55 protein-coding genes (1 of these 55 cut by a window edge) are annotated in these 55778 nt (G+C 71.2%); 36 read left to right on the top strand and 19 right to left on the bottom strand.

The features are described 5' to 3' along the window. The 8 genes from ACGFI7_RS31640 to ACGFI7_RS31605 all read left to right on the top strand — a co-directional run. On the top strand, positions 1–221 hold the 3' end of the coding sequence (locus tag ACGFI7_RS31640) for a PQQ-dependent sugar dehydrogenase (RefSeq protein ID WP_393410975.1). The gene continues 1294 nt to the left of window position 1, outside the view; the window shows 221 of its 1515 coding nt (coding positions 1295–1515); its start codon lies off the left edge, out of view; it ends in the stop codon at positions 219–221. Between the two features lie 45 nt (positions 222–266). Further along, positions 267–758 (top strand): HAD family hydrolase, encoded by a 492-nt coding sequence (locus tag ACGFI7_RS31635; protein ID WP_393410973.1) that lies wholly within the window; start codon positions 267–269, stop codon positions 756–758. Positions 759–825: 67 nt separating this feature from the next. After that, positions 826–1164 carry a hypothetical protein gene (locus ACGFI7_RS31630; RefSeq protein ID WP_393410972.1) on the top strand — a complete coding sequence of 113 codons (339 nt, stop codon included), beginning with the start codon at positions 826–828 and terminating at the stop codon, positions 1162–1164. Between the two features lie 284 nt (positions 1165–1448). After that, positions 1449–2471 (top strand): hypothetical protein, encoded by a 1023-nt coding sequence (locus ACGFI7_RS31625; RefSeq protein ID WP_393410970.1) that lies wholly within the window; start codon positions 1449–1451, stop codon positions 2469–2471. A gap of 70 nt (positions 2472–2541) precedes the next feature. Next, complete coding sequence (locus ACGFI7_RS31620; RefSeq protein ID WP_393410968.1) at positions 2542–3027, top strand: hypothetical protein; 486 nt, start codon at positions 2542–2544, stop codon at positions 3025–3027. Positions 3028–3102: 75 nt separating this feature from the next. After that, positions 3103–4572: an FAD-dependent monooxygenase gene (locus tag ACGFI7_RS31615; RefSeq protein WP_393410966.1), complete on the top strand. Its 1470-nt coding sequence runs from the start codon at positions 3103–3105 to the stop codon at positions 4570–4572. Continuing rightward, positions 4569–5201, top strand: coding sequence for a TetR/AcrR family transcriptional regulator (locus tag ACGFI7_RS31610; protein WP_393410964.1), 633 nt, complete (start codon positions 4569–4571; stop codon positions 5199–5201). The genes ACGFI7_RS31615 and ACGFI7_RS31610 overlap by 4 nt, the downstream gene beginning before the upstream one ends. 270 nt (positions 5202–5471) lie before the next feature. Next, complete coding sequence (locus ACGFI7_RS31605; protein WP_393410962.1) at positions 5472–5654, top strand: hypothetical protein; 183 nt, start codon at positions 5472–5474, stop codon at positions 5652–5654. Between the two features lie 77 nt (positions 5655–5731). Here ACGFI7_RS31605 and ACGFI7_RS31600 read toward each other — a convergent pair whose 3' ends face one another. The 3 genes from ACGFI7_RS31600 to ACGFI7_RS31590 all read right to left on the bottom strand — a co-directional run bounded on the left by ACGFI7_RS31600 (position 5732) and on the right by ACGFI7_RS31590 (position 8541). Beyond that, positions 5732–6619, bottom strand: coding sequence for a tyrosine-type recombinase/integrase (locus ACGFI7_RS31600; protein ID WP_393410960.1), 888 nt, complete (start codon positions 6617–6619; stop codon positions 5732–5734). A 209-nt stretch (positions 6620–6828) separates the two neighbouring features. Further along, positions 6829–8001: an alpha/beta hydrolase gene (locus tag ACGFI7_RS31595; protein WP_393410958.1), complete on the bottom strand. Its 1173-nt coding sequence runs from the start codon at positions 7999–8001 to the stop codon at positions 6829–6831. Positions 8002–8166: 165 nt separating this feature from the next. After that, positions 8167–8541 carry a DUF6069 family protein gene (locus ACGFI7_RS31590; RefSeq protein WP_393410956.1) on the bottom strand — a complete coding sequence of 125 codons (375 nt, stop codon included), beginning with the start codon at positions 8539–8541 and terminating at the stop codon, positions 8167–8169. A 131-nt stretch (positions 8542–8672) separates the two neighbouring features. On the opposite strand from ACGFI7_RS31590, the gene ACGFI7_RS31585 reads away from it, so the two are divergent. After that, positions 8673–9803 (top strand): sensor histidine kinase, encoded by a 1131-nt coding sequence (locus ACGFI7_RS31585; RefSeq protein WP_393410954.1) that lies wholly within the window; start codon positions 8673–8675, stop codon positions 9801–9803. Then, a complete protein-coding gene (locus ACGFI7_RS31580; RefSeq protein WP_393410952.1) occupies positions 9791–10444 on the top strand; it encodes a response regulator in 654 nt (217 codons plus the stop codon). Before ACGFI7_RS31585 ends, ACGFI7_RS31580 begins: the two co-directional genes overlap by 13 nt. Positions 10445–10715: 271 nt before the next feature. Here ACGFI7_RS31580 and ACGFI7_RS31575 read toward each other — a convergent pair whose 3' ends face one another. Next, a complete protein-coding gene (locus tag ACGFI7_RS31575) occupies positions 10716–11906 on the bottom strand; it encodes a Tn3 family transposase (RefSeq protein ID WP_393410950.1) in 1191 nt (396 codons plus the stop codon). Positions 11907–12001: 95 nt separating this feature from the next. Between ACGFI7_RS31575 and ACGFI7_RS31570 the strand changes: the two genes are divergently transcribed. The 4 genes from ACGFI7_RS31570 (at position 12002) to ACGFI7_RS31555 (ending at position 14162) form a co-directional block, all read left to right on the top strand. Continuing rightward, positions 12002–12373 carry a nuclear transport factor 2 family protein gene (locus ACGFI7_RS31570; RefSeq protein WP_393410948.1) on the top strand — a complete coding sequence of 124 codons (372 nt, stop codon included), beginning with the start codon at positions 12002–12004 and terminating at the stop codon, positions 12371–12373. Next, positions 12370–12801: a MarR family winged helix-turn-helix transcriptional regulator gene (locus ACGFI7_RS31565; protein ID WP_393410946.1), complete on the top strand. Its 432-nt coding sequence runs from the start codon at positions 12370–12372 to the stop codon at positions 12799–12801. The genes ACGFI7_RS31570 and ACGFI7_RS31565 overlap by 4 nt, the downstream gene beginning before the upstream one ends. A 72-nt stretch (positions 12802–12873) precedes the next feature. Continuing rightward, positions 12874–13386, top strand: a complete 513-nt coding sequence (locus ACGFI7_RS31560) for a PadR family transcriptional regulator (protein WP_393410944.1) — start codon at positions 12874–12876, stop codon at positions 13384–13386. Continuing rightward, positions 13386–14162: an alpha/beta fold hydrolase gene (locus tag ACGFI7_RS31555; protein ID WP_393410942.1), complete on the top strand. Its 777-nt coding sequence runs from the start codon at positions 13386–13388 to the stop codon at positions 14160–14162. The genes ACGFI7_RS31560 and ACGFI7_RS31555 overlap by 1 nt, the downstream gene beginning before the upstream one ends. Positions 14163–14180: 18 nt before the next feature. Here the strand turns inward: ACGFI7_RS31555 and ACGFI7_RS31550 are convergent, their stop codons facing one another. Further along, positions 14181–14906, bottom strand: coding sequence for a TetR/AcrR family transcriptional regulator (locus ACGFI7_RS31550; protein ID WP_393410940.1), 726 nt, complete (start codon positions 14904–14906; stop codon positions 14181–14183). Positions 14907–14923: 17 nt separating this feature from the next. Continuing rightward, positions 14924–15646: a sulfotransferase family protein gene (locus tag ACGFI7_RS31545; RefSeq protein WP_393410938.1), complete on the bottom strand. Its 723-nt coding sequence runs from the start codon at positions 15644–15646 to the stop codon at positions 14924–14926. Between the two features lie 343 nt (positions 15647–15989). Between ACGFI7_RS31545 and ACGFI7_RS31540 the strand changes: the two genes are divergently transcribed. From ACGFI7_RS31540 to ACGFI7_RS31510, 7 genes are all read left to right on the top strand, one after another. Continuing rightward, complete coding sequence (locus tag ACGFI7_RS31540; RefSeq protein WP_393410936.1) at positions 15990–16259, top strand: hypothetical protein; 270 nt, start codon at positions 15990–15992, stop codon at positions 16257–16259. A gap of 130 nt (positions 16260–16389) precedes the next feature. Further along, on the top strand, positions 16390–17757 hold the full coding sequence (locus ACGFI7_RS31535) for a PQQ-dependent sugar dehydrogenase (protein ID WP_393410934.1): 1368 nt from the start codon (positions 16390–16392) through the stop codon (positions 17755–17757). Positions 17758–17766: 9 nt separating this feature from the next. After that, positions 17767–18267 carry a DinB family protein gene (locus tag ACGFI7_RS31530; protein WP_393410932.1) on the top strand — a complete coding sequence of 167 codons (501 nt, stop codon included), beginning with the start codon at positions 17767–17769 and terminating at the stop codon, positions 18265–18267. 49 nt (positions 18268–18316) lie between these two features. Further along, on the top strand, positions 18317–19939 hold the full coding sequence (lysS, locus tag ACGFI7_RS31525) for a lysine--tRNA ligase (RefSeq protein WP_393410930.1): 1623 nt from the start codon (positions 18317–18319) through the stop codon (positions 19937–19939). After that, positions 19936–20460: an AAA family ATPase gene (locus tag ACGFI7_RS31520; protein WP_393410928.1), complete on the top strand. Its 525-nt coding sequence runs from the start codon at positions 19936–19938 to the stop codon at positions 20458–20460. The genes lysS and ACGFI7_RS31520 overlap by 4 nt, the downstream gene beginning before the upstream one ends. Before the next feature lie 182 nt (positions 20461–20642). Continuing rightward, positions 20643–21368, top strand: coding sequence for a glycosyltransferase family 2 protein (locus ACGFI7_RS31515; protein WP_393410926.1), 726 nt, complete (start codon positions 20643–20645; stop codon positions 21366–21368). Between the two features lie 19 nt (positions 21369–21387). Continuing rightward, the gene (locus ACGFI7_RS31510) at positions 21388–22359 is read left to right on the top strand and encodes a ketopantoate reductase family protein (RefSeq protein WP_393410924.1); all 972 of its coding nucleotides are present in this window, start codon (positions 21388–21390) and stop codon (positions 22357–22359) included. On the opposite strand, the gene ACGFI7_RS31505 is transcribed toward ACGFI7_RS31510, so the two are convergent. Then, positions 22325–22852 carry a DUF6886 family protein gene (locus ACGFI7_RS31505; protein WP_393410922.1) on the bottom strand — a complete coding sequence of 176 codons (528 nt, stop codon included), beginning with the start codon at positions 22850–22852 and terminating at the stop codon, positions 22325–22327. The two genes, ACGFI7_RS31510 and ACGFI7_RS31505, sit on opposite strands and share 35 nt — an antisense overlap. 74 nt (positions 22853–22926) lie before the next feature. On the opposite strand from ACGFI7_RS31505, the gene ACGFI7_RS31500 reads away from it, so the two are divergent. Together ACGFI7_RS31500 and ACGFI7_RS31495 are read left to right on the top strand one after the other, a co-directional pair. Continuing rightward, a complete protein-coding gene (locus tag ACGFI7_RS31500) occupies positions 22927–23406 on the top strand; it encodes a hypothetical protein (protein WP_393410920.1) in 480 nt (159 codons plus the stop codon). A gap of 102 nt (positions 23407–23508) precedes the next feature. Then, positions 23509–25410: a nitrate- and nitrite sensing domain-containing protein gene (locus ACGFI7_RS31495; RefSeq protein ID WP_393410918.1), complete on the top strand. Its 1902-nt coding sequence runs from the start codon at positions 23509–23511 to the stop codon at positions 25408–25410. A 33-nt stretch (positions 25411–25443) separates the two neighbouring features. On the opposite strand, the gene ACGFI7_RS31490 is transcribed toward ACGFI7_RS31495, so the two are convergent. Both ACGFI7_RS31490 and ACGFI7_RS31485 read right to left on the bottom strand, forming a co-directional pair. Continuing rightward, the gene (locus tag ACGFI7_RS31490) at positions 25444–26184 is read right to left on the bottom strand and encodes an MBL fold metallo-hydrolase (RefSeq protein WP_393410916.1); all 741 of its coding nucleotides are present in this window, start codon (positions 26182–26184) and stop codon (positions 25444–25446) included. 9 nt (positions 26185–26193) lie between these two features. Continuing rightward, complete coding sequence (locus ACGFI7_RS31485) at positions 26194–26334, bottom strand: hypothetical protein (protein WP_393410914.1); 141 nt, start codon at positions 26332–26334, stop codon at positions 26194–26196. A 331-nt stretch (positions 26335–26665) separates the two neighbouring features. On the opposite strand from ACGFI7_RS31485, the gene rho reads away from it, so the two are divergent. After that, positions 26666–27739, top strand: coding sequence for a transcription termination factor Rho (gene rho / locus ACGFI7_RS31480; RefSeq protein ID WP_393410912.1), 1074 nt, complete (start codon positions 26666–26668; stop codon positions 27737–27739). Here rho and ACGFI7_RS31475 read toward each other — a convergent pair. The 3 genes from ACGFI7_RS31475 to ACGFI7_RS31465 are packed head-to-tail and all read right to left on the bottom strand — an operon-like array spanning position 27732 to position 30653. Next, positions 27732–28556 (bottom strand): carbohydrate ABC transporter permease, encoded by an 825-nt coding sequence (locus ACGFI7_RS31475; protein ID WP_393410910.1) that lies wholly within the window; start codon positions 28554–28556, stop codon positions 27732–27734. The genes rho and ACGFI7_RS31475 overlap by 8 nt on opposite strands. Beyond that, positions 28556–29419, bottom strand: coding sequence for a carbohydrate ABC transporter permease (locus ACGFI7_RS31470; RefSeq protein ID WP_393410908.1), 864 nt, complete (start codon positions 29417–29419; stop codon positions 28556–28558). The genes ACGFI7_RS31475 and ACGFI7_RS31470 overlap by 1 nt, the downstream gene beginning before the upstream one ends. A gap of 13 nt (positions 29420–29432) precedes the next feature. Continuing rightward, entirely contained in the window at positions 29433–30653 is a 1221-nt protein-coding gene (locus ACGFI7_RS31465) for an ABC transporter substrate-binding protein (protein ID WP_393410906.1), read from the bottom strand. A gap of 114 nt (positions 30654–30767) precedes the next feature. Here ACGFI7_RS31465 and ACGFI7_RS31460 point away from each other — a divergent pair, with 114 nt between their 5' ends. Together ACGFI7_RS31460 and ACGFI7_RS31455 are read left to right on the top strand one after the other, a co-directional pair. Beyond that, positions 30768–31700, top strand: coding sequence for a putative RNA methyltransferase (locus tag ACGFI7_RS31460; RefSeq protein WP_393410904.1), 933 nt, complete (start codon positions 30768–30770; stop codon positions 31698–31700). A 159-nt stretch (positions 31701–31859) separates the two neighbouring features. Next, positions 31860–33626, top strand: a complete 1767-nt coding sequence (locus ACGFI7_RS31455; RefSeq protein ID WP_393410902.1) for a S9 family peptidase — start codon at positions 31860–31862, stop codon at positions 33624–33626. A gap of 48 nt (positions 33627–33674) precedes the next feature. Here ACGFI7_RS31455 and ACGFI7_RS31450 read toward each other — a convergent pair whose 3' ends face one another. After that, positions 33675–34958: a PP2C family protein-serine/threonine phosphatase gene (locus ACGFI7_RS31450; RefSeq protein WP_393410900.1), complete on the bottom strand. Its 1284-nt coding sequence runs from the start codon at positions 34956–34958 to the stop codon at positions 33675–33677. A gap of 384 nt (positions 34959–35342) precedes the next feature. On the opposite strand from ACGFI7_RS31450, the gene ACGFI7_RS31445 reads away from it, so the two are divergent. Next, positions 35343–39527: a HAMP domain-containing protein gene (locus ACGFI7_RS31445; RefSeq protein ID WP_393410898.1), complete on the top strand. Its 4185-nt coding sequence runs from the start codon at positions 35343–35345 to the stop codon at positions 39525–39527. Continuing rightward, positions 39520–40149, top strand: a complete 630-nt coding sequence (locus ACGFI7_RS31440) for a two-component system response regulator (RefSeq protein WP_393410896.1) — start codon at positions 39520–39522, stop codon at positions 40147–40149. The genes ACGFI7_RS31445 and ACGFI7_RS31440 overlap by 8 nt, the downstream gene beginning before the upstream one ends. A gap of 2 nt (positions 40150–40151) precedes the next feature. Here ACGFI7_RS31440 and ACGFI7_RS31435 read toward each other — a convergent pair whose 3' ends face one another. After that, complete coding sequence (locus ACGFI7_RS31435; RefSeq protein WP_393410894.1) at positions 40152–40946, bottom strand: response regulator transcription factor; 795 nt, start codon at positions 40944–40946, stop codon at positions 40152–40154. Positions 40947–41098: 152 nt separating this feature from the next. Here ACGFI7_RS31435 and ACGFI7_RS31430 point away from each other — a divergent pair, with 152 nt between their 5' ends. Next, positions 41099–42385 carry a TolB family protein gene (locus tag ACGFI7_RS31430; protein WP_393410892.1) on the top strand — a complete coding sequence of 429 codons (1287 nt, stop codon included), beginning with the start codon at positions 41099–41101 and terminating at the stop codon, positions 42383–42385. A gap of 10 nt (positions 42386–42395) precedes the next feature. Here the strand turns inward: ACGFI7_RS31430 and ACGFI7_RS31425 are convergent, their stop codons facing one another. Next, complete coding sequence (locus ACGFI7_RS31425) at positions 42396–43643, bottom strand: NYN domain-containing protein (RefSeq protein ID WP_393411401.1); 1248 nt, start codon at positions 43641–43643, stop codon at positions 42396–42398. 184 nt (positions 43644–43827) lie between these two features. After that, positions 43828–46902, bottom strand: coding sequence for a zf-HC2 domain-containing protein (locus ACGFI7_RS31420; protein ID WP_393410890.1), 3075 nt, complete (start codon positions 46900–46902; stop codon positions 43828–43830). A gap of 109 nt (positions 46903–47011) precedes the next feature. Between ACGFI7_RS31420 and pyrE the strand changes: the two genes are divergently transcribed. Then, on the top strand, positions 47012–47545 hold the full coding sequence (pyrE, locus tag ACGFI7_RS31415) for an orotate phosphoribosyltransferase (protein ID WP_393410888.1): 534 nt from the start codon (positions 47012–47014) through the stop codon (positions 47543–47545). On the opposite strand, the gene ACGFI7_RS31410 is transcribed toward pyrE, so the two are convergent. Beyond that, positions 47520–47939: a hypothetical protein gene (locus tag ACGFI7_RS31410; protein WP_393410886.1), complete on the bottom strand. Its 420-nt coding sequence runs from the start codon at positions 47937–47939 to the stop codon at positions 47520–47522. The genes pyrE and ACGFI7_RS31410 overlap by 26 nt on opposite strands. 152 nt (positions 47940–48091) lie before the next feature. Here ACGFI7_RS31410 and fbaA point away from each other — a divergent pair, with 152 nt between their 5' ends. The 4 genes from fbaA (at position 48092) to ACGFI7_RS31390 (ending at position 51823) form a co-directional block, all read left to right on the top strand. Beyond that, positions 48092–49114 (top strand): class II fructose-bisphosphate aldolase, encoded by a 1023-nt coding sequence (gene fbaA, locus ACGFI7_RS31405; RefSeq protein WP_393410884.1) that lies wholly within the window; start codon positions 48092–48094, stop codon positions 49112–49114. A 34-nt stretch (positions 49115–49148) separates the two neighbouring features. Further along, on the top strand, positions 49149–49559 hold the full coding sequence (locus tag ACGFI7_RS31400; RefSeq protein WP_393410882.1) for a DUF3151 domain-containing protein: 411 nt from the start codon (positions 49149–49151) through the stop codon (positions 49557–49559). 99 nt (positions 49560–49658) lie between these two features. Then, positions 49659–50942: an adenylosuccinate synthase gene (locus tag ACGFI7_RS31395; protein ID WP_393410880.1), complete on the top strand. Its 1284-nt coding sequence runs from the start codon at positions 49659–49661 to the stop codon at positions 50940–50942. 236 nt (positions 50943–51178) lie between these two features. Beyond that, positions 51179–51823 (top strand): DUF4328 domain-containing protein, encoded by a 645-nt coding sequence (locus ACGFI7_RS31390; RefSeq protein ID WP_393410878.1) that lies wholly within the window; start codon positions 51179–51181, stop codon positions 51821–51823. Here the strand turns inward: ACGFI7_RS31390 and ACGFI7_RS31385 are convergent, their stop codons facing one another. Beyond that, positions 51824–52474 (bottom strand): GNAT family N-acetyltransferase, encoded by a 651-nt coding sequence (locus ACGFI7_RS31385; RefSeq protein WP_393410876.1) that lies wholly within the window; start codon positions 52472–52474, stop codon positions 51824–51826. 85 nt (positions 52475–52559) lie between these two features. Here ACGFI7_RS31385 and ACGFI7_RS31380 point away from each other — a divergent pair, with 85 nt between their 5' ends. After that, complete coding sequence (locus ACGFI7_RS31380) at positions 52560–52976, top strand: GNAT family N-acetyltransferase (RefSeq protein ID WP_393410874.1); 417 nt, start codon at positions 52560–52562, stop codon at positions 52974–52976. Between the two features lie 75 nt (positions 52977–53051). Beyond that, the gene (locus tag ACGFI7_RS31375) at positions 53052–53957 is read left to right on the top strand and encodes a glycerophosphodiester phosphodiesterase family protein (protein WP_393410872.1); all 906 of its coding nucleotides are present in this window, start codon (positions 53052–53054) and stop codon (positions 53955–53957) included. A gap of 71 nt (positions 53958–54028) precedes the next feature. Here the strand turns inward: ACGFI7_RS31375 and corA are convergent, their stop codons facing one another. Then, positions 54029–55039, bottom strand: coding sequence for a magnesium/cobalt transporter CorA (gene corA, locus ACGFI7_RS31370; protein ID WP_393410870.1), 1011 nt, complete (start codon positions 55037–55039; stop codon positions 54029–54031). Positions 55040–55778: the final 739 nt, after the last annotated feature.

The raw sequence follows: 55778 nt of genomic DNA, 5'->3' as shown, positions 1-55778 counted from the left end.
TGCGGTTCGCCATGGCCCGGGGCCAGACCGTCATCTCCGACTGGAACACCGATCTCACCCAGGGCGGCGACATCGTCACCGCGGTCAACGCCGGTCACAACGGCTCCATCGCCCCCGGCGCGAGCGTCACCATGGGGTACCTGGCCAGTCACACGGGCGACGCGTCCCTGCCCACCCGCTTCTCGCTGAACGGGGACACGTGCCGGGTGTCCCCCGCATGAGGCGCGACGCCGGGGACCGCTCCTCCGCTGGTCACGGTGCATCCCGTGGGCGCGACGGTGGACTGCGCCGAGGCCTTCCGGCCCGCGACGGGTCAGGTCATGCGGCAGCTCGCCGACATGACCGGGCGCACCGAGCGGGCCATCGCGGCCGACACCCTGCGCCTGCACCACATCGAGGCTTCCGATGAGCTGCTGCACACGTTCGGCCTCGCCCTGGCCGAGTCCTTCCTGACCTTCGAGGCGGAGATCAGGAGACGCGGCGGGGTGCTGGACGGCGCGGCGGAGGCGCTCGCGAGGCTCGCGCAGGAACGGGCCACGGCCAACTACGGGCACCCCTTCGCGGCCGAGAACACCGTGCTCATCGAGGACACCCCGAACGACGTCCTGGCCGGGCATCTCGGCGGCGCCCGGGTGGTCGCCGTCGCCACCGGGTCGTGCAGCGCGGAGATGCTGCGTGAGGCGGGGGCGGAGCTCGTCCTCACCGATCTCGGCGACACCCGGGCCGTCGTCCGAGCCATCCTCGACGACGTTCGGTAGGACATCCGCGGCCCCGGGGGGAATCATCGTCTCATTGGCCGAACACGTCGAGACGTGAGGAGACGTCGTGAGTACGAGCGTGACCGACGAACAGATCCGGGCCCTGGCCGCGACCGCGAAGCCCTACAGCCTGGCGATCCTGCAGTGGGCGCCGGGACGGACCATGGAGGGCGCGGCCGCGATCGAGCTCGAACACCAGCGCCGCATGGTGTCGCTGCGCGCCGACGGCGTGATCGCGATCCTGTGCCCGGTCGCCTCCGACGCCGTGGCCGGGGTCGCGATCATGACCGTGCCGGCCGAGGAGGCCTCGGAGATCATGGCCGGGGACCCCTGCGTGCGGGCCGGGATGATGCGCTACGAGGTCCACCCGTGCCACGGCTTCCCGGGCGACGCCCTTCCCGGATGAATGACGGGCATTCGCCGATCGGGAATTGATTGTCCTGCAATTCGGCCGCGCTTGCCGCGCAATACCTGGACTTATTCGATTGCGATCGGATCGACGGCCGCGGGGCAGGCCGGCCCGTCCATTCTTAAATTGCATCGATCCTTGCCGCGCAATAATGGGCGGCCTACTGTTCGACTCGCACGGGCAGCCTCATATTTCACGGGCTGCCGAACGGAAGGCCGGTCCGGGAAACCGCGCGGATCCGCATCCGGCGACGTCCAGCGACGCAAGGAGATTCCTGCCCCATGCCCCGCAGAAGCCTCGGGCCGCTGATCGCGGCCTTATCCGTGCTCGGCGCCTCGGTGCTCGTCGCGCCTCCCTCTCTGGCGGATTCCGCCCGCCTCGAAATCCCGCCCAAGGAAGTCACCGTCACCGCGGCGAACTCTTCGGACATCACCCGCACCGCCCAGGGAGCCCGGCTCCTGGACACGTTCGCGCAGCGGCTGCGGTCCCCCGGTGTTCCCGCCGACTTCCGCGAGCAGCGGGATCCGACCGACGACTACCGCGTCCTGTCCGTGGACGTGCGGAAGGCGCTTCCCGACCCCAGGTGCGAGCGCGAGACCGAAACTGTGATCCTCCCCCGGACGGTCACCGGGATCCGCTACCTGAAAGGCAGCCCTGATCCTCGGGAGAACTCCGATCCCTGTTTGGTCACCGTCAAGTGGGACGACGACGTGGCGCTGAACGTGCAGGACGACGCCGGCGGCGGTCAGCGGTCCGCGGCGGAGAAAGCGGCCGCGAGCCTGGAAGAGTACGGCTCGTACTGCGCGTCAAGGACCTACAAGTCCGGCCGCTGGTACATGTGGTGCCACAAGAAATTCGTCCTCAAGAACGACGGGAACAGCACCTGGAATTATTACGGCATCGAATCCTGGAACTCGTGCCAGGCCACCCAGAAAGGCCGTGACGTTTCCCGCTTCCTCACGTCCTGCGGGCGCGGCCAAGAAGTCAGCCGCGGTTCGAGCAGTTGGGTGGACTACAGTCCGGACCAAGGGAACACCACCGGGGCATGCCGGTCGATCGATCTCTCGCTTTCCGTCGGCTGGGTCGGCATCGGCGGGTCGTACAATCATTGCGAAGAGCAGCGGGTCTACCTCTACAGCGATGGCGGCAAAATGAGCAGCTACTGGAAGGGGAAGAGCGAATATCTGCGCACCACCAGGCACCGTGCCTCGATCAAGGTTCCTCAGGCACAGGGTCGTCCCCGGTGGTCCCACTGGTCGAATTCCCAGGCGGTGGTCTGCCTGTTCGTCTGCACGCCGGCCTGACGGCATCTTTCGCCTGCTCTCGGGCGCAGGCTCACACCGCGCCCGAGGGCGGCCACTCCCGGAGGAAACGATGAAGCGGCTCGTGGCATCGGTGATCGCCTTGGTGGTTCTGCTGGGCGGTTGCACCGGGGGCCGGGAGTTGCCGCCTCCCAAGTCGCCGCCGGCGATCGACGACGCCGGCGCGCGTGGCGCGCTCGACGAGGTGGTCAAGGACATCTCGGCGAACGGAGTCGTGGATTTCTGCGGACGACTCGCCCGCGACGCGGCGCAGTGCGAGGACACCTTGGGCGACGCGCTGCGTGCCTGCCTTCTGCCGGGAGACGCGCCGCGGGTCCTGAGATCCGCCCCTTTCAAGAGGGCCGGGAGCGAGGAAGGGTGGGTCCTGGAGGTGGCCGGCCGGACCATGGACGGCCAGGCGTACACCTCGGAGTTCTTCGTGGTCCACGACCAGGATCGCGTCCGGCCTGCCGTCGGCGTCTTCTGGACGGGGCTCGGCCTCGTCGACTCGCCTTTCGGACCGCACAACACGAAGGTGCCTCAGCGGGCATGCCCGTGAGGATCACCTGGACAGGGCGGATCGAGGGGTGCATGATTTGTTTACGGGTCCGTACCGTAAACAAAAGGAGCTCGGATGGACACGGACGTTCTGGTGATCGGGGCCGGGCCGGTGGGGCTGGCGGTGACCTGCGCGCTGCTCCAGCACGGCATCGCGGTGCGCGTCGTCGACAAGGCCGCCGGGCCGGCCACCTCCTCGCGGGCCAACTTCGTGCACGCGCGCGGCTCGGAGGTGCTCGACCGGCTGGACGCGCTCGACGGGCTGCCGGAGGAGTCGGTGCGGGCGATGACCATCACCTCCTACGCCGGTGACCGGCCGATGATGCGCCTGCGATTCGGCGACCCGGGGCTCGACACCGCCGCCCCGCCCATGGTGATCTCGCAGGCCCGGGTCGAGGCGCGGCTGCGCGAACGGCTGGCCGCGCTGGGCGGGCGGCCCGAGTGGGGCAACGGACTGGTCGGGGCCGAGCAGGACGCGACCGGTGTCACCGCCGTGCTCGCCGACGGCACCACCGTCCGGGCGGGCTGGCTGATCGGCTGCGACGGCACCGGCAGCACCGTGCGCAAGCTGGCCGGCATCGGCTTCCCCGGCGTCAAGATCAGCGAGCGCTTCCTGCTCGTCGACGGGCGGCTGGAGGGTGAGCCCGCGCTGGACCGGTCGGGCACCAGCGGCTGGGCGCACGCCGAAGGCATGCTCGGCGTCATGCCGATGCCCGGCGACCAGTGGCGGCTGCTCGCCTACGACGCCGCCTTCCAGGAGGACAAGCCCAGCGAGGAGCAGATCGCCGAGCGCGTACGGCACATCCTGCCGCGGCGCACCGGCCGGCCCGGCCTGCGGCTGGGCGAGGTCACCTGGGCGTCGCTGTTCCGCGTGCACCGGCGCCTGGCCGACACCTACCGGGCCGGGCGCATCCTGCTGGCCGGGGACGCCGCGCACGTGCACGCCCCGTTCGGCGGGCAGGGCATGCTCACCGGCCTCGGCGACGCCGAGAACCTCGCCTGGAAGCTGGCCCTCGTCGTACGGGGGAAGGCCGGCGAGACGTTGCTCGACACCTACGAGGCCGAACGCCGCCCGCTGGCCACGGCCGTGCTGCGCGGCAGCACCGCCGCCACCAAGGTCAACATCGCGGGCAGCCCGATCGGGCGTCTGCTGCGTGACCAGGTGCTGATGCGGCTGTTCAACCAGGGCTGGCTGCAGCGGTGGGCCACCTACACCACCTCCCAGCTGTGGGTGAGCTACCGGCGCGGGCCGCTCGGCGGGCGTCGGAGGCTCGGCCCGCCGCGCCCCGGCGACCGCGTCGGCGACCTGCCCTGCGAGCGCGCCGACGGCAGCCGCACCCACCTGAACGCCGAGCTCCGGGGCGCCTGGGCGGTCCTCGGGAACGGCGCCGACGCTGTCTTCCAGGTGGCACGGCAGCGGCTCTGCGACCACGTCGTGCGGCTCCACTCGGACGACCCGCCCATGCTGATACGCCCGGACGGTCACCTGGCCTGCAAGGGCGGCGCCGCCGAGGCCACCCGCTGGCTGGACGGAGCGCTCCGGTGACCGCCTCCCGAGGGCGCGGACGCCCGCGCGACCCCGAGACCGACACCGCGATCCTGACCGCCGCGCTGGAGCTGTTCGTCGAACGCGGGGTCGAGGGCACCAGCATGGAACAGGTCGCCAAGCGCGCCGGGGTGGGCAAGCTGACCGTCTACCGCCGCTGGAGCAGCAAGGAGGACCTGCTCGCGCAGGCCATCGAGCACTGGGTCCGCGCCGAGGTCACCCCTTCGGCCGAGGACGTCTACGCCCTGCGGCCGCGCGACCTCGTCGAGCGCGTCCTGCCCACGGCGGCCGAGATGTCCGCCGGGGCCGACTACCGCGCGCTGATCGCCCGTGTCATGGGGTCGGCGGTGAGCCATCCGCAGCTGATGAAGGTCTACTGGGAGCAGTACGTCGTCCCCCGCCGCGAGCTGGCCGCCGCGATGCTCAGGCGCGCCCAGCAGGACGGCGCCGTGGCCGCCGACGCCGATCTCGACGTGCTGATCGACATGATGGCCGGTGCGGTGATGTACCGCGTGCTGCAGCCGGACCCGCCGGACGCCGAGGAGATGCTGCGCTACCTCACCGCCGTCTACCGTCAGGCCGGCCTGTACGCGCCGGACCCGCCGGATCCGCCGGCCCAGGACGGCTGAGCGCTCAACCCTGGCCGAACTCTTCCCCACAGCGGCGGCCCCGGTGACGCGGGGGTCAGAGAGATTTGGAACGGAATCCGGCGTCAACGGGGTTCTCCCAGGTCAGTGACCCCCTGCTGCTGGGGTCTTCGGGACGTGGTTGACGCCGGATTCCGTTCCATCGCACAGACGGTTGGCACTGATAATGATCACGGTGTGGGCGGCAGCCCTGGGTCTCGATGTGGTGAAGGTGCGGCGGGCGACGGGTGGGGGTCTGGGACGATCTGAGGCATGGCGCGTGGTGATGGTGGCGGCCGGGATGGCCGGGGCGAGCCGGAGTGGCGGCCGGTGGCCGACGTGGACATGATGACCGCGGTCGTGCTGGAGCAGCTGGGTGCCAACCGCGATCAGTTGCGGACTTTGGAGCCGGCGCGGTGCGCTCCGCATTTGCTGGACGGCCCGGAACTCCTCTAGCTACGGTCATCCGCCACCCAGTTGATCAGTGGGTACGGCGGCGGGGCGCCAGGACCTCGGTGACCTTGGCGATGGTCTCAGCTCCGGGTTTGACGTAGCGCATGGCGGTGCGGGGGTTCTTGTGGCGTGTCTAGCCCATGATGAGCTGCACCCACCTCGGCCTCGCCGAGGTGGGTGGCGGCGCTGTGGCGCAGCTGGTGCGGATCGAGCCCGGCGTAGGTGTCGAGCAGGACGCGGGCGCGGTCGTAGCCCAGGCGGGCGCGGCCGGTGTGCGGGCAGATGTCGCCGGCCGCCGGCCGGCGGGCGGGGACGGGGCGGCGTTCGGACAGGAACAGCGGGCCGTGCGTGCGGGTGCTTCCGTCCGGGAGCCGGAGGAGTCGGGGCAGCAGGTGGACGGTGCCAGACTCCCAGTACACCCACTCGATCGCGCCGCCCTTGGAGCGGACAGGCGCCCGCCGGTGCTCCAGGTCCCTGTCCTCGACGTTGAGCGCCAGGATCTCCGCGGCCCGGGCGGCGGTTTCGTACAGCATCCGCCACAGGGTCTTCTCCCGCAGTGGGAAGTCGCGGCGTGACAGCAGCCGGTGGATGGTGGTCTTGGCGACGGCGCGGGTCTCGTCGGGGCCTTCCTTGCGGCGCTCGGCGTCGGCGGGGACCGAGGGTGCGGCCCAGCGCTTCTTGGTCTGGCACCAGGACAGCCAGGAGGTGACGGCGGCGCGGTTGCGGTTCCAGGTGGCCGGCGCGCATCGGCCCCACAGTTCGGTGAGTGCGGTGCCAATCTCGGTGTCGGTGACGTTGGCGAGCGGCCGGTCGCGGCCGAGCCGCTCGATGGTGCGGTCGATCGCGGAGGCGTAAGCGCGGTGGGTGTTGGGGTTGGCGGTGCGCGGGGTGGACAGGAAGGCGTCGGCGGCTGCGGCGAGCGTGACGTCTCCACCGCGAAGGGCGGTGATCTTCGGGGCGGCGCTCATGCCGCCCGCCGTGGGAAACCTGCGGCGATGTACCGGATAACGTGCCCGAGTCGCGCACTGCCTCGGCGGAGGGTTGTCCTGGTCGCCGCGTCGCCGTGATCGCTCATGTACGTGATAATAGATAGTTATCCCGTACATGAGCGGTTGCGTCGCTGGAGTCACAGCGGACGACGAGCGTCCCATGGAAGTGCCGTGAGCGGATGTGCCGGTTAGCCGGCCAGAGTTCTTCTTTCCCGTGATCTCACCCAGGCGGTGAAGCCCTCGATCGCATCGATGACGGCCTCGAAGCGGACCGAATGGTACAGGTCGAAGGCGTGGTTCCCGCCGCGCAGCTCGGCGTAGACGACGGGGTTGGCCGAGGTGTGGCGTAGCCGGTCGGCGAAGTGCCGGGCGTCGGCCGCGGGCACCTGCGGGTCCAGATCGCCGTGGGCCACGAGGAACGGCGGCGCGTCTGGTGCGATGTGGGCCAGTGGCGAGGACTCCGGGCCCTGGCCGAAGTAGCCGCGATACCAGCCGTTCAGGTAGATGGCGCCGGTCACGGAGGTGTCGGCGTCCTCGAAGCCCGGTTGGAAAGCGGGGTCGTTCGGGGTGAGCGCGGCCAGTGCCGCCATGTGCCCGCCCGCCGAACTGCCCGCGACGAACAGTGTCGACGGGTCGGCGCCGTACTCGTGGGCGTGCTCGCGTACCCAGGCGATGATCTTCTTGAGGTCGATCAGGTGCTCCGGATGCTGGACCTGCGGCCGTAGCCGGTAGTTGGCGCTGATGCACACCCATCCCTGGCCGGCGAGGTGGTAGAGAAGAGGAAGCGACTGGCTGTTCTTGTGGCCGCCGGAGTAGCCGCCGCCGTGCAGGTGGATCATCACGGGCGCGCCGGACGGGCGCGAGCGGTGGTGGTAGAGGTCGAGCACGTTGCGGCGGCCCGCGTCGCCGTAGGCGAGGTTGGCCGTGCGCCGGACGTCCAGGCGGCGCTTGACGATGGGCAGGAACAGGATGCGGACCCACGGGGGACGGCGCCGCAGCCCGGCGCGGAGGTCGGCGTCAATGGCGGCGCGCCACCCCGCGCCCAGCCCGAGGTCCATCGCGCGCTCGATCCTGGACCGCTCCCCCATCGCGCGGTAGGCGATGACCGCGAGCCCGATCGCGCTCACGGCGGCCAGGGCGACGATCGCCCAGCCGCCCGCCGAGTCGATGTCACCCTCGGCGAACGCCAGTGCCGTCGGGAGCAGCAGCAACCAGAAGAAGGCCGCGAACGGCAGTTCGTTGGCGGCCAAGCCGAAGTAGTAGCTCGGGCGGCCGAGCGGGCGGGAGAACGGCACCGGCCGTAGCGCGAACAGCGTACCGATCGCGACGAGCGCCACAGCGAACAAATACCCGAAGGGCACAGAAACTCCAGAGATCGAAATTTGACACCAGGGTGTGACCGCCCAGGTCTGTCAGAAGTAGCCAGGGGGCGTCGGCCCGGCCGCAGAAGGCCCACCAGCGCAAGGCATGTCAGCCAAGCTTGATCGCGATGGGGGTCAGAGTGATCAGAGATCCGTAGGGCAAGTTCATCGTCGCGCCAGCCCCAGCACGATGACGGCACCGACGACCAGGTGCATCAGGACCAGCACAAGCGTCGCGGCGGCGCCGACCGCGCTGCCGAGCGGGCCGAGGAGCGACAGCGCGCACACGGCCAGGGCGATGATCGTCCAGATCCGGGCGGGCCGGGACGCGAACCGCTCCAGGACGGCCAGCAGCCCCCAGCCCGCCAGCCCGACCACCAGGCTTGCCACCAGGACCGATCCCGGTTCGATCGCCTGCGTGCCGGCCCCCATGCGCACGGTCAGCGTGGTTCCGGCGACCGGCGCTGCCAGGGCCCAGACGGCCAGGGCAGCCACGGAGGCGCCGACGACGGAGGAGATTCGCTTGGCTGAGGTGTTCATGCAGGTCAGCTTCGCCCATTCGCCCGATCCGCCGCATCGGGCGCGTGGTCGCTCGGTGTTCTCCCCCAGTGGGGTATGGCTCCTCCTTTGGTAGGTGATGGCGCCTGAGGACCGGCGATTACCCTGACCCGGTGAAAAAGATCCGACCCTCGCACCCGATCGCGGTGGCCGGCGTGGTCCTCGTGATAGGCGGCCTGAACGCCCTTACCCTGTGGAGCCTGGCCGACGGGCCCATGTGGGGGCTGGATGTCGCCGTCGCGGCGGTGAGCCTGGTCGCGGCGCTCGCCCAGCTGTGGTGGCCGGCCTCGGGAGCACTGGCCGCCACTCTCCTGGCGCCCCTTTCCCCCGTGGCCATTGCGGCGGCGACGATGGGGGCGTTGCAGGTGGCCCAGCGCAGGCGCTTCCCCGTCGCGGCGGCGGTGGCGGCCGGGGGCGTTGCGGCCCACGTGGTCCAGGGGCTGTGGCGACCGAACTCCGGCATCTCCCAGCAATGGTGGTTACTGCTGGTCTGCGCCTCCTACGGCGCGCTGCTCGGCTGGGGAGCGCTGGCCCGCTCCCGCCGCGCCCTGCTCTTCTCCCTGCACGAGCGTGCCAACCGCGCCGAGGCCGAGCAGGGCAGGCGGGTCGCCGAGGCCAGGATGGCCGAACGCCGCCAGCTTGCCAGGGAGATGCACGACGTGCTGGCCCACCGCCTGTCCCTGGTGGCCACCCATGCCGGGGCACTGGAATACCGCCCGGACTCCTCCCCTGAACAACTCGCCCGGGCCGCCGGGGTGATCCGCGCCGGTGTACACCAGGCGCTGGAGGAGCTCCGCCAGGTGATCAGCCTGCTGCGTGAACAGGACGACCAGCTGGACGAGCTGGCACTCCAGCTGGCGCTGGCCGACCTGCCCGGCCTGATCGCCGACGCGCGGGAGGCCGGCCAGGAGGTACGGCTCCGCGAGGAGGTCACCGACGATGGCGCCTTGCCGCAGGCCGCGTCCCGGACCGCCTACCGCGTCGTCCAGGAGGGGCTCACCAACGCCCGCAAACACGCCCCCAGCCGGCCGGTGGACGTGCTGCTGTGCGGCGCTCCCGGCACGTCCCTGCTGATCGACATCCGCAACCCGCTGACCCCGGCGGGCACCGCCCCACTCACGCCCGGCAGCGGCCTCGGCCTGGTCGGGCTCACCGAGCGGGTACGGCTGGCCGGCGGGCAACTGGATCACCACCACACCGAAGGAGAGTTCCGGCTCCAGGCCCGGCTACCATGGCCCGCGTGATCCGCGTGTTACTGGTCGACGACGACGCCCTGGTCCGTGCGGGGCTGTCCATGATGCTGGACGGCGCCGCTGGCATCACGGTCGTCGGCGAGGCAGCCGACGGCCAGGAGGCCATCACCGCCACCGACGCCCACGCGCCCGACGTCGTCCTGATGGACCTGCGGATGCCGCGTGTGGACGGCATCACCGCCACCCGCCGGCTGCGCGCCCGTGCCCGCCCGCCTGAGGTGATCGTGCTGACCACGTTCGACACCGACGAGAACGTCCTGCACGCCCTCCGCGCGGGCGCCGCCGGGTTCCTGCTGAAGGACACCCCGCCGCCGCGGATCGTGGAGGCGGTCACCCGGGTCGCCACAGGCGATCCGATCCTGTCCCCGCACATCACCCGGCGGTTGATGGAGCGCACCGTCGCGCAGGCCGGCGCCTATGAGCAGGCCCGTGCCGCGCTGGCCGCCCTCACCCCGCGCGAGCACGAGGTGGCCCTGGCGATCGCGCACGGCCAGACCAACGCCGACATCGCCGCGGACCTGGCCATGGGCATCACGACCGTGAAAGCGCACGTCTCCAGCATCCTCACCAAGCTCGGCATGGACAACCGCACCCAGATCGCGATCCTCGCCCACGACGCGGGTCTGACCTGACCCGCCTGGAGCGAAGCAGACGCCGGTATCGCCCATCTCCGCGTACGCGCTGTATTACCGGGAGAGCCTGGGGATGTCCTCCGACGAGACGGCTGCTCGGCCTCCCTGTAGTCCCGGGAGGCCCTGCCAGCGTTGCGCACAATCAGCCGGGCGGGTGAGCGCGACGCCATCCAAGACGGGCAGGTCGATCCCGGACGCGCCGAACCGTTCGGGCCCACATGGCGACGTCCCCGGTGTCGTCGTCGCCGGGATCGGGGTCGCCGGCCACCCGCTACGCCTCTTCTGCGCTGCCGCGCAGCGCGTCGGCAAGGTCCCGCATGCCGTCGATGGCCGCGACCAGGCCGCCGCCCAGCGCCTGGGCGAAAGCGATCCCGGTCTGCTTGGCGATCAGGTGCGGGTTGGCCGCACCGTAGTTGTCGGCGCGCAGGTAGGTGTGGTCGACGTAGCCGAGCCGATGCCGCTCCAGCGCGGGCACGCCCTTGACCGCGATCGGCCCGTAGGTGATGTTCAGCGCCTGGGCGGTCAGGCACGCCGCCACCGAGATGTCCAGGTCGTCCAGGTGCGGGCCGGTGCCGGCGATCGAAATTGAGGCCTCCATGAACTTCGGGCACCAGCCCAGCACCTCCACGACCGCCTCGGAGATGTCCGCCCGCGGCATCATCGCCTCCACCCGCTTGCGCAGGTCGATCAGCGACGGCGGCTCATCGATCGCCTTGACGCTGACGACGTGGATCTTGCCGTCGTCGTCGATGGTGACGGAGGTGTTGGCGGCCAGCCCGGCCCGCACCACCCGGTAGGCGCGATCCAGCCGCTCGGCGTGCTCGGCCAGCAACCCGGCCGGGTCTTCGGGCAGGCCCAGGTCGGTCAGCACGCTGTCCTTGACCGCCGCCCAGGCCGCGCCCTTCAGCAGCTGGGCGTCCGGGTCGCGCCACCGGCTGGAGGCGGGCGCGTAGATCTCGCGGCGCTTGAGGTGGCGGTGGAACTGCTCCAGCACGCAGGACACGTACGCATTGCGGTCGAGGAGGTTGTCGGTGCGGGCCGGATGGCCGAACGCCAGCCGCTTCCACGGCCCGGTCACCACCAGCGGGTCGATCAGCCGCAGCGGCAGCACCGTGACCGGATGGTGGCGCGAGCGGTAGGCCAGCGCATCCGGCAGGCGCTGCATGGCGGCCAGCACCTGCCGACCCTCAGCGTTGGCCTCGAACGCGATCACCGCGGTCAGCAGCTTCACGAAGCCAGACACGGTGGCGTACTTGCTCGCCATCGCCGCCCGCCAGCCGCCGTCGTCCTCGGCGTCTGGCGGCGCGCGGGCTACGAGGCGCTGTTCGACCAGGCGCCCCCGGGCGTGCTCACCGGCGAGTCCACCCCCTTCTACCTGTACGACCTCGCTGGCCAGGGTGCATCCACGCCGGTCGGCCGGGCTGGAGCCGATCGGTGGTCGCCTCTTCCTTGGATGGATCACGGGCTTCCGTCGAGCGGGGCCGGGCCGAAGGTGTCAAGTCTTCCTACAGGTCATACAGGTTTCTTTGACTGTATGCGATATGCATACAATTAAGCATGCTGGAAGACGCCATCACCCAGTGGCACACGAGCGTCAACGCCCGCGACCCGGAGCGAGCAGCGAAGGCGGTCAGCGATCCGGTCGTCGTCCTGGGCCCGAAGGGGGCGGGGGCGATCACTCCCGAGCAGTTCGCGGAGTGGGTCGAGCGGTCCGGGATCACCCTGGTGCCGAGGTCGCGGCACCCGATCAGCGAGCGGCTCATGGTCGTCGAGCAGGACGCGACCTGGCCCGGGAGCGAGTCTCCCACCAGGGTCGCCACGGTGTTCCGGGTGGCCGGGGGCAAGGTGTCCGCCGCGCTCCGCCTGCCCGACCTGGAGGCGGCACTCGAACTGGCCGCCCTCTGCCGCGAGATGGCGGCCACCGAATGAGCGAGCCGGGGCCCGGACAGGTCTTGTTCCAGTTCGTACGGCACTGGTCGCGCAGGACCGTGGACCAGCGGACCGCCGAGCAGGGCCGGCTCGTCCTCATCACCGAGGCCGTCTGCGCGCTCACCCGGCACGGCAGGGAAGCCACGGTCAACGCCGTCGCCCGCGAGATCGGCATCGACCAGAGCGGGGCGTCACGGCTGGTGAGGGACGCGTCGGAGGCCGGCTATCTGGAGATGCGGACCTCGGTGGAGGACAGACGCCGACGCCACGCGACGGTGACGCCGTCGGGGCACGCGATGCTGGCGGACGCGCACGCCTGGCAGGAACAGGTCTTCGACCGGCTGACCGGCGACTGGAGCGAGCAGCGGCGCCGCGACTTCCAGCAGGCGATGACCGACCTGGTCGAGCGTTCCTACCGCGTCGACTGACGACGCGGCGCCCGGACGCCGGGATCGGTGGACACCTCGGCCGAGGCATAGTCGTGATGTAGACTATGTGTCATGTCCCTTAGGCATGCGATCCTCGGCCTGCTCGATCTGCAACCGATGACCGGATACGACCTCAAGAAGACCTTCGACAGCACCGCCGGCCACTTCTGGGCGGCCGACCGGTCGCAGATCTACCGGACCCTCGGCGTCCTGCGCGCGGAGGGCCTGGTCGAGGAGGAGGTCATCCACCAGCGGTCGCGGCCCGACCGGCACGAATACCGGCTGACCGAGGCGGGCTCCGCCGAGCTGGACGGGTGGCTGCGCTCCCCCGCGCCCACCGAGCCGCCCCGCGAGGCGTTCCTGGCGCGGATCTACTTCGCCGGCCGCACCGACGACCCCCAGCTCGTACGGGCGCTCGTCGAGGAACGCCGGGCCATGGTGAAGGAGCGGCTGAGCGAGCTGCGGGCGATCGAGGCGCCCACGTCCGCCCTCCCCGAGCGGCTGCGGGCGTTGACGCTGCGCAACGGCATCGCGCACCTGGAGACCGAGCTCACCTGGCTCGACGAACTGGAAGAGGTGTTGTGATGCACGTGCGCGAGGAGCATCCGGACGCCGGCCCGACGCTCGTGTTCCTGCACGGCGGCAACGTCGCCGGATGGATGTGGCACGAACTGGCCGCGTCGCTGCCCGGCCACCACAGCCTGATCCCCGATCTGCCCGGGTTCGGCGGGTCGAACGCCGAGCCGTGGACGACCCTCGCCGAGGTGGCGGACGCGGTGGCGGAGATCGTCCGCGAACGCGCCCACGGCGGGCGGGCGCACGTCGTCGGCCTCTCCCTGGGAGCCGTGGTCGGCACCGCGCTCCTGGCCCGCCATCCCGATCTCGCCGGGAGCGCGATGCTCACCGGCCCGCTGCTGCGACCCCTCGGCGCGGCGGCACGGCTGGCCGGGCACGCGCAGGTCCCGTTCTGGGGTTCGCGGGGCTACTGGCAGGTGATGGCGCGCGCCTACCGGATGCCCGAGGACGCGGTCCCCGCGTTCGTCGAGACCGGCGTCGGCATCGACCGCGCGTCGGCGCGGCGGATGCTGCGCGAGATCTACGGAGGCGTGCCGGCCGCCGACCTCGACGGCCTGCGGCGGACCCGGACGCCCATCCTGATGCTGGCGGGCGAGCGTGAGCCGAAGCTGATGCACCGGGCGCTGTCGGAGGTCACCTCCCGGGCGCCGCGAGCGGTCGCGCGGATCGCGCCCGGCATGCATCACGCGTGGAGCGGCGAGGACCCCGAGCTGTTCAGGCGCGTGCTCCTGCACTGGCTCACGCGCGGCGAGCCGTTGCCCGACCTGCTGCCCGTGCGCGTCTGACGACCTGCGGATCCCTGATCAGGAGCCCGCCCTGGTCATCCGCAGCGCGAACTCCGCGTAGGTGTCGGCGACCTGCTCCGGTTCGTACGGCATGGCGGGGTCGTACCAGTTGGCCACGCGCATGCCCATCCCGCTGATCGCCGTGACGGCGAGGAAGGCGTCGGGCGCGTCGAACACGCCCGTGGCGATGCCCTCGTCGAGGATGTCGATGAGCAGCCGTCGGCCGTCGGCGCGGAGCGTGAGCGCGGGCCCGGCCAGTTCGTCGGAGAGTGCGTGCAGCTCGTTGTTGGCGACCACCGCGAGCATCGGGAACTCGGCGTGGACCAGCACGTGCGCGCGGACCACGCGCCGCAGGCGCGTCTCGGGGCCGGCCGGGCCCTCGGCGGCTTCGGCCAGGCGCCGGTGGTGTTCCTCGTGACCGATGCGGACCAGCTCGGCCAGGACGTTCTCCTTGGCCGGGAAGTGGGAGTAGAGCGTCGCCGAGCGGATCTCGCAGGCCTCCCCGAGGTCGCGGATGGAGGTGCCGTAGAAGCCCCGCTCGGCGAAGAGCAGCAGCGCCTCGCGCAGGATCCGGCCGGAGGTGCCCTCCAGCAGGACGTGCTCCGGAAGCCTGACCTCGGAGGCGGCGAACCGGCGCTGGGTCGCCGGCGCTGCCGATCGATCGTTGGTCACGCCCTCATTCTGCCGTGATGTCGCTCTGGGGAGCAGGCCCTTGCCGTGCCGGGTGACCGCGATGATGTCCATGCGCCGACCGTACGAGATCAGGCGTATCCCCAGGCGGCGGCGTACTTGGCGAGCTGGGACGAGAGCGCGACGCCTTCGAAGGTGCGGGCGGGCTGGATCCGGCCGGACTTGATGGCGTCGCTGCGGTCGCCCAGGTTCGGCAGGAACCGGCCGTGGTCGTGCTTGCCGTAGTCGAGCATTCCCTGCTCCCACGGCACGCCCAGGTAGTCGCAGACCTCGCGGGTGACCCGTTCAGGCTCGGCGGTCAGCTCCTCGTACCGCAGCGTCAGGCCGTCGAGGGTGCGGCGGGCCTTCTCCAGGGGCTTGAAGTACTTCAGCGCGTTCGCCTCCAGGGTCTCCCGGGCGGCGGTGTTGCCCTTGCGATTCTCCAGCGAGGAGACCACGCCCTCCGGATGACGCAGCAGGAAGAGGAAGCGGGCGTCGGGCCAGGCGTACTTCAGCCGTTCCCAGACGAAGACGTTGCCCGGCGTCTTGTCGACGATGACGTCCTTGCCGCTGCGCTCCAGCTCCAGATGGAGGATGCGGTCCCAGAGCACGTGCTCCAGCTCGACCTGGTCCAGGCCGAGCTCCAGCATGGACTCCTCGGAGAAGCCGGGGGTGGGCTGCACGCGGAGGGTGCGCAGGTGGAGCTCGTGCGGGGCGCGGATGCGGGAGTGGCTGTTGAGCAGCGTGCGCAGCAGCGTGGAGCCGGACCGCACCGGCGCGATCACGAACACCGGGGAACTGACCTGCCGGGGCATGATCGGGACGCTGTAGTCGACGACCTGCACGCGCTTCGGGGGCCGCAGGGACTCGGTTTTCGGACTGTCCTGAAACTTCGGCGGGCGAAGCGCCTGCCCCAGGAGTCGGACTCTTCGCCTGATGCCGGTTTTCACGACGCTCATGCGGACCTGCTGCCTTTCCTTCGCGTGCCTCGCACTCCCTCGGGTTACGGACGACCGAAAGGGGAGATGGGGTTCAGACAACCTATCCCTGACCAGGCGTAAAGGGCATCCGAACGGCGACGACTCCCAGGAAACTGCCAGGCAGCCGGGGTGGGGCTAGCATGCTGAGGTCGGACGACGAACCCCGAGGAGGCCGACGATGACCGGCACGCAGCCCGCCTTCCGCCGCACCCCCATCGACGCGGACGAACGGGCGCGCGCCGAGGCCAACTTCCTGCCCCTGGTCGTCGAGCACCTCACCGCCCACGGCCGGTTCCGGGTGAGCGCCGACACCCCGGAGATGGTCGAGCTGTTCCAGAGCGTGGCCCGCAGGGCGGGCGAGCACCTGCGGCGGCCCGTGGTCAGCTACGCCAACGGCCGCTACATCGTGATCGCCTTCCAGCAGGAAGACCCGCCCCTGCCGAGCTGAAAGTTTCACCTCCGCCCGGGGCGTCGTCCCAGGTCACGGGTTGCCCGCCGATGGCGCGCGTTGAGCTCGCGCCGCACCGGCGCCTACGGTGCTCCCATCCGCAAGCGGCGAACCGCACGAGGAGCCCGGCATGCGCGCCCGTCTCGTCACCGCCCTGCTCATGACGCTGGCCGCCCTGGTCGCCCTCGCCCCGGAGACGCGGGCCCAGGTGCTGGGCGGGTTCGACTTCGACCGGGCGGAGGTTTCGGTCACCGGGCTGCAGGTGCCGTGGGGGCTGGCGTTCCTGCCCGACGGCAGCGGGCTGGTGGCCGAGCGCAACACCGGGCGGATCATGCGGGTCCGCCCCGGTCAGGCCCCCGCCCAGGTCGCCACGGTGAGCGGGGTGAGCGCCTCCGGCGAGAGCGGCCTGCTCGGCCTCGCGGCCGCGGACGACTGGGTCTACGCGTACTTCACCAGCACCGCGGGTGACAACCGCCTGGTCAGGTTCCAGCTCAGCGCGCCGCAGACGCAGACGGTCATCCTCTCCGGAGTGCCGAGCGCCACGATCCACGACGGCGGCCGCATCGCGTTCGGCCCCGATGGCATGCTGTACGTGGCCACCGGCGACGCCGCCACCACCGGCAACGCCCAGAACCTCAACAGCCTCGCCGGCAAGATCCTGCGCATCACGCCCACCGGCGGGATCCCCGCCGACAACCCGTTCCCCGGCTCCCGGGTCTGGAGCTACGGCCACCGCAACGTCCAGGGGCTGGCCTGGGACGGGCAGGGCCGGATGTACGCGACCGAGTTCGGCCAGAACACCTGGGACGAGATCAACCGGATCGTCGCGGGCGGCAACTACGGCTGGCCCACCTGCGAAGGCACCTGCGGCAGCGGCTCGTTCCGCGACCCGATCGTCACCTGGACGACGGCCCAGTCCTCGCCGAGCGGTCTCGCGTACGCGAACGACACGCTGTTCGCGGCGGCGCTGCGCGGCCAGCGGCTGTGGGCGGTGCCGCTGAACGCCGACGGCACGGCGGGCACCCCGCAGGCCGAGTTCACCTCGGAGTACGGACGGCTGCGCACGGTCGCGGTCGGCCCTGACGGCTGGCTCTGGGTGGCGACCAGCAACCGCGACGGCCGCGGCACCCCGGTCGCCCAGGACGACCGCATCATCCGCGTCCCGCCGGCCACGGGCGGCGAAGACCCCGACCCCACGGGCGGCTGCACGGCCACGGCCACCACCCAGACGCAGTGGGCCACCGGCTACGTCGTCCAGCCGGTCACGGTGACCAACACCGGCACCGCCCCGATCACCGGCTGGCGGGTCACCGTCACCCTGCCCCAGGGCCACCAGGTCACCGGCTCGTGGAACACCACCAGGACCGGCGCCGTCTTCGACAACGCCCCCTACAACGGCGCGCTCGCCCCAGGCCGGAGCACCACGTTCGGCTTCCAGGCGGCCCGCCCCGGCGACGGCAGCGGGGTGCCCACCGGCTACGCGTGCGCGGTGCGCTAGCTTGCCGGGATGGAACGCACACCCCCGATCTACAGCGGCGACGAGCGCGCCGTGCTCAACAGCTGGCTCGACTGGCAGCGGGCGACCCTCGCCGCCAAGTGCGCGGGCCTGAGCGAGGAACAACTGCGCGAGCGGGCCGTGCCGCCGTCGAACCTCTCCCTGATCGGCCTGGTCAGGCACATGGCGCACGTGGAGCGGGCCTGGTTCCGCCAGATCATCGACGGCGAGGACCTGCCGCGGCTGTGGGGCAAGGACACCCGCCAGGACGCCGACTTCGAGGACGTGGACACCGCCTCGGCCGAGGAGGCGTTCGCCACCTGGCAGGCCGAGATCGAGCGGGCCCGCGAGATCTCGGCCGCGCTGCCGCTGGACGCGCTCGCCAAGCGGCCGCGCCACGGGAACGACGTCTCCCACCGGCGCACCCTGGTCCATCTCATCCAGGAGTACGCCCGCCACAACGGCCACGCCGACCTGCTGCGCGAACGACTCGACGGGACGACTGGGGAGTAGTGGGCGGATCTCGTTGGTTTCCGGCCCGGCGAACCGCAAGAATGGCGCGATGAGCGTGGCTGACAGCACGGAGACCGACTGGGTGTCCCGATTCGCCGACGAGGTGATCGCCGAGGCGGAGCGCCGCGCGCCGGGCGAGCCCATCGTGTGCGCCTCGGGCCTCAGCCCGTCGGGGCCGATCCACCTGGGCAACCTGCGCGAGGTGATGACCCCTCACCTGGTGGCCGACGAGATCCGCAGGCGCGGGCACGCGTGCGTGCACCTGTTGTCGTGGGACGACTACGACAGGTTCCGCCGGGTGCCGGCCGGGGTCGACCCGTCCTGGGCCGAGCACGTCGGCAAGCCGCTCAGCTCGGTGCCCGCCCCGCCCGGGAGCGAGCACGCGTCGTGGGCCGACCACTTCAAGGCGCCGATGATCGCGGCGCTGGAGGAGCTGGGCGTCGACTGCCGCGGCATCAGCCAGACCGAGCAGTACACCTCGGGCGCGTACCGGGAGCAGATCCTCATCGCGATGCGCGAGCGGGAGCGCATCGACGCGGTCCTGTCCCGCTACCGGACCAAGCAGGGCGAGGAGCGGACGGGGCCGTATTTCCCCTATCGCCCGTACTGCGAGATGTGCGAGCGCGACCTGACCACGGTCACCGCCTATGACGACGACACCACCGAGCTGGCCTACACCTGCGCGTGCGGGTTCGGCGAGACGGTGCGGCTGGCCGAGCACGACCGCGGCAAGCTGTCGTGGAAGGTCGACTGGCCGATGCGCTGGGCGTACGAGGGCGTGGTGTTCGAGCCGTCGGGCGTCGACCACCACTCGCCGGGCTCGGCCTGGGTGGTCGGCGGGGAGATCGTCGGCCCGGTGTTCGGCGGCGAGCGGCCGATCGGGCCGATGTACGCGTTCGTCGGCATCACCGGCATGGCCAAGATGAGCAGTTCCAAGGGTGACGTGCCGACCCCGGCCGACGCGCTCCAGATCATGGAGGCGCCGGTGCTGCGCTGGCTGTACGCCCGCCGCAAGCCCTCCCAGTCCTTCAAGGTGGCCTTCGACCAGGAGATCCAGCGGCTCTACGACGAGTGGGACGCGCTCGGCCGCAAGGTAGCGCAGGACGCGGCCCAGCCCGCCGAGCTGGCCGCCTACAACCGGGCGGTGCGCGGCTCGCGCGGCCCGCTGCCCGAGACCCCGAAGCCGGTGCCGTACCGGACGCTCGCCTCCATCGCCGACGTCACCACCGGCGACACCGGGCAGATCCAGCGCATCCTCGGCGACCTCGACGGCGTCGCCACGCTGGACGAGGTCCGGCCGAGGCTCGACCGGGCGCAGGCGTGGATCGACACCCACGTGCCCGCCGAGCAGCGCACGCGGGTGCGCGCGTCGCCCGACGAGGAGCTGCTGGGCTCGCTCGGCGAGGGCGATCGCGAGTCGCTGCGCATGCTGGCCGAGGGCCTGGACGAGCACTGGTCGCTCGACGGGCTGACCACGCTGGTGTACGGGGTGCCGAAGCTGCGCGCCGGGCTGGCGGCCGACGCCAAGCCGACGCCCGAGGTGAAGGCGGCGCAGCGGGCCTTCTTCGCGCTGCTCTACCGGCTGCTGGTGGGCCGCGACACCGGGCCCCGGCTGCCGACGCTGCTGCTGGCGGTCGGCGCCGAGCGGGTGCGCAAGCTGGTCGGCGTGTGAGCGCCGTCTATCTGATCACCGGCATCCAGGCGGCCGGCAAGTCGACCGTGGCCCAGGCGCTGGCCGAGCGGCTGCCCCGCGCCGCGCACGTGCGGGGCGACGCGTTCCGCCGCATGATCGTCTCGGGCGGGGCGCCGATGACCCCGGACGCGGGGGACGACGCGCTGCGCCAGCTCCGCCTGCGTTACCGCATCGCGGCCGCCGCGGCCGACCTGTACGCCGGCGAGGGGTTCACCGCCGTCGTGCAGGACGTGGTGCTCGGCCAGGAGCTGGAGCTGTTCACCCGGCTGGTGACGACCCGGCCGCTGATGGTGGTGGTGCTCGCGCCCGACGCGGCCACCGTGGCGCGCCGGGAGGCGGAGCGCGGCAAGACCGCCTACGGGGCGTGGACCGTGGCCGCGCTGGACGAGGGGTTGCGCCGCGACACGCCGCGCATCGGCCTCTGGCTCGACACGTCCGCGCAGACGCCCGCCGAGACGGTCGAGGAGATCCTGGCCAGGACGGACGAGGCTCGGGTCTAGCGGGGCCAGCACATGAAGCGGTTCGTTGTCAAGACTTCATGACCGGACTGGACCATCCCCCGTAAGACCCGATTTTTCGGTGTATGTTCCCAGGTCACAGGATGGTCAACGACGCCGCGTGACGCGATCTTTGCAAGGCGTCGGCAAGTGCTTTGCATGCGCGTGGAGGGATCTTTGGCCGCATGAACGAGCAGCACTTCCCCGCCACCGTCAGCGTCATCGTCCCGGCGCTGAACGAGGCAGCGAATCTCCCCCACGTGTTCGCCGCACTACCGGCCTGGATCGACGAGGTGGTCCTGGTCGACGGCGACTCCACCGACGACACGGTGGCGGTCGCCCGGCGTCTGCGCCCCGACCTGCGCGTCGTGACACAGACCCGGCGAGGGAAGGGCAACGCCCTGATCGAGGGCGCCGCCGCGGCCAAGGGCGACATCATCGTCATGATGGACGCCGACGGATCGACCGACGGCCGCGAGATCCGCTCGTTCGTGACCGCGCTCACCAGCGGCGCCGACTTCGCCAAAGGCTCCCGCTACGCCCCCGGCGGCGGCTCCGACGACCTCAGCCCCCTGCGCTCCCTCGGCAACCGCGCGCTCACCGGCCTGACCAACCTGCTGTACGGAACGCGCTACACCGACCTGTGCTACGGCTACAACGCCTTCTGGGCCCGCCACCTCGACTCGCTCGCCCTCGACTGCGACGGCTTCGAGATCGAGACCCTGATGAACATCCGCGCCGTCAAGGCCGGGCTGACCATCCGCGAGGTGCCCAGCCACGAACGCTCCCGCATCCACGGCGAGAGCAACCTGCACGCGCTGCGCGACGGCTGGCGGGTGCTGAAGACCATTCTCCGGGAGCGATTTCGCGCCTCCGCCGTCCCACGGACCCAGGTGGCGCTCGCGAAGTGAAGGGTGACACGCTCTGAACATGCGTTACATCGTGATCGGCGCAGGCGCCGTCGGCGGCACCATCGGAGCGCGGCTCCACCAGGGCGGGCACGACGTGCTTCTCGTCGCCCGCGGAGCCCACTACGAAGCGCTGCGCGAGCGCGGCCTGCGCCTGATCACTCCCGACTCCGACCAGGTCCTCGACATCCCGGCCGCCGACGGCCCGGTGCCGACCCGCGAGGGCGACGTGCTGATCCTGGCCACCAAGTCGCAGGACACGGTGGCCGCGCTCGACCCGTGGCCCCGCCACCTGCCCGTGGTGTGCGCGCAGAACGGCGTGGCGAACGAACGATCCGCGCTGCGCCGGTTCGAGCGCGTCTACGGCATGTGCGTGTGGTTGCCCGCCCTGCACACCGAGCCTGGCGTGGTGGCGGGCTACGGCTGGCCGCGCTCCGGCCTGCTGCACGTCGGCTGCTACCCGTGCGGCGCCGACGAGCCCGCCAAACAGATCGCCACCGACCTCGACCGCAGCCACTTCGTCGCGCTGACCACCCCCGAAGTGATGCGCTGGAAGTACGGCAAGCTCCTGAGCAACCTGGCCAACGCCGTCGAGGCACTGTGCGGCCCCGCCCCCGGCGCCGAAACCGTGCTGGCCCACGCCAGAGCCGAGGGCACCGCCGTACTGGAGGAAGCCGGCATCCCGTACTCGACCCCGAGGGAAGAACGCCTGCTGCGCGGCGACCGGGTCGAGATCCGCCCGATCGGCGGCGAGGCCCGCGCCGGCGGCTCGTCCTGGCAGAGCCTGGCCAGGGGATCCGGCTCGATCGAGGCCGACTACCTCAACGGCGAGATCGTCCTCCTGGGCCGCGAACTCGGCATGCCGACCCCCGTCAACGAGGTGCTGCAACGCGAGGCCAACCGGTTCGCCCGCGAACGGCGGCCGCCAGGGTCGATGACGGTCGAGGAACTGACCGGGCTCATCGCCGCGCGTTCCGCAGCCGGATCCCGCTGAACTCCAGACTGCTGGTGATCACCTCGTCCCAGAACGGCCAGAGCCTGTCGAGCAGCCGGAGCTGGATGCCCGCCCGCTCGTGCAGCTCGACCAGATCGCCCACCGGCTCCGGCGGGCCGAGCGGCGTCACCGGCACCGTCGACACCACGGCGTTCGGCGGCTCGCCGATCGGCGCGAACCGGTCGGCGGGCAGCCGGTAGGCGTACAGCTCGACCTTCATCATCGGCTTCAGCCAGCCGTACTCGATGGCGTGCACGCGGTCACCACAGCCAGGACCGATGATCCGCTCGGCGTCCTCCGCCGTCGTCCCCGGCCCCGTCCAGGCCATCGCCCGCGGGCAGGCGCGCGGGAACCAGTAATCAGGACACCTGTCAGGCCCGACCGCCCACACGTACGGCTCACTCTGCCGTGACGTCGGCGCGACGTGGGGGACGAACCGCTCGATCGTCGGATCCTCCGAGAAGTGCAGAACCTCACCAGGAGCGGGTCTCATACCGCGATTCTGGCGCATACCCCGACGCGGTCTGGGCAGTTGGACGTCGCTTTGACGACAAGGGGTGAGTACAGATGATCTTTCTGGGTCTGTTACTGGTGATCCTCGGCGCCGGCGGAGCCATCCTGGTCTTCGCCGAAGAGGGCACCACCTATGACATGTTCGGCTACACCTTCCAGCCGAACCACGTCGAGATGTTCGTCGCCGGCGCCGCCGCCGCGACCGTACTGCTGCTCGGGCTGTGGCTGATCATGGCCGGCTCGCGCAGGTCCGCCAAGCGCCGCCGCGCCCTCCGCGCGACCCGCGCCGACGCCTCCCACCGGGTGGCCGAGCTGGAGGACGAGAAGCGCCGCCTGCAGGAGCGACTGGAGAAGGAGCACGCGGCCAAGCAGCGCACCGCCGCCGACAAGCGCACGGCCGACGAGCGCGTCGCGACCGAGCGCACCGCCACCGAGCGCGCCGCCGACAAGCGGACCGCCGACGACCGCGCCGCCGCCACGCACACCGCCGACGACCGCCTCGTCGCCGGCAGTGCCGAGGACACCAGGCGATGACGGCCCCTGGCGCGGGGGCGTCAAGCCCCCGCGCCGGCGCATGACCCCGGCTCGCACGGGGGTGTAATCTGCGGAGCGCCTGCACACGCCTCCGGAGGTCGCATGCCCCCCACACGTGGCCGTCCCATTGCGATCAAGCTGCTCATCCTCCTGCTCGTCCCGCTGACGTCCCTGGTCGGGTTATGGGCGTTCGCGGCGGGGCTGACGGCCGGCGACGGCATCCAGATGCTGGAGACCGACAAGCTGACCACCAACCTGGCCCAGCCCGCCAGCGAGCTGACGACTCACCTGCAGAACGAGCGGCTGTCGTCGATCCAGTTCACCTCGGCCAAGCGCAATCCGGAGACGTTGTTCCTCCAGCGCACGCTGACCGACAAGGCGGCCAAGGGTCTCCGCGAGACGGCGGCCCGGCAAGACGATCTCACTCCCGCGATGAACGCGCAGCTCAGCGTGCTGTTCTCGCAGCTCGACCGGCTGCCTCAGATCCGCGAGGACGTCGACGCGCCCAATCCGTCCCAGCTCGACCTGATCAACGGCTACAACCAGATCATCGACGCGTCCTTCCGCATGTACGACGCCCTGGTGCTGGTGCCCGACCTGGCCCTTTACCGCAACGTACGGGCGCTGGCCATGCTGGCGGAGGCCAAGGAGATGCTCTCCAGGGAGCGGGCGATGATCGCCGTGGTGCTCAGCAGGGGCCGGGTGGTCAGCGCGGAGCGTGAGGCGTTCGCGGAGTGGGCGGCCACCCGCCGGCTGCTCTACTCGCAGGCGCTCTCGCAGCTCGACGGCGACCTGCGCGCCCCCTACCAGGAGCTGATCAGCTCTTCTCTGTACCAGCAGTTCCTGGAGACCGAAGACCTGATGCGCGGGCAGACCATCGTCGACGGCCTGCCGCCGCAGGCGGCGACCTGGCCGATCACCGCCAACAACGTGTGGAAGGCGGTCGAGGGTCACCAGCGCACCGCCACCGCCGCCTACGCGCAGCGGGTGGCGCCCACGGCCACCGGCATCCTGATGAAGATCGCGGTCGCGGGCGGGGTGGGGCTGGTCGCGGTGCTCGCCTCGATCCTGTTGTCGCTCCGGTTCCGCAGGCGGCTGGTCCGTGAGCTGGCCGGGCTGCGCGACGCCGCCACCCATCTGGCGCAGGTGCGTCTGCCCGCGCTGGTCGAGCAGTTGCGGGGCGGGGGCAAACCGTCGGCGGAGGCCGCGATCGAGCCGCTGGAGATCAAGGCGGAGACGTCCGAGGTGGCCGACATCGCGCAGGCGTTCAACGACGTGCAGGCCACCGCCGTCAACGCGGCGCTCAGCCAGGCCGCCCTGCGTCACGGCGTCAACCAGGTCTTCGTCAACCTCGCCCGGCGCAACCAGTCGCTGCTGCACCGCCAGCTCATGCAGCTCGACGGCATGGAGCGGGGCACCGAGGACCCGGTGATGCTGGAGGACCTGTTCAAGCTCGACCACCTGACCACGCGCATGCGCCGCCACGCGGAGAGCCTGATCATCCTGTCCGACCAGCAGCCCGGCCGGGGCTGGCGCAACCCGGTGCCGATCGTCGACGTGCTGCGGGCGGCCGTGGCGGAGGTCGAGGAGTATCAACGCGTCGAGGTGTTGCAGCCGCCGCCGATCTCGCTGGTGGGCACGGCCGTGACGGACGTGGCTCACTTGATGGCGGAGCTGGTGGAGAACGCGACGTTGTTCTCGCCGCCGCGCACCCGCGTCGACCTGCGTACCTCGACGACACCGCACGGCGTGACGGTCGAGGTGGAGGACCGCGGGCTGGGCCTGCCCAGGGATGAGCTGGACCAGCTCAACGCGCGGCTGGCGGAGAAGCCGGAGTTCGATCTGGCGCAGAGCGACCGGCTGGGGTTGTTCGTGGTCGGCCGGCTGGCGGCCCGTCACGGCATCAAGGTGACGCTCGCCCCGTCGCCCTACGGCGGGCTGACGGCGCGGGTGATGCTGCCGGAGAGCCTGCTGGCCGACCAGCCTGTGCTGGCCGGCCGTTAGGTCCTGGTCGGCGGCGTCGGAACCGGTAGGTCCTCAGAGCCGGATGAACGGCTCTTCCAGGTGGGACGTCGCGAGCAGCGCGTGCTCGGCCCGGAGCGCGGCCAGCACCTGCGCACGGGTGGCGGCGGCGTGCTCCTGGTCGTTGTCGTAGAGGTAGCGCACGGCCGGGTCGGCGAGCTGCGCGGGGTGCAGCACGAGGTCGCCGGTCATCGCCAGGTCGCCGATCCGGGCGATCTGGTGGCCGGGCGTGTGGCCGGGGGTCAGGTGGACGTGCAGGCCGGGCGCGAGCTCGGCGTCGCCGTCGACCACGTGGAGCTGGCCCTTGATCACGTCGATCACCTGGTCGAGCATGGCGCCGGCGGCGGCCTCCAGCTCGGCCTGCTGGAGCACGTAGCGGGCGTTCTCGAACAGCGGCCGGCCGTCGGCGACGGCTCCGCCCGCGTGGTCGCTGTGCAGGTGAGTGAGGATCACATGGGTCACGTCGGCGGGCGTGGCGCCCGCGGCGGCCAGCTCCCCGACCAGCGAGCCGGGGACCGGCGCCCAGCTGGACGCCGGTGAGTCGGTGCCGCCGATGCCGGTGTCGACCAGGGTCAGGCGGCCCGCGCTGTCGCGGAGCAGATAGCAGTGGAAGTGGAGAATCCACGGCTCATCCGGGAGGTCTGCTCCCGGGAACATCTCGGCGAGCGGGCGGCGGATCGCCTCGCCCATGGGACCGGTTGCGTCACAGAGCGGCGTCACTTCGACGCCGGCCACGTGGAGGGGTTGGTGCGGCACGAACCCAGACTAGGCGGCCACGGGCTCGCGCGGGACGAACTCGTTCTCGAGATCGGCGGCGAAGACAGCGCGCCGGCAGGTGGCGCACCGGTACATGATCGGGCCTTCGTCGAGCTCGTTGTGGCAACGCGGGCAGCGGGTGCTGTTCATGTCATCCCCCAAGGATCGTCTGCGTATAGGAAACCTCGTCGTCATTGCAAAGGTCCTGCAGGGCGCTTGCGGATTCCATGTCCGGATCGGACAGGACGGCGAGAAGAACATTGTTACGGTCCACCGCGCGTTTCACGCGCGAAGACACGAGAATGCCCCGGGAATAGCCCAAGAGGGCTAGGCGTTGCATGGGCAGCGACGTGTGATACGTTGCGACTGGCGTTGAGCTTCAGCTCCGCCGCCTCCTTCCCCGGCGTTCCCTTCGTGCGGGCCCCGGGTTTCTTTCCATCGCGCCGGTGCCTCTCTCCGGCTGCCCTCAAAGGGGTTCTTCATGTCTGTTCACGTCATCAGCGGGTTGCTGGACGTGCGGGACAAATCCGCATTTGTCCGTACCCAACACCTTCCCTCCCCCGGTGACCTGCGGCTGAGCGCAGACCGGGCCAGGCAACTCGGGCTGCGGCCCGGCGACCACGTCACCGCCCAGGCCGACGGCGGCAAGCTCGTCAAGGTCGAGACCGTCAACGGCGAGAGCCAGTGGCACGACCGGCCGCGGTTCGCCGAACTGACACCCGTCCATCCCGACGAACGGCTCCGCCTGGAGACCGAGACGCTCAGCACCCGGGTCATCGACCTGTTCGCGCCCATCGGCAAGGGCCAGCGCGGGCTGATCGTGGCCCCGCCCAAGGCGGGCAAGACCATGGTCCTGCAGGCCCTGGCCGCCGGGATCTCCCGCAACCACCCCGAGGCCCACCTCATGGTGCTGCTCGTCGGCGAGCGGCCCGAGGAGGTCACCGAGATGCGGGCCGGCATCCAGGGCGAGATCTTCGCCTCCACCTTCGACCATCCCGACCGCGACCACACCGCGATCGCCGAGCTGGCCGTCGAGCGCGCCAAGCGCCTCGTCGAGCAGGGCCGCGACGTCGTCCTGCTGCTCGACTCGCTGACCCGGCTGGCCCGCGCCTACAACAACACCGCGCCCGGCAACGGCAAGACGCTCAGCGGCGGCCTCGACGCCGCGGCACTCTACCCGCCCAAGCGGTTCTTCGGCGCCGCGCGCAACGTGTCCGGCGCGGGCTCGCTCACCATCCTCGCCACCGCGCTCATCGACACCGGCTCGCGCCTGGACAACAACCTGTACGAGGAGTTCAAGGGCACCGGCAACATGGAGCTGCACCTGGTGCGCGACCTGGCCGAGCGCCGCGTCTACCCGGCCGTGGACCTGGACGCCTCCGGCACCCGCCGGGAGGAGATCCTGCTGCCCGCCCGCGAACGGCAGGTCGTCTGGCGGCTGCGCCGCTCGCTCACCGGCCTGGAGCGCCACCAGGGCATGGAGATGCTGGTCGGCAAGCTCCGCGAGACGCCGTCGAACGCCGACTTCCTGGTGCAGGCCGCCGCCACTACTTGACGGCGCCGCGCAGCACTCCGGAGATGACCCACCGCTGCGCGAACAGGTAGACCAGCAGCGCGGGAGCCAGCGCCATCAGATAGGACGCGAACGCCGTCGTGTAGTCGGCGCTGAACTGGTTCTGGAACACGTACTGCACCAGCGGCAGCGTACGGGCGCTCGGGCTGGACAGCACGACCAGTGGCAGCAGGAAGTCGTTCCACGCCCACAGGAACGTGAGGATGCCGACCGTGGCGTTCATCGGCGCCAGCAGCGGGAAGATCACCCGCCAGAACACGGTCCACGTGCTCGCCCCGTCGGTCCGCGCCGCCTCCTCCAGCGACCTGGGGATCGACTTGATGTATCCCACGTACAGGAAGATGTTGAACGCGAGCCCGTACACCACGTACAGGAAGATCAACCCGAGCTGGTTGTCCAGGCCCAGGGCCGAGGTCTGTTTGATGACCGGCAGCATGATGATCGGGAACGGCACGAACAACGCCGAGACGAAGTAGAAGTACAGCCCCTTGAACAGCCTGCTGTGCAGGTTGCGGGCGATGGCGTAGGCCACCAGTGAGTTGGTCAGCAGGGTCAGCAGCACGGCGCCGACGGTGATCAGGGCGCTGTTGAGCGCGGCCTGCGGGTAGTTCGTCAGCCGCCACGCCTCGGCGAAGTTGCCCCACTGGGGGTCGTCGGGCAGGTCGAAGCCCGCGCCGGCGAGTTCGGCCGGCCGTTTCAGCGCGGTGACCACGGTGAAGTACAGCGGCACCAGCACGGTCAGCGAGCAGGCCGCCAGCAGGGCGGTCAGCCACCAGTTCACACGTCTGCGACGTACCATCAGGCGCTCATTTCACGACGTTGCAGGACCCGCAGCTGGAAGCCGGAGACCGCGACGATGACGAGGAAGTAGACGATGGCGTTGGCGGTCTGGTAGGCGTACTCGCCGCCCTCCAGCCCGCCCTGGTAGATGAGCAGGGAGACCGAGGTGGTCGCGGTGCCGGGACCGCCGTTGGTCAGGGCCACGATGTGGTCGAACACCTGCAGGAAGTTCTTCAGCGACAGCACCATGTTGATCGTGAAGAACGGCGCGATCAGCGGGAACACGATGGACCTGAACTGCCGCCAGGTCCCCGCGCCGTCCACCGTGGCGGCCTCGCGGACGTCGGTGGGGATCGTCTGCAGGCCGGCCAGATAGATGATGATGTTGAAGGCGGCCGCCTGCCAGACAGCCACGAGCACGATGCCGAGCCAGGCCAGGTCGGGGTTGACCAGGATGTTGGAGCTCAGCGCCTCGATGCCGAGCGCCTGCGCGACGGCCGGCAGCGAGTTGGCGAACAGGTAGTTGAAGATGTAGCCGACGATGAGGATCGCCAGGACGTTCGGGATGAAGAAGACGCCGCGCAGCGTGGTGCGTAACCGGATGCGCGCGTTCAGCCCGAGCGCGATGGCCAGCGCGATCGCGTTGGTGAGGATCGTGGCCACGATCGCGAACTGGAACGTGAACAGGTAGGCGTCGAGGACCCGGTCGTCCTGGAAGAGGTTCGCGTAGTTCTTCAGTCCCACCAGGTCGTACGACCCGTAGCCCGGATAGTCGGTGAGGCTGTAGTAGAAGCCCTGCAGCACCGGCAGCGTGTGGAAGATCAGGAACAGCACGAGCGCGGGGATGACCATCCAGTAGAAGGTCCTGGCGGTTCTCGTCATGGCGGGCCCTCCGTCACGATCGCCTGGCGGCGACCTTGTCCCACTCGGCGTCCAGCGTCCGCAGGAACGCGTCCTGGTCGCCGTCGATCACGTACTGCTGCAGGTACTGCTCCAGCGGGATGGTGAGCGGGATGCCGTGGTCGGCGTAGCCGGACAGCCTGCCCTCCTCGAAGTACGGCATGAGGCCCGCGAGCGCCGGGTCCCGCGAGACGGCGCCCTCGATCGGCGGCACCGCGAGCTGCTCCTCGGCGTAGGCCTCGATCACCTCGGGGCGCATCAGGTAGGCGATGAACGCCATCGACTCCTCCGGGTGCTCCGGTTCGCGGCCCATGGTCAGCGCCACGTCCACGCCCGACACCAGCCGGGTCGCCGCCGGGTCGTCCGTGGCCGGCAGCGCGAACGTGCCGATCTCGAAGTCCGGCTCGAACTGCTTGATCGCCGGGAGCGCGAAGCTGCCCTGCAGGTACATGGCCGCCTTCCCCTGGGCGAAGGCCTGGTTGCCGTCGTCGTAGCTGCGCGAGAACCGGTCGCGCTGCCCGTACCGGAACAGCTCGCCGAGCTTGGCGACCACCTCCGGGTACGCCTGCGCGAAGGTGGTGCGCCCGGCCTCGCGACGGTCGAAGAAGTCCGGCGGCGGCAGGTTCGCGGCCAGGGCGTTGAACGTGGGCAGCGTCGTCCAGGCGTCGGCCAGCGTGACGTAGAACGGGTCGACCCCGGCCGCGCGGAACGTGCCGGCCGCGGCGACCAGCTCCGACCAGGTGCGCGGCGGCTCGACGCCGTGCTCGCGGAACAGGTCCTTGTTGTAGATGACCCCGCTGGCGTTGGACGCGAACGGCAGGCCGTTGACCTCGCCTTCCCGGTGCACGCCGAGGTCGTTCAGGATGCGCTGGATCGGCGGGCTGACGCCGCGGGCGACGGGGGCGCCGGAGAAGTCGTGGAAGACGCCGGCTGCGGCCAGTTCGCCGAAGACGCCGTTGCCGTTGAGCGAGATGACGTCCGGGACGTCGTTCTTCACCAGCCGGGCCCTGATGGCGCTCTCGGCGGTCGGCGTGTGGTTCTGGGTCACGTCGATGTGCGGGTGGCCGCGCTCGAAGTCCGCGATGATCCGGTCGAAGGTCTCGATCGCCTCCGGCTTGAACTGGAAGAACTCCAGCTTGACCCGGGTGTCCTGGGCCTGGAGCCCGCAACCGCCCGCGAGCAGGACCGCCGACAGGACGAGGGCGCTGCGCTTCACGACATGCCTCCCACGGTGCGATACGCGCCGGTGCCCCCGAGATACCGGCGGTCCACTGCCCCGCCGGACGCCCTTCATGTCCCCGCGGGGAGGCGGAGCGGGACAATGGGCCGCATGCTGGCCGACATCGTCGAACACCTCGCCTGCCCCGTGTGCGGGCAGCCGCTGCGGCTCGATCCCGGCGCGCTGCGCTGCCCGGACGGCCACTCCTTCGACGTGGCCAGGCAGGGTTACGTGAGCCTGCTCGTCGGCTCGCGCCCGCCCGGCACGGCCGACAGCGCGGAGATGGTCGCCGCCCGCGCCGCCTTCCTGTCCGCCGGCCACTACGCGCCGCTGGAGAGCGCGCTGGCGGAGGCGGTTCTGGCCGGGCATGGCGAATCGTTTTCACAGTCGCCTGACGGCGGATGTACGAAGGCGTACGGTGGTTCTGTTCGCGCGACCGCGCCGGTCATCGTGGACGCCGGCGCCGGGACCGGTCACTACGCGGCGGCGGTGCTCGACGCGGCGGGCTGCGGTGTCGCGATGGCGTTCGACGTGTCCAAGCACGCCGTGCGTCGGGCCGCGCGGGCCCACCCCCGGGTGGGCGCGTTCGTGGCCGACGTGTGGCGACGCCTGCCGATCGGGGACGGGGTCGCCGACGTGGTGATGAACGTGTTCGCGCCCAGGAACGGGCCCGAGTTCCGGCGCATCCTGCGGCCCGGCGGGCGCGTCGTGGTGGTGACGCCCGCGCCCGGCCACCTGAGCCCGCTGGTGGAGGAGCTGGGGCTGCTGTCCGTCGACGCCGACAAGGAGCGGCGGGTGGCGCGCAGCCTGGAGGGGTTCGCCGAGGTGGAGCGGCGCGTGGTGGCGTTCGGGATGGCGCTCGGGCCTGACGAGGTGCGAGCGGTGGTGGGGATGGGACCGAGTGCGTGGCACGTGGACGAAAAGGAGCTGACGGAGGGGATCGCGAGAGTTTTCGCCCCGAATATGCCGAAAAAGCAGGAAAAGGTGGTCACGAAGGCGGAGTTTCATCTATCTACCTTCGAAGTGACACCTGACGCAAGGTAGCTCCCTTGACGGGCATCTGAGACTGGTGTTACTGATGGGGCGTTTAGCCCTAAATTCCCCCACATTTCCGGAGTAATTCCACGGCCCAGGCGTAATACTGGACGGCAACCCGGCGTCGAAGAGGACGGCGTGGGCGCCCACGGGAGGGGAGCGCGGCGGATGAAGGCGGAGGAACGCTGGCAGGCCAGGTTCCGCGCGTCGCGCATGTCGCTGCCCTCGTACGCACCCCTGGCCCCGCACCGCTCGATCTACCTGTCCACCGCCAGCGGCGCGTCCGAGGTCTACGCCTGGGACCGCGCGAGCGGCGCCATCCGCCAGGTCACCGACCGGCCCGCGGGCACGGCGCACGCCGCGATCGACCCCACCGGCCGGTGGATCTACTGGTTCGCCGACACCGACGGCGACGGGCTCGGCACGTGGCTGCGCCAGCCGTTCCTCGGCGGCCCCGACGAGCCGGTGGCCCCCGGCCTGCCCGCCGGGCAGACGGCCGGGATCGCGCTGTCCTCCACCGGCGTCGCCGCGCTCAGCCTCGCCGTCGGCGGGGCGTTCCGCATCCACTTGGTGCGCGACGGCGAGCCCGCGAAGCTGCTCTACGAGCACGGCGAGGCCGCCTGGGTGGCCGGCATGTCGATGGACGGCGAGCTGATCGCGATCAACCACGGCGAGTACGGCGACGTCCGCCACCCCGCGCTGCGCGTCGTGCGCCCGTCGGGCGCGGTGGTCGGCGAGCTGTACGACGGACCCGGCATGGGCGTGGCCGGGCTCAGCTTCGCCCCGGTGCCGGGCGACTCCCGCCTGCTCGCCCTGCACGAGCGCCGCCGCCGACGCGAACCGCTGGTCTGGGACCCGGTGTCCGGCGCACGCCGCGAGATCTGGCTGAAGGACGACGGCGAGATGACGGCCGAGTGGTACCACGACGCCCGCGGCCTGCTGATCCTGCGCGGCCACCGGGCCCGCAGCCACCTCCACCGCTACGACCTCGCGGGCGGCGGGCTGACGCTCATCGACACCCCGCACGGCGTCATCGAGGAGGCCCGCCCGCGCCCCGGCGGCCACGTCGAGTACACCTGGTCCAGCGCGTCGCGCCCGCCGGTCATCCGCTCGACCAACGGCCAGGTCGTGCTCAACGCCGCCGGTCCGGCCGCCCCGCCGAGCGTCCCCGTCGAGGACCTGGACGTCGACGGCCCGGCCGGGCGCATCCACGCGCTGATCTCCCGTCCGGAGAACGGCGCCGCCCCGTTCCCCGCGGTGTTCCTCCTGCACAGCGGCCCCACCCACCACGACCAGGACTCCTTCTCCCCCGAGGTCGCGGCCTGGGTGGACGCCGGGTTCGCGGTGGTGCGGGTCAACTACCGCGGCTCGACCGGCTACGGCACCGCCTGGCGCGACGCGCTGCACGGCGACGTCGGCCAGATCGAGCTCGCCGACGTGACCGCGGTGCGGGCCGCCGTGGTCGACGCCGGCATCGCCGACCCCGACCGGCTCGTGCTGGCGGGCACCGCCTGGGGCGGCTATCTCACCCTGCTCGGCCTCGGCACGCAGCCCGGCCTGTGGGCCGCCGGCATCGCCGCCGTGCCCATCGCCTGTCACACGACCTCGTACGAGGACGAGGCCGAGAGCCTGCGCGCCTACCACCGCGCGCTGCTCGGCGGCTCACCCGAGGAGCAGCCGGAGCGCTACGCGGCCAGCTCCCCCATCACCTACGTCGACCAGGTCAAGAGCCCGGTGCTGATCCTGGCCGGCGAGAACGACAGCCGCTGCCCGCCACGCCAGATCCAGAAGTACGTGGCCCAGCTCGAACAGCACGGCCGCGAGCACGAGGTCTACACCTACGACGCCGTACGAGGAAGCCTCGTGGTCGCCGAGCGGATCGCGCAGACGGCGCTCCAGCTGGAGTTCGCCCGCAAGCACGTGAGCCGGCGCTGACGCGGGAGCCGCGCGACCGCGGGAGCCGCGCGACCGCGGGAGCCGGCGCTAGCGCGCGCGGAGCACCAGGATCGCCAGGTCGTCGGCGCTGGGCTCGGTGGCGAAGTCGGCCGCGCCCCTGCGGATGCGCTCGGCCACGGCCCTGGCCGACAGGCCCGCGCACTCGGCGAGCATCTTGGCCAGCCCGCCGTCGTCGTCGAGCAGCCGTCCGCCCGAGCGGCGCTCGGTGACGCCGTCGGTGACCGCCAGCAGCACGTCGCCGGGGTCGAGGTGGATGGTGTCGGCCTCGAAGACGACCTCGGGGAAGACGCCCAGCAGTGACTGCGGGGTGGTGACCCCCTCCACGACGCCGCCGGGCTTGAGCCGCAGCGCCTCGGGGTGGCCGGCCGAGACCAGGCGGACCTCCAGGCCGTTGTCGGCGGGGGTGATGTCGCCGTGCAGCAGGGTCAGGAACCGGGCCCGTTCCCCTTCTTCGAGGATGGCCTGGTTGAGCCGGCCGAGCACGGCCGCCACCCCGTACCCCTCGCGGGCGAGCAGGCGGAGCGTGTGGCGGGCGAGGCCGGTGACGGCGGCGGCCTCCGGGCCGGTGCCGCAGACGTCGCCGATCGCGAAGCGCCAGGAGTCGTCGCCGGCCTTGAACAGGTCGTAGAAGTCGCCGCCCACCTCGTTGACCTCGCCGGCGGGCTCGTAGACGACGCCGTAGTCGAGGCCGGGGACCTCGGGCTCGTTGGGCGGCAGGAGGCTGCGCTGCAGGGCCCGGTTGGCGGCGGCCTGCTGGGCGTAGACGCGGGCGTTGTCGGCGGCCAGCGCGGCCCGCCTGCCGATGTCTTCGGCGAGCTGGATGGCCTCGTCGGGAAACCGGTCGGGCCGGCCCAGGCACATGACGCCGAGCCCGCGCCCCCGGGCCGTGAGCGGGACCGCGAGCACCTCGTTGTCGCCCAGGTGGAAGGTGGAGCTCATCCGGGTGCCGACCGAGGCGACGTCCATCTCGGCGAGCTGCTCGCGCAGCCCGTCGATGCGGGCCTCGTCGGCGTGCCACAGATAGACCAGGCGGAGCGGCGAGGAGGCGGTGTCGGCCGTGTAGACGGCGCACCAGTGGCTCAGCCGCGGCACCACGACCTGGGCGATGATGGCAGGCACCATGTCGGGGTCGAGCGTGCCCGCGAGCAGGTCGCTGGCGTCGGCGAGGAACCCCAGCCAGTGGGGCCCGCGGCCGCTCTGCTGCTGCCACTCGACGGCGCCCGCGCTGTCGTGAGAGCCGGGTAGCGTGAGTCTGGCCCAGTGGACACGGGAATCACCCGAGAAGGTGATCCCCCATTCCTCGACATGCACGGAGGGAGCCTTCTGATCACCCGCCGCGGTGTTGCGCTGCTTCACCTCAACTTGGACAAACCCCCCCAAGTGACGCCAAAGCATTTCAAAAGGTTCGTCTATGACCTGGCCGGCCAGATCACCGGCGACCTGCTCGGCGATCGGAAGCACGCCACCGGTGGCCCACGCGGTCATCACCTCGCGCGTGAACCTCATCGCGTCGGTCACAGCCGACTCGCCGGCCGCGAACGTCGCAGCTAGCACCGCATGGGGAGAAGCAGTCATCCCCACGTGCCTACCACACTTCCCACTGACTTGGGGTAAATCCAAGGACAGGACTACGAGCTACTCATCGTGACAGACTTGAATCACTCGCTGGAGTCGCCGGTGAGTGAAGGAGGCCCCATGACCACGGCCAAGGCCGCGCCAAGTCCTGAGGAGAGGACATACACCGAGTCGGATCTCGTCCCCATCCTGGAGACGTTGTTCTCATGGCGTGACGGCGACTTCCGGCGTCGCGTCCCGTACGCTCCTCCGGGCATCCTCAGCGAGGTGCGGCTGCTGCTCAACGAGGTCGCGGACCGCCGCGAACACCTCGCCAACGAGCTGGCCAGGGTGCGCAGGGAAGTGGTCAAGGAGGGCCGGTTCGGCGAGCGGCTGACGCCCGGCCCCGGCGTGGGGGCCTGGGCCGAGAGCGTGGAGTCGGTCAACATGCTGATCGACGCGCTGGTGAGCCCGGTGAGCGGCGCGGCCGACGTGATCGACGCGGTGGCGAAGGGCGACCTGTCCCGGCGGATCGACCTCGACCGGTCGGCCCGGGGCGAGGTGCGCCGGCTGGGCAAGGCGATCAACGGCATGGTCGACCAGCTCGCGTTGTTCAACTCCGAGGTGACCCGGGTCGCCAGGGAGGCCGGCACCGAGGGCCGGCTGGGCGGCAGCGCCAACCTGCGCGGCATGTCCGGCAGCTGGCGCGACCTCACCGAGGCGGTCAACACCATGTCGTCCCGCGTGGCCGCGCAGGTGCGCGACATCGCCGTGGTGACCACCGCGGTGGCCAAGGGCGACCTGAGCCGCAAGGTGACGGTCGACGCGGTGGGCGAGATGTTCGAGCTGAAGAACACCGTCAACACCATGGTCGACCAGCTCTCCGGGTTCGCCGAGGAGGTCACCCGCGTCGCCCGCGAGGTCGGCACCGAAGGACAGCTCGGCGGCCAGGCGCAGGTGTCGGGCGTGTCGGGCGTCTGGAAGGACCTCACCGACAACGTCAACTTCATGGCCAACAACCTCACCTCGCAGGTGCGGAGCATCGCGACCGTGGCGACGGCGGTGGCGCAGGGCAACCTGTCGAAGAAGATCACCGTTGACGCGCAGGGCGAGATCCTCCAGCTCAAGGACACCCTCAACACGATGGTCGACCAGCTCTCCTCCTTCGCCGACGAGGTCACCCGCGTCGCCCGCGAGGTCGGCACCGAGGGCAAGCTGGGCGGCCGGGCCGAGGTGAAGGGCGTGTCGGGCGTCTGGAAGGACCTCACCGACAACGTCAACTCCATGGCGCGCAACCTGACGTACCAGGTCCGCAACATCGCCCAGGTGACCACCGCGGTCGCCAACGGCGACCTCACCCGCAAGATCGACGTCGACGCGCAGGGCGAGATCCTGGAGCTCAAGTCGACCATGAACACCATGGTCGACCAGCTCTCGTCCTTCGCCTCCGAGGTGACCCGCGTGGCCCGCGAGGTCGGCACCGAGGGCCAGCTCGGCGGCCAGGCCCAGGTACGCGGCGTGTCCGGGGTTTGGAAGGACCTCACCGACAACGTCAACTCCATGGCCAACAACCTGACCTCGCAGGTGCGCCAGATCGCCGCGGTCTCCTCCGCGGTGGCCCAGGGCAACCTGTCCAAGAAGATCACCGTTGACGCGCAGGGCGAGATCCTCCAGCTCAAGGACACCCTCAACACGATGGTCGACCAGCTCTCCTCCTTCGCCGACGAGGTCACCCGCGTGGCCCGCGAGGTCGGCTCCGAAGGCCAGCTCGGCGGCCAGGCCCGGGTGCAGGGCGTGTCGGGCACCTGGAGAGACCTCACCGACAACGTCAACTTCATGGCCAACAACCTGACCTCGCAGGTGCGCAACATCGCCGAGGTGACCACCGCGGTCGCCAACGGCGACCTCACCCGCAAGATCGACGTCGACGCGCAGGGCGAGATCCTCGCGCTGAAGACCACCATCAACCGGATGGTCGACCAGCTGTCGTCGTTCGCCTCCGAGGTCACTCGGGTCGCCCGCGAGGTCGGCTCCGAAGGGCGGCTCGGCGGCCAGGCCCGGGTCGAGGGCGTCGAGGGCACGTGGAAGCGGCTCACCGAGAGCGTCAACGAGCTGGCCGGCAACCTGACCACCCAGGTGCGCGCCATCGCCACCGTCACCAGCGGCGTGGCCCGCGGCGACCTGACCCGCTCGATCGCCGTCGAGGCGCAGGGCGAGCTGGCGGAGCTGAAGGACAACATCAACTCGATGGTGGCCAACCTCCGCGAGACCACCCAGGCTAACCAGGAGCAAGACTGGCTCAAGTCCAACCTCGCCCGCATCTCCCGGCTCATGCAGGGTCACCGCGACCTGTTCGAGGTGGCCAAGCTGACGATGAGCGAGCTGACCCCGCTCGTGTCGGCCCGCTACGGCGCCTTCTACTCGGTCGACCCGGAGAACGAGCGCGACCTGCTGCTGATCGGCGGTTACGGCGTCCGGCCCGACCGGGGGCCGCGGGCGCGGTTCGCGTTCGGCGAGGGCATCGTCGGCCAGGCCGCGGCCGAGGGCAGGCACATCGTCCTGGACGACGTGCCGCCGAAGTTCATCACCATCGACAGCGGCCTCAGCCAGTCGACGCCCGCGCAGATCGTGGTGCTGCCGATCCTGTTCGAGAACCGCGTGCTCGGCGTGCTGGAGCTGGCCTCCTTCAGCCCGTTCGGCGAGGTCCACCTCGACTTCCTGACGCAGCTGGTGGAGAACATCGGCGTCACGATGAACACGATCATCGCCAACTCCCGCACCGAAGACCTGCTGACCGAGTCCCAGCGCCTCACCCGCGAGTTGCAGGAACGCTCCGACGAGCTGCAGCGCCAGCAGGAGGAGCTGCGCCGGTCCAACGCCGAGCTGGAAGACAAGGCGGCGCTGCTGGCCAAGCAGAACCGCGCGATCGAGATCCAGAACTTCCAGATCGAGCAGGCCCGCCGCACGCTGGAGGAGCGCGCCGAGCAGCTCGCGGTCTCCTCCCGCTACAAGAACGAGTTCCTCGCCAACATGTCGCACGAGCTGCGCACGCCGCTCAACAGCCTGCTCGTGCTGGCCAAGCTGCTGACCGAGAACGCCGAGGGCAACCTGACCCCGCAGCAGGTCGAGTTCGCCCGGACCATCCACGGGGCCGGGTCGGCGCTGCTCCAGCTGATCAACGACATGCTCGACCTGTCCAAGGTCGAGGCCGGGCGGATGGACATCCACCCCACGCAGGTCTCGCTACCCAAGATCATCGACCTGCTGGAGGCGGCGTTCGCGCCGCTGGCGGCCGACAAGGGGCTCGCCTTCAGCGTCGAGGTCGACCCGGCCGTGCCGCAGGAGCTGCGCGCCGACGAGCAGCGGCTCCAGCAGGTGCTCCGCAACCTGCTGTCCAACGCGGTCAAGTTCACCCCCAAGGGCGAGGTGAAGCTGCGCGTCGTCCCGGCGTCGCCGGACGTCGACTTCGACGACGACTCGCTGCACATCACCCACGACCTGCTCGCCTTCCAGGTGATCGACACCGGCATCGGCATCGCGCCCGACAAGCGCGACGTCATCTTCGAGGCGTTCCGGCAGGCCGACGGCACCACCAGCCGCAAGTACGGCGGCACCGGCCTGGGCCTGTCGATCTGCCGGTCCATCGCCCGGCTGCTCGGCGGCGAGATCCACGTCGAGAGCGAGCTCGGCCGGGGCAGCACGTTCTCCCTCTACCTGCCGGCCACCTACACCGGCCCGCTGCCCGTCAGCGCCGCCGAGGGAGCCCGCAGCAGCGGGCAGCAGCTCGTCACCGCCTCGGTCGAGGAGCCGACGACGATTCCGGAGCCGCCCGGCATGCCGCTCGACATGCCGCTGCCGGAGCTGGTCGAGGCGCCCGTCGAGACCAGTCAGTGGCAGGGCGACGACCCGCTCGGCGGCGCCAAGATCCTGATCGTGGACGACGACATCCGCAACGTCTTCGCGCTGACCAGTGTGCTCGAACGACACGGCGCCACGGTCGTCTACGCTGAGAACGGCCGCGAGGGGATCGAACAGCTCGAACGGAACGAGGACGTCGCGCTCGTGCTGATGGACATCATGATGCCGGAGATGGACGGCTGGGCGACGACCTCCGCCATCCGGCGCATGCCGCAGTTCGCCGACCTGCCGATCATCGCGCTCACCGCCAAGGTCATGCGCGGCGACCGGGAGAAGAGCATCGCCTCCGGCGCATCCGACTACGTGCCCAAGCCCGTCGACGTCGACCGCCTGCTCGAAAGGCTGCGCGGATGGCTCAGTCGCGGCCGCACCTCCGACTCGCCGGCGGAAGGTTCCGACCATGCCTGACAGGGCCAAGATCCTCCTGGTCGACGACCGGGAGGAGAACCTCATCGCGCTCGAGGCGATCCTCAGCTCCCTCGACCTGGTGCCGGTCCGCGCCAGGTCGGGCGAGGAGGCACTGAAGGCGCTGCTCAACACCGAGTTCGCGCTGATCCTGCTGGACGTGCGGATGCCCGGCATGGACGGCTTCGAGACGGCCGCCCACATCAAGCGCCGCGAGCGTACGAGAAACATCCCGATCATCTTCCTGACCGTCGTCGACAGCGCCCCCGACTACGCCTTCCGGGGCTACGCCGCGGGCGCGGTCGACTACCTGACCAAGCCGTTCGACCCTTGGGTGCTGCGGGCCAAGGTGTCGGTGTTCGCCGACCTCTACAACATGAACAAGCGCCTGGCCGAGCAGGCGGCGCTGCTGCGCGAACGGGTCGGCCACGAGCTGCCGCCGGGCTCCGGCGACCAGGCGTCGATCCTGCCCGAGCTGTCCCGCCGCCTGACGGCCGTCGAGGAGGAGCTCACCCGCGTACGGGAGATCGCCCGCAAGTCCAAGGACCCTGCGCTGTCGGCCCCGCTCACCGACCTGACCGACCGCGTCACCCAGTTGCGCGCCGGCTTCGACGCCCTCTCCTGAGCTCAGCGCCGTGCGGGGACGGGCAGGAGCCCGGTTCCCTGCCCGCGCAGCACCGCCGTGACCCGGTCGGCCACGTCCAGCTTGCGATACAGGTTCTGCTGGTGCTTGGCCACGGTGCGCGGGGAGATGCCCAGCCGGTGTCCCATGGCGGTCGCGGTCAGCCCGTCCGCCAGCAGGGTCAGCACGGCCAGCTCGCGCCCGGTGACGCCCAGCCGCCGCGCCCGCTCGGCGGGATCGTCGCGCCCGCCGGGTGACGGGCCGAACGCGTCACGCCAGCGCCGCAGCTGCCGCAGGTGCCGGTCCGCGGCCAGCAGGAGGGGCTGCACCCGGCACGCGTAGGCGAGGTCGCGCCCGCCGATCCGCTCGCCCGGGGCCCGGCCGACCAGGAACGCGCGGGCGCCGCCCATGGGCAGCGCGAGCTGCTCGTCGACGCCCAGTTCGGCCCGGAGCACGGCGTGGGCGGCGGTCCGCCGCCAGCGTCCGGTGGTGGTCACGTCCGTGATGGCGAGGGGCCGGCGATCGGCGTGGGCGGCGTAGTACAGGGCCAGCGGGTGATCGCCGACGGCCCGGCTCACCAGGGTGTCCTGGTCCGGCGAGGCGAGGACCGGCGCCCGGGCCAGAATGCGGCCCGCGCGGCCACGGGGGCGGACGCCGTCGAGGAACACGCACACCGCGCCGCCCAGCGCGTCGTTGAGCTCGGCGGTCAGGCACGGCCAGTCGAGCTCCGGCGCGGTGCCGCCGACCAGCTCGACCGCCAGGCCGAGGATGCGTTCGTAGTCCTGCGGCAGGAGGGCCATACGGCTGAGTGTCGGCCCCGCTGCCCGGCCTCTCCAGGAGCTTTTCCGTACCGCCACTACGCACTCTTGCGTATTTTCGCGGCCTGGCGGGGCCGTGATGCTGGGGGACGTCCACGCGGGCGCGTCCCTGCGCGCCGGAGGGGAGATCGCATATGCGACCCACGCTCACACCACTGATCCTCGTGCTGGTCCTCGTCGCGCCGTCGCCGCCGGCCGCCGCGGGAAAGCTGGTGACCGACCTGGTCAACGTCACCCCGGCCGGTCAGCAGGCGGTCGGGCTCAGCCGATGGCCGGACCTCACCGAGAGCGGCGCCGTCCTCGCCTTCGACTCCCTGGCCACCGACCTGGTCCCGGCCGACACCAACGACGCCCGCGACGTCTTCGTACGCAACACCGCGATCCCGGCCACGGTCCGGGCCAGCGTCAGCAGCGGCGGCGTCCAGGGCGACAACGACAGCGAGACGCCGTCGATCGACGCGCACGCACACTACGTGGCGTACGAGTCGCGGGCCACGAACCTGGTGCCCGGCGACACCAACGGCGTCAGCGACGTCTTCGTGTTCGACGTCTGGCAGGGCAAGACCGTGCGGGTCAGCGTCACCGACGCCGAGGGCCAGGCCGACGCCCGCAGCGGGGACCCGGCGATCAACAAGGACGGCGGACGCTACGTGGCCTTCTTCTCCACCGCGAGCAACCTCGTACCCGGCGACGTCAACGGCGTGGGCGACGTGTTCGTCCGCGACCTGCGGCTGGGCACCACGACGCTGGTCAGCGTGAGCGACGGCAGCACCCGGGGCACCGGTGAGAGCTACCATCCGGCCATCAGCGAGGACGGCCGGTGGGTGGCCTTCACCTCGGACGCCGCCAACCTGGTCGCCGGCGACACCAACGGGGTCGCCGACGTGTTCCTCCGCGACCTGCGGACCGGCACCACCAGCCGGATCAGCGTCAGCGGCACCGGGCAGCAGGCCGACGGCAGCAGCGCCCTACCCTCGATCCGGGGCACGTCCGTCGCGTTCACCTCCCGGGCGACCAACCTGGTGGCCGGCGACACCAACGGGGTCCAGGACGTGTTCGTGCACCACCGGACGTCCGGCGGCACCATCCGCGTCAGCGTCGGGACCGGCGGGACCCAGGCGAACGCGCCCAGCACCAACCCCTCGATGGGCGACTACACGTACGTGGCGTTCAGCTCCGGTGCGACGAACCTGGTGGCGGGCGACACCAACGGCGTGGACGACGTGTTCAGGCACAACCGGGTCTCCGGGGTGACCGACCGCTGGAGCGTCGAGAGCACCGGCGGCCAGACCGGCCTCGGCCCCGCCGGGCAACCGATGATCAACGGGATCGGGGGGAGCGTGGCGTTCGTGTCGAGCGCCGTCGGCTTCTTCCCGGGCGACCCGGTCAACACGCAGGACGTCTTCCTGCGGCACCCGTGAACCGGCGGGGTCAGCTGCGGGCCCGCTCCAGGGCGTCCCAGAACCCGCGGCGCAGAGCGTGGCGGACCTCGTCGTGCAGCAGGAAGTCGATCGGCAGCGACGAGCCTTGCAGGAGCCTGGCCTCCAGGTCGGACGGCATCCGGGGCTTGCGCGCCAGCACCGCCTCCAGCCAGAGGGCGGGGGCGTCGCGGGCCACGGACTCGCCGAAGTCGTGGCCCTCGCGGTGGGCGGCCTTGACCGCGTCGGCGAGCGTCGTGGCCCCCGAGGTGGACGAGGCCGCGGCGGGCTGCGAGGTCACCGGCGCGGGCTGCGGCCCGGTGTAGGGCCCGAGCTGCGAAGGCTGGTAGGCGCCGGCGCTCGACGGGGAGGAGAACTGCCCGGTGGTCGGCGACTGCTGGGGCAGCGGCCCGGTCGCCGGCGCGGGCGGCGGTTGCTGCTGCGCGGGCGGGTCGGCCGGGAAGGTGTAGGAGGGCAGCGCCGGCGGTTGCGCCTGGGCCCGGCTCGGCGCCGGGGTGGCGGGCTGCGCCTGGCCGCCGGACGAGCGCGGCGCGGCGTGACTGCCGGTGCCGGTGCCGACCGCCGGCATCGAGCCGGTCGACGTCGAGGAGGGGAGCGACGACGGCAGGGATGACGGCAGCGACGACGGCGAGGACGCCGGGGGCAGCGCGTGCGAGCCGTGGCCGTTGCTGACCGGCTGGTGGCCGTTGGCGGCCTCGGACGCCCCGGTCACCAGCGACACGTAGGGCCGCAGGTGGCTGGCGCCCAGCTCGATGAGGTCGTCGCACTCCTGGCCGAGGCTGCGCGAGACGGCCCAGCTCCCGTCGGCGGCGATGTGGACCACGGTCAGCCGGACGCCGAGGTCCTGCGCGTCGCAGACGACCTGGGTGAGGTCCTCGTCGCCGCTCACCACGACCGCGTCGCAGATCGCGGTGTTGCGGGCCAGCGTCATCAGGTCGCGGTGGACCTGCGCGTCGACGCCCTCGCGGCGGCCGGGCCGGATGCGGGACAGGCGGAGCTTGAGACCGGGGATGTCGGCCAGCACGTCGTGCTCGGGGGTGCGGCGGCCCTCGATCGTGGCCTCGTACCAGTAGCAACGCAGCAGCGGCAGGCCCGTGCGCTCGCGGGACAGGCTGGACAGCAGTTGGAGCAGGCCGGGATAGTCCCACGCCACCGACTCCCGATGGCGGGTGCCATGCACGGCCATCGCGCCGTCAGCCAGCAGATAGCCAGCGTCGACGAACAGCGCGCAGCGATCCACTGACACCGCCCCTTCCGTGGTGGTCCGACTTGCTGGCTCTGCACCGTCAGAGCCGGACTCGGCGGCCCTGTCCCAGGGTAATGAAAGCGGGTGATCGTGCGAGGGTTAATCCCGACGATTCGCCCCTCGACCGGCGTCAAGCCAGATCCGTTGAGCGAACCGTACCAGTTTGTCTTGTTCGCCGTCACAACCGCGGACGCACGCTCACCGCCGCGACCCCGAACAGCACCACGTCCCTCTTCCCCGTGATCGTCAGCCTGGGACGGGCGGGCAGAGTGTGACTGATGGTATCCACATCCACACCGAACGTCGTGCCGGATGCGCCGTTCGCCGAACCGTCGAAGACGTTGTCCGGGTCGCGGTCGCCGCCCTCCGGCGTGAGCGGACCCGAACCCAGCGACACCCGGTCGCCGCGCAGACCCGCGTCGCCCTCCCAGGCGACCAGCTCCATCCGGGCGGCCCCGCCGGGCTCCAGCCCGTCGAGCGGCAGCCGCAGCGCCGGGGCGTCGCTGCCGACACTCCGCGCGTCGTCCAGGACGAGCACGCTGCCGTACGGGGCGCCAGGGTCGGTGGTGACGACCACGAGACTCCAGCCCGCGTGGCCCGGCTCCCCCATCGGCGGGTCCGCCGCCCACCACAACCCGTCCTTGGCCCTGCTCGCCGCCAGCCCGGTGACGTCCGCGAAGGCCTGGTAGGCGGGGCCGTCGGGCAGCTCCTGCCAGGCGACCCGGCTGGGCCGCACGGTCACGTAGCGGCCCCGGCCCGGCGGCTTCAGCCTGATCGGCCCGGCCTTGTCGGCGGTGGCCGACCAGTAGAGGCCCGCCCACAGGACGCGGCCGCCCGTAGGCAGCGTGAGCCTGGCGGCGCTGGAGGCGTCGGTCCGCTTCGACCGGTCCTCGTCGAGGGGCCGCAGCCGCCACAGGTCGCCGTCGCGCCGGTCGCCGTCGCGCCGCCTCGCCTCCGCGCACCCTTCGTGCTCGGCCGGGCAGGTCAGCAGGCCGTTCCCGACCGCCCTGACCGTCACCTCGCCGTCCGCGGCGAACCTGGCCGGCGCCCCCGACTCACGCACCCCGGCCGCCGCCCGCCCGCTCAGCCGCAGCGCGCCCGCCTCGACCCGCAGCCGCGGCCCCGCGCCGACCGGCGCGTCGGGCGCCACCCGCACCCGCAGGAACACCGACGCCGCCTCACCGGCCGCCAGCGGCTCCCTGGCACACCTAGCCCCGCCCTTCACCGGCCTGCACTGCCACCCTCCACCGGCCGGCCTCTCACTCCGGCTCGCCGTCCACTGAACAGCCCCCCGCCCCTTCTCCCCCGCCACCCACTGCACCGCCCCCGGCTCCCCGGGTGCGCGCTGGGTTTGGTGTCCGGCCGTCTGCCGCACCGCCCCCCGCTCCCCGGATGCGCGGTGCGTCTGGTGTCCGGCCGCCGGCAGCATCGCGTTCCGCTCGCCGGGCGCGCGCCGCACCCCATCCCGCCCTCCGGGTGCGCGCTGGGTCTGGTGTCCGACCGCCTGCGCCACCGCGTCCCTCTCGCCGGGCGCGCTCCGCACCCCATCCCGCCCTCCGGGTGCGGGGCGGATCTGGTGTCCGGCCGCCTGCGCCACCGCGTCTCGGTGCTCGGGCTGCTTGTTCGTGGGGGCTTGTCGGTCGTCGGTGGTGACCCACTGGACCGCGCCGGGCTTCTTGGGGGCCGACCAGGGGATTTTCGCGATCGGGGTGGTCGTGGGGGCGAGGGTGACGCCGGGAGGCAGTTCGATGGCCGCGTAGACGGCTCGGGTCGGGGTCTTGCCGGTGTTGCGGGCGCGCAGGGCCACGATGCCCTGCTCGCCCCGTACCAACGCACCCATCACCGCGACGGAGGCCCGCAACCGGGCCTGCCCGCCCCGGCGCTCGGCACGTCCGGCGGCCCTCTCCTTGTCACGCACCGGCGATGGGGCGCCCTCCCTTGCTGTCTCACCCGACCCCGCCCGTTCGCGGTGGGGGGCGGCCGACGGGGATTCGGTGACCTGCCGGTCGGGCTGGGGCGGGACGAGGGCGGGGGGCTCCCCCGTGGCGACGCCAGGACCGGGGTTCCCGTGGCGCGGACCGGTCGCGTACGCCCGGCCGTCGGTCCCGTCCTTGCCAGGGGCGCCGGTCTCCCCCGAGCCGCCGACACCACCCGGCGTGCCGACACCACCCGGCGTGCCGGCCTCGCTCGGGGTGCCGGCGGGCGAGGGCTGGGCGTTCGTGCCGCCCGCCTTCGGGCCGGCGGGGGCCTCGTCGTGCGCGGCCGTGCCGCCGGGGGTCTTCTCCCCGTACGGGCCGACGTGGTCGTAGTGGTCGGCGGAGGAACGGGGCTGGGCGGCCGCCGTGGGCCGGACCCCCACGTCCTGGCCGGACACCACGGCGAAGGCCGCCGCCACCGCCATCACCATGACGGCGCCGCCCGCGACCATGATCTGCTGAGCCGAGCTGCGCCGCATCCAGCCGAGCACCCGGCCGGGAACCGTCACGGGGACGGGCCGGGACACGGCCTCCAGGTAACCGGCGGCCGCGGCGCCCAGCACCAGGGGCCCGACGACCGAGCGCAGCCCCCGGGTGACGTCGGTCAGCTCCCGCTGGACGGTCTGGCAGTTGGGGCAGTCGCGTACGTGCTCGTCGACCACCCGGGTGTCGCGCCGGGTCAGCCCGCCGCGCACGTAGGCGCCCAGCTTGCCGATCACTGCCCGGCACTCGGGCGGCGGCCCGCCCGTCAGGTAGGTCCGCAGGTAGGACTGCCGCAGCCCCTCGCGCGCCCGGTAGGCCAGCGCGGAGACCCCGTTGGCCGACAGCCCGAGCAGCGGCGCCACGTCGGCGGAGCGGGCGTTCTCCACCTCGGTGTGCCAGAGCACCGCCCGCCACCGCTCCGGCAGCGACAGGTAGGCCTGCGCGATCAGCGAGCCCTCCAGCCGGGACGTCACCAGGTCGGCGGGCAGCGCGGGGTTGAACAGCTCGAACTCGGCCGTCACGCGGATGCGGTCGTGCACGGTCTGCCGGACCACGGCCAGCAGGTAGGGGCGGAAGGCGGCCTCCGGCCCGCTGCCCCGGCCCACGTGGTCGAGGACGCGGGTGAACGCCTCGGCGACGACGTCGTCGATCTCCGCCTCGCCCCGCACGAGCTGCCCGGCCAGAATGCGGGCGGCCCCGGCATGACGCTCGTGGAGCAGCCCGTATGCCGGGGCATCACCCCCTCTGACCGCATGCAGGAGGTGTGCGTCGCTCCGCGGTGATTCGGCACTCATAGTGACCTCACAGTTACGAACTGTTGCCCGTGGAGTCTTTCCGCACTCCGGCCCATGGCTAAACCGAGCACGCCTCTTTGCCGGGAACGGCGGGCTCTAAGCTGAAGCCATGAGCGACCGCGACAGCCTGCTGGCCGAGATCAAGAAGAAGGCCGTCGTGCACGGCCGGGTGGTGCTCTCCTCGGGGCGGGAGGCCGACTTCTATCTCGACCTGCGCCGGATCACCCTCGACGCCGTGGCGGCCCCGCTGGTCGGCAGCGTGATGCTCGACCTGACGGCCGACCTCGGCTACGACGCGGTGGGCGGGCTCACGCTCGGCGCCGACCCGGTGGCGGCCGCGATGCTGCACGCCGCGGCCGCGCGCGGGCGGGCGCTGGACGCGTTCGTGGTGCGCAAGGCGCAGAAGGTGCACGGGCTGCAGCGCCGGGTGGAGGGCCCCGACGTGAAGGGCCGCCGGGTGCTGGTGGTGGAAGACACCTCGACGACCGGCTCGTCCTCGATGACCGCGGTGGAGGCGCTGCGCGAGGAGGGCGCCGAGGTGGTCGCGGTGGCCACGATCGTCGACCGGGGCGCCGCCGCCAGGATGGCGGAGGAGGGCCTCGACTACCGCACGGCGTTCACTCTTGAGGATCTTGGACTGTGAACGCCTCGCGCTCCCCCGGCTCGCCCTCCGGCCGGACGCGGCCGTTCTCGGTGACGCGTACGGTGCCGGCGTCGGAGAGCACCACGTCCAGCTCGGGCTCGAAATAGCTGACCTCTTCGCCCCGGGTCATGTCGCGGTGCTGGAGCACGTCTCCGCCGGGGACGCGTACGGTCACGAGCGGGCAGACCTCGGCCAGGCACTCGATGCGCACGGTCGGCGCGGGCGCGGAGGCCGTGGGGGTCGACGACGGGCGCTCGGGCGCCGCGGCGCCGGTGTCGAGCGAGTCGAGCAACGCCCGCCCGCCGATGACCAGCAGCACCACCAGAGCCCCTACCGCCAGCACGGCGAGCGCCAGGCGGGCGAGGCCCATCGGATCAGACCTGTGGCGTCCCACGCGAGGAGACTATCCAATGGTAAGCGGGCTTTCCCGATGAGTTCCGGATCTCGGCGGGGTCCTGGAACCCCCCGGGGGGTCGCCCCTACCACCATGGGTACGGGACCGGGATACTGAACAGCGCGAAGCCGTTACTTCTAGGGAGATGACTCATGCCCATCGCGACTCCTGAGGTCTACGCCGAGATGCTCGATCGAGCCAAGGCACGCGGGTTCGCCTACCCGGCGATCAACGTGACCTCTTCCCAGACGCTGAACGCCGCGCTGCGCGGCTTCGCCGAAGCGGAGAGCGACGGCATCATCCAGGTGTCCACGGGTGGCGCCGAATACCTGTCCGGCCCGACGGTCAAGGACATGGTGGTCGGCGCGACGGCGCTGGCCGAGTACGCCCGGGTGGTGGCGGCCAAGTATCCGGTCACGGTGGCGCTGCACACCGACCACTGCCCGAAGAACAAGCTCGACGGCTTCATGCGCCCGCTCGTCGACATCTCGCTGGAGCGGGTGTCCAAGGGCCTTGACCCGCTCTTCCAGTCCCACATGTGGGACGGCTCCGCCGTACCGCTGGAGGAGAACCTGGAGATCGCCAAGGAGCTCCTCGACAAGTGCGCCCGCGCCCGGATCGTCATGGAGATGGAGATCGGCGTGGTCGGCGGCGAGGAAGACGGCGTCGTCGGCGAGATGAACGAGAAGCTCTACACCACCACCGGCGACGCGCTGGCCACCGCGGAGGCCGTCGGCGTCGGCGACCAGGGCCGCTACATGCTCGCCGCCACGTTCGGCAACGTCCACGGCGTCTACAAGCCCGGCCACGTCAAGCTGCGGCCCGGCGTGCTCAAGGAGATCCAGGAGGCGGTGGGCGCCAAGTTCGGCAAGGACAAGCCGTTCGACCTGGTCTTCCACGGCGGTTCCGGCTCGCTGCTCGAGGAGATCCACGAGGCGATCTCGTACGGAGTCGTCAAGATGAACATCGACACCGACACGCAGTACGCCTTCACCCGGCCGGTGGCCGACCACATGTTCCGCAACTACGACGGCGTGCTGAAGGTCGACGGCGACGTCGGCCAGAAGAAGACCTACGACCCGCGTGCCTGGGGCAAGTCGGCCGAGGCCGGCATGGCCGCCCGGGTCACCGAGGCGTGCGAGCACCTCAAGAGCAGCGGGACGAAGCTCACCTAGCCACGGCGACGGCCCGGCGGGTATGACTTGTCCTATGGATAACCTTCTCGCCGGGCCGCCCCCGACTCACCTGCCGGACACGCCCGAGGCCAGGGAGGCCCTCGAATCCGGTGTCAAGGCTTCCGACGTGGCCGCCCGCTTCCCCGCCTACCCGGCGGCGTGGGCGTCGCTCGCGGAGGAGTACTTCGCGCAGGGTCATGCCGTCACCTCCTATGCCTTCGCCCGTACGGGCTACCACCGCGGTCTCGATCACCTGCGCCGCAACGGCTGGAAGGGGCACGGGCCGATCCCCTGGGAGCACGAGCCCAACCGCGGCTTCCTGCGTTGCCTCTACGCGTTGAGCCGGGCGGCCCAGGCCATCGGCGAGAAGGACGAGGCCGAACGGTGCCTGCAGTTCCTCAAGGACAGCACCGAGACCGGCTATGACGCGCTGACCAAGGGGTAGCTCTTGGGGCGATAAGCCGTACTCGGGTAGTCTCTCTACGCAAGAGCCCCTGTCGCGATTGCGCCAGGGGTTTTCGTTTTGTGTTCGGGAGACTTCACCATGCCGGCTGCCGTTCTCGTGGGTGCCCAGTGGGGCGATGAGGGCAAGGGCAAGGCCACCGACCTTCTCGGTGGCGACGTCGACTACGTCGTCCGTTACCAGGGTGGCAACAACGCTGGCCACACCGTGGTCATCGGCGACCAGAAATACGCACTTCACCTGCTGCCCACGGGCATCCTCTCGCCACACGTGGTGCCGGTGATCGGCAACGGCGTCGTGATCGACCCGGGAGTGCTGCTGAGTGAGATCGACGGCCTGGCCGAGCGGGGCATCTCCGCGGAGCGGCTGCTGATCTCGGCCAACGCGCACCTGATCATGCCTCACCACAAGGCGCTCGACAAGGTGACCGAGCGCTACCTGGGCAAGGCCAAGATCGGCACCACCGGCCGCGGCATCGGCCCGGCCTACGGCGACAAGATCTACCGGGTCGGCGTGCGGGTGCAGGACCTGCTCGACCCGGGCATCCTGGCCAAGAAGATCGAGGTGGCGCTGGGCGAGAAGAACCAGGTGCTCACCAAGGTCTACAACCGGCGCGGCATCGAGGCCGAGGCGGTCGTCGAGGAGTATCTCGGCTACGCCGAGCGGCTCAAGCCGCACATCGCCGACACCTCGCTGGTGCTGAGCAAGGCGCTGGACGAGGACAAGTTCGTGCTGCTGGAGGGCGGTCAGGGCACGCTCCTCGACATCGACCACGGCACCTACCCGTTCGTCACCTCCTCCTCGCCGACCTCGGGCGGCGCGTGCGCGGGCGCGGGCATCCCGCCGAACCGGCTCACCCGGGTGATCGGCATCCTCAAGGCCTACACCACCCGCGTCGGCTCCGGCCCGTTCCCCACGGAGCTGGAGGACGAGATGGGCGAGTGGCTGCGCCAGACGGGCGGCGAGTACGGCGTCACGACCGGCCGCAACCGGCGCTGCGGCTGGTTCGACGCGGTGATCGCCCGCTACGCGACCCGGATCAACGGCGTCACCGACTTCTTCCTCACCAAGCTGGACGTGCTGTCGGGGCTGGAGCGGATCCCGGTGTGCGTGGCGTACGACGTCGACGGCACTCGGCACGACGAGATCCCGATGACGCAGACGGAGTTCCACCACGCCAAGCCGATCTACGAGGAGCTGCCCGGCTGGCAGGAGGACATCACCGGCGCCAAGACGTTCGAGGACCTGCCGACGAACGCGCAGGCGTACGTGCGCGCGCTGGAGGAGATGAGCGGCGCGCCCATCTCCGCCATCGGCGTGGGCCCCGGCCGCGACCAGACCCTGGTGATCCGCTCGCTGATCTGATCACCCGCCATGAGAACGCCCCACCCGCCAGGTGGGGCGTTTTTCGTCCGCGTCGTGAAGCCGACCGGGCATTCGGCGGACATTTCGCGACCAGCGGCTTCTCCCGCTTGTGGGCATCCGACCGTCACGTCATGATGCGGGACGGCGCCGCCACGAGCACCCCCGACGACGACGGAACGAACCGCCCCATGCATCCTTCGCCAGCCTTGTACGGGCTCCCTCCTCAGCCGGCAGCGTTGTACCCGGTCCGCGGCCTCGCCATGGTCGCCGTGGCCGCTCTGGCGCTCGACGCGGGCGTCACCGTCGGCGCGGCCGTGATCGACCTCCGGTACGCGGACCTGGTCGACCGGGTGGTCGTCGACGCCGGGGCCGTGCCGGAGGCGGAGCTGGCCCGGAGCCATCTCGTCCACGCCTTCTCCGGCGTGGTGATGGTCCTGGCCTATCTCGTGGCCGTCGTGGCGTTCCTGGCGTGGTTCTACCGGGTCAGGGTGAACGCCGAGATCCTCGCGCCGTACGGCCACCGGCGGAGCAGGCCGTGGGCGATCGCCGGCTGGTTGGTGCCGGTCATCGCGTTCTGGTTCCCCAAGCAGGCGATGGACGACATCTGGTACGCCTCGCAGCCCGGCGGCGGGCGCCGGGGGCAGGTGCTGATCGACGCCTGGTGGATGTTCTGGCTGGTCGGGAACCTGGTGGCGACCGTGGTCGCGCGGGTGCTGGTCGAGGCCTTCTCCCGGGGCGACGGCCTGGGCAGGGTCGCCTACGCGGCGCGGGTGGACGTCGCCGGCCTCGCGCTGATGCTGATCGCGGCCGTGCTGGCGATCGGCGTGGTCCTCCTGATCACGAACGCGCAGGAGGAGTACAGGGCCGGGGCCCGGAGCTGATCAGGGAGCGGTCAGCACGGCCGCCGTCATGGGTGAGCGCACCTGCCAGCCGAGGCTCTCGTACAGGCTCCTGCCCACCGGCGTGGCCACCAGCACGCCCATGACCGCGCCCCGGGAGACGGCGGTGGCGGCGAGCGTCTTCATGACGACCCGGCCCAGGCCGCGGCGCCGGTGCGCGTCGGCGGTCTCGACCTGGTCCACCACGGCCGCCCGGCCCACGACGGCGATCTGCCCGCGGGCGGCGATCTCCCCCGCGTCGGTCAGCAGGCGGGCGACGGTGACCCCGGCCCTGGTGGTGACGGCCAGCGTGTACCCGTCCGGCGCCGCGGTCTCCTCGGCGGCGAGCGCGCCGGTCATGAGGTACTCGGGAGAGTCGATCGTCCAGCGCGGCGGGAGGTAGGGGGCGATCAGCTCGGCCGGGGCGCAGAGCTTGAGCCAGGTGCCCGGCACCGTGATCGCGGAGGTCAGCTGCTGGACGAGAGCGGGCGTCGGCGCCGGGACGACGTGACGGACGGCGTGGCCGGGCAGTCCCACGTCCACCCGGAGCCCCCAGGGCTCGGGCACCGGCGCCGAGGTGCCGCGCGAGACCGTCCACCCGTCCACCCAGGCGCGCACCATATCGACCTGAGTGGTTTCGAGGGCCTTGGTCATAGTTGCTCAGCTTATTGCAATTTTGTCGCATTTATAGCCAAAAAACGGGGTGCATCGTGCGATAACGGCTGCTTACCCTCCCCTCATGGACATTCGGCGCGTCACCCGGTTCGAGGCCGTCGAGGCGGCCGGCCATCTCTTCGACGCGGCCCCCGACCGCGCGGCCACCGACAAGTTCCTCGCGGAAGAGGGACACCACCTCCTCATCGCCTACGTGGACGGCACGCCCGCGGGGATGGTGACCGGCGTCGAGATGTCCCACCCCGACAAGGGCACCGAGATGTTCCTGTACGAGCTCGGCGTCGACGACCGCTTCAGGCAGCAGGGCATCGGCCGCGCGCTGGTCGCCGCGCTCGCCCGGCTGGCCCGCGAGCGGGGCTGCCACGGGCTGTGGACGGCCACCGGCGAGGACGACAAGCCGGCCCAGGCCACGTACGAGAGCGCCGGCGGCGCGCCCGAATGGGACCAGGTCGTCTACACCTGGGAGTTCGACCAGCGGTAGCTATGCCGCAATCGGTATAAAAAGGACGCGGCGTGGCACCACCTGAGGACGGCCCCGGCCAGGTAGGGTCCCCGTGTGCGCGTTGAGATACATGGTCACCGGGGAGCGCGGGGCCTGTGGCCGGAGAACACCCTGCCCGGCATGAGCCGGACGATGGAGCTCGGCGTGCACGCGCTCGAGTTCGACGTCGCGCTCACCGCCGACCGCCGGCTCGTGCTGACCCACGACCTCACGGTCTCCGCCGTCACGAGCGCCGACACGCGCCCGGTCACGCCGGACGACCCGGCTTTCCCGTACGTCGGAAAACCGATCAACTCGCTCACCCTCGCGCAACTGCGCACGCTCGACGTCGGGGTGCGCTTCCCGCGCCACCCGCAGGACCCGTTCGCGCTGACCCAGGTGGCGATGCCCGACACCCGCATGCCCACGCTCGGGGCCGTGCTGGGGCTGGTCAACGCCTACCAGGCGGGGAGCGTACGCCTGCACATCGAGCTGAAGTCCGACCCCACCAGGCCCGCGCTGTCGGCCGCCCCCGAGGAGTTCGCCGAGCTGGTGCTCGACGAGCTCGACCGGCACGGCAGGCTGCACAACGCGGCGATCCTGAGCTTCGACTGGCGGATCATCTCGCGGGTGGCCGAGCTCGCGCCCGACGTCCGCCGCTTCGCGCTGATCGAGCTCGACACCCTCGACTGGAACGGCCCGCTCGGCGACGACGTGCCCGCCGCCGCCCGCGCCGCCGGCGCCACCACGCTCTCCCCCGAGCACGTCATGGTCGACGAGCGGCTCATGGCCCAGGCCGCCGCGGCGGGGCTCGACGTCGCCGTCTGGACCGTCAACGACCCCGCGCTCGGCGCGCGCATGCTCGACCTCGGCGTCTCCGGGATCGTCACCGACTATCCCGACCGGATGCGCGAGCTGTGGCGCGAACGCGGCCACGAGCTGCCCGAGCCGGTCGGGCCGCTCAAGCCGGTCGGCGTCTAGCCCCCCGCCTCCCGCCCGATCGTCCTCCAGGGCCGGCCGCTGCGGCCGTTCAGCCCAGCCGTCGCGGCCGTTCAGAGCCAGCCGTTGCGGCGGAAGCCGCGGTGCAGCAGCACGCACACCGTGACCATCACGGCCAGCACGGCGGGGTAGCCCCACACCTGGCGGGTCTCCGGCATGAAGTCGAAGTTCATGCCGTAGATCCCGGCGATCATCGTCGGCACCGCCAGGATGGCCACCCAGGACGAGATCTTGCGCATGTCCTCGTTGGCCAGCGCGTTCGAGCGGGCCAGCGCCGCCTGGAGGATGGAGCTGCACAGCTCGTTGGACGACTCCACCTGCTCGCACACCCGCGACAGGTGGTCGCCGACGTCGCGGAAGTACTCGCGCATCTCCGACGGGATCACCCGCCGCTGCGGCAGCGCGGCCAGCGGCGCCTGCAGCGGCGTGACCGCCCGCTTCAGGTCGAGCATCTCGCGCTTGAGCTGGTAGATCCGGTTGATGTCACGGGAGCTGACGTCCGCGAACACCGTCGCCTCGACGTCCTCCAGCTCCAGCTGCATGAGGTCGGCGACCTGGAGGTAGCGGTCGACGACGTGGTCGGCGATCGCGTGCAGCACGCCCGCGGGACCGCGCGCCAGCAGGTCGGCGCCGTCCTCGATGCGCTCGCGCACCTCCGTCAGCGGGCAGTGCTCGCCATGGCGGACGGTGACCACGAAGTCGGGGCCGAGGAAGATCATGATCTCACCGGTGGCGATGATCTCACCGGCCGGCTCGGCGTTGTCGAGGTAGGCGATCGTCTTCAGCACCATGAACAGCGAGTCGCCGTAACGCTCCACCTTGGGGCGCTGGTGCGCCTTGACGGCGTCCTCGACGGCGAGCGGATGGAGTCCGAAGACCTCGGCCAGCCACTCGACCTCCGGTGCGGCCGGCTCGTGCAGGCCCACCCAGACGAACGCCTTGGCGCCCTCGGTGTTCCTGTTGTGCCGGCGGACCAGCTCCAGTGACTCGACGATGCCCGCGGCCCGGGTCTTCTCGCCCTCGACGTACGCGGCGTACTCCACGATGGAGTCGACAGGTGGCACACACGCCTCATTCAGCAACGAGTGACGCTGACGCGACGGGTGCGGCTGAACGGGGTGACGGTTGATGCGACGGAAAAGCGTGGACGAGCGCATGGCAGTCCCTTTCCGCCCGACCTGGCACGCTCCACGCGTGATGCGACATCACCTCTTACTCACGAATGCGTGGAGGCACGATCAGGCTGCCGGATTGGAGTGGTCAGGGGAGGACGACATGTACGTGGGCGAGCACGTACTGCTGGGATCACCAGGATTCATCCCGGACCACCTCCAATCACACGAGACACCATAAAGCCGCCCCAATTTACCACGGGCGGGGGAACGCACTTGACTGTACTCGTCGAGCGGCCGCCGGATCTGGTGGAAGCTGCCAAAGAATGCAGAACTCTTCCGGCATGTACTCGCAGCCTGCTTCTGCCCCTGCCGGCCCCCTCCAATCCCCGCCCTCCCTTCGGCCTGATGCTCCCCGTCCGACGATGGGCCCCGGTCACCTGCGGGTCTCCTCTACGGCACCCGGCCGAGAACCGGAGGGCTCGCGGAGGAAGGGCGAGGGTCCGAGGACGCGCCACCGCCGTCCGATGGCCGGGGTTGTGGAGGATGGCGAGAGGTCCGAGGGCCTCGCCGCGCCCCGTCCGATGGCAAGGGGCGCGGAGGAGGACAAGGAGGCCCGGGGGCGAGGGGGTCGGAGGCAAGCGAGGGGTCCGGGATACGGGAGGAACCCGAGAGGGGAGCGAAGGCGCGG

Origin of the sequence: Nonomuraea sp. NPDC048826, from assembly GCF_043198225.1 — a bacterium.
Lineage (GTDB): Bacteria > Actinomycetota > Actinomycetes > Streptosporangiales > Streptosporangiaceae > Nonomuraea.
This window is presented reverse-complemented; position numbering and strand designations above follow the sequence as displayed.

Excerpts from the sequence above, each read along its gene's own strand:
- ACGFI7_RS31625 (WP_393410970.1), top strand. The coding sequence starts at position 1,449 with ATGCCCCGCAGAAGCCTCGGGCCGCTGATCGCGGCCTTATCCGTGCTC.
- ACGFI7_RS31620 (WP_393410968.1), top strand. The coding sequence starts at position 2,542 with ATGAAGCGGCTCGTGGCATCGGTGATCGCCTTGGTGGTTCTGCTGGGC.
- ACGFI7_RS31615 (WP_393410966.1), top strand. The coding sequence starts at position 3,103 with ATGGACACGGACGTTCTGGTGATCGGGGCCGGGCCGGTGGGGCTGGCG.
- ACGFI7_RS31605 (WP_393410962.1), top strand. The coding sequence starts at position 5,472 with ATGGCGCGTGGTGATGGTGGCGGCCGGGATGGCCGGGGCGAGCCGGAG.
- ACGFI7_RS31600 (WP_393410960.1), bottom strand. The coding sequence starts at position 6,619 with ATGAGCGCCGCCCCGAAGATCACCGCCCTTCGCGGTGGAGACGTCACG.
- ACGFI7_RS31590 (WP_393410956.1), bottom strand. The coding sequence starts at position 8,541 with ATGAACACCTCAGCCAAGCGAATCTCCTCCGTCGTCGGCGCCTCCGTG.
- ACGFI7_RS31580 (WP_393410952.1), top strand. The coding sequence starts at position 9,791 with ATGGCCCGCGTGATCCGCGTGTTACTGGTCGACGACGACGCCCTGGTC.
- ACGFI7_RS31570 (WP_393410948.1), top strand. The coding sequence starts at position 12,002 with ATGCTGGAAGACGCCATCACCCAGTGGCACACGAGCGTCAACGCCCGC.
- ACGFI7_RS31565 (WP_393410946.1), top strand. The coding sequence starts at position 12,370 with ATGAGCGAGCCGGGGCCCGGACAGGTCTTGTTCCAGTTCGTACGGCAC.
- ACGFI7_RS31560 (WP_393410944.1), top strand. The coding sequence starts at position 12,874 with ATGTCCCTTAGGCATGCGATCCTCGGCCTGCTCGATCTGCAACCGATG.
- ACGFI7_RS31555 (WP_393410942.1), top strand. The coding sequence starts at position 13,386 with ATGCACGTGCGCGAGGAGCATCCGGACGCCGGCCCGACGCTCGTGTTC.
- ACGFI7_RS31550 (WP_393410940.1), bottom strand. The coding sequence starts at position 14,906 with ATGGACATCATCGCGGTCACCCGGCACGGCAAGGGCCTGCTCCCCAGA.
- ACGFI7_RS31545 (WP_393410938.1), bottom strand. The coding sequence starts at position 15,646 with ATGCCCCGGCAGGTCAGTTCCCCGGTGTTCGTGATCGCGCCGGTGCGG.
- ACGFI7_RS31540 (WP_393410936.1), top strand. The coding sequence starts at position 15,990 with ATGACCGGCACGCAGCCCGCCTTCCGCCGCACCCCCATCGACGCGGAC.
- ACGFI7_RS31535 (WP_393410934.1), top strand. The coding sequence starts at position 16,390 with ATGCGCGCCCGTCTCGTCACCGCCCTGCTCATGACGCTGGCCGCCCTG.
- ACGFI7_RS31530 (WP_393410932.1), top strand. The coding sequence starts at position 17,767 with ATGGAACGCACACCCCCGATCTACAGCGGCGACGAGCGCGCCGTGCTC.
- lysS (WP_393410930.1), top strand. The coding sequence starts at position 18,317 with ATGAGCGTGGCTGACAGCACGGAGACCGACTGGGTGTCCCGATTCGCC.
- ACGFI7_RS31515 (WP_393410926.1), top strand. The coding sequence starts at position 20,643 with ATGAACGAGCAGCACTTCCCCGCCACCGTCAGCGTCATCGTCCCGGCG.
- ACGFI7_RS31510 (WP_393410924.1), top strand. The coding sequence starts at position 21,388 with ATGCGTTACATCGTGATCGGCGCAGGCGCCGTCGGCGGCACCATCGGA.
- ACGFI7_RS31505 (WP_393410922.1), bottom strand. The coding sequence starts at position 22,852 with ATGAGACCCGCTCCTGGTGAGGTTCTGCACTTCTCGGAGGATCCGACG.
- ACGFI7_RS31500 (WP_393410920.1), top strand. The coding sequence starts at position 22,927 with ATGATCTTTCTGGGTCTGTTACTGGTGATCCTCGGCGCCGGCGGAGCC.
- ACGFI7_RS31495 (WP_393410918.1), top strand. The coding sequence starts at position 23,509 with ATGCCCCCCACACGTGGCCGTCCCATTGCGATCAAGCTGCTCATCCTC.
- ACGFI7_RS31485 (WP_393410914.1), bottom strand. The coding sequence starts at position 26,334 with ATGAACAGCACCCGCTGCCCGCGTTGCCACAACGAGCTCGACGAAGGC.
- rho (WP_393410912.1), top strand. The coding sequence starts at position 26,666 with ATGTCTGTTCACGTCATCAGCGGGTTGCTGGACGTGCGGGACAAATCC.
- ACGFI7_RS31475 (WP_393410910.1), bottom strand. The coding sequence starts at position 28,556 with ATGGTACGTCGCAGACGTGTGAACTGGTGGCTGACCGCCCTGCTGGCG.
- ACGFI7_RS31470 (WP_393410908.1), bottom strand. The coding sequence starts at position 29,419 with ATGACGAGAACCGCCAGGACCTTCTACTGGATGGTCATCCCCGCGCTC.
- ACGFI7_RS31460 (WP_393410904.1), top strand. The coding sequence starts at position 30,768 with ATGCTGGCCGACATCGTCGAACACCTCGCCTGCCCCGTGTGCGGGCAG.
- ACGFI7_RS31455 (WP_393410902.1), top strand. The coding sequence starts at position 31,860 with ATGAAGGCGGAGGAACGCTGGCAGGCCAGGTTCCGCGCGTCGCGCATG.
- ACGFI7_RS31445 (WP_393410898.1), top strand. The coding sequence starts at position 35,343 with ATGACCACGGCCAAGGCCGCGCCAAGTCCTGAGGAGAGGACATACACC.
- ACGFI7_RS31440 (WP_393410896.1), top strand. The coding sequence starts at position 39,520 with ATGCCTGACAGGGCCAAGATCCTCCTGGTCGACGACCGGGAGGAGAAC.
- ACGFI7_RS31435 (WP_393410894.1), bottom strand. The coding sequence starts at position 40,946 with ATGGCCCTCCTGCCGCAGGACTACGAACGCATCCTCGGCCTGGCGGTC.
- ACGFI7_RS31430 (WP_393410892.1), top strand. The coding sequence starts at position 41,099 with ATGCGACCCACGCTCACACCACTGATCCTCGTGCTGGTCCTCGTCGCG.
- ACGFI7_RS31420 (WP_393410890.1), bottom strand. The coding sequence starts at position 46,902 with ATGAGTGCCGAATCACCGCGGAGCGACGCACACCTCCTGCATGCGGTC.
- pyrE (WP_393410888.1), top strand. The coding sequence starts at position 47,012 with ATGAGCGACCGCGACAGCCTGCTGGCCGAGATCAAGAAGAAGGCCGTC.
- fbaA (WP_393410884.1), top strand. The coding sequence starts at position 48,092 with ATGCCCATCGCGACTCCTGAGGTCTACGCCGAGATGCTCGATCGAGCC.
- ACGFI7_RS31400 (WP_393410882.1), top strand. The coding sequence starts at position 49,149 with ATGGATAACCTTCTCGCCGGGCCGCCCCCGACTCACCTGCCGGACACG.
- ACGFI7_RS31395 (WP_393410880.1), top strand. The coding sequence starts at position 49,659 with ATGCCGGCTGCCGTTCTCGTGGGTGCCCAGTGGGGCGATGAGGGCAAG.
- ACGFI7_RS31385 (WP_393410876.1), bottom strand. The coding sequence starts at position 52,474 with ATGACCAAGGCCCTCGAAACCACTCAGGTCGATATGGTGCGCGCCTGG.
- ACGFI7_RS31380 (WP_393410874.1), top strand. The coding sequence starts at position 52,560 with ATGGACATTCGGCGCGTCACCCGGTTCGAGGCCGTCGAGGCGGCCGGC.